The 47,155-nt window shown below is 64.9% G+C and carries 43 protein-coding genes (1 of these 43 only partly in view); 20 read left to right on the top strand and 23 right to left on the bottom strand.

The window, feature by feature from the left end; genetic code table 11:
- Positions 1-98: 98 nt before the first annotated feature.
- Complete coding sequence (locus QJT82_RS12315) at positions 99-518, bottom strand: hypothetical protein (RefSeq protein WP_028339404.1); 420 nt, start codon at positions 516-518, stop codon at positions 99-101.
- 153 nt (positions 519-671) lie between these two features.
- Between QJT82_RS12315 and QJT82_RS12310 the strand changes: the two genes are divergently transcribed.
- Positions 672-1,907 (top strand): amidohydrolase family protein, encoded by a 1,236-nt coding sequence (locus QJT82_RS12310; protein ID WP_028339405.1) that lies wholly within the window; start codon positions 672-674, stop codon positions 1,905-1,907.
- Positions 1,908-2,190: 283 nt separating this feature from the next.
- The gene (locus QJT82_RS12305; protein WP_028339406.1) at positions 2,191-3,405 is read left to right on the top strand and encodes a mandelate racemase/muconate lactonizing enzyme family protein; all 1,215 of its coding nucleotides are present in this window, start codon (positions 2,191-2,193) and stop codon (positions 3,403-3,405) included.
- Positions 3,406-3,561: 156 nt separating this feature from the next.
- Here the strand turns inward: QJT82_RS12305 and QJT82_RS12300 are convergent, their stop codons facing one another.
- From QJT82_RS12300 to QJT82_RS12290, 3 genes are all read right to left on the bottom strand, one after another.
- A complete protein-coding gene (locus QJT82_RS12300) occupies positions 3,562-4,800 on the bottom strand; it encodes an ABC transporter substrate-binding protein (RefSeq protein ID WP_196238134.1) in 1,239 nt (412 codons plus the stop codon).
- A 101-nt stretch (positions 4,801-4,901) separates the two neighbouring features.
- A complete protein-coding gene (locus tag QJT82_RS12295; protein WP_028339408.1) occupies positions 4,902-6,941 on the bottom strand; it encodes a hydantoinase/oxoprolinase family protein in 2,040 nt (679 codons plus the stop codon).
- Between the two features lie 6 nt (positions 6,942-6,947).
- A complete protein-coding gene (locus QJT82_RS12290) occupies positions 6,948-8,600 on the bottom strand; it encodes a hydantoinase B/oxoprolinase family protein (protein WP_028339409.1) in 1,653 nt (550 codons plus the stop codon).
- Positions 8,601-8,867: 267 nt separating this feature from the next.
- On the opposite strand from QJT82_RS12290, the gene QJT82_RS12285 reads away from it, so the two are divergent.
- The 4 genes from QJT82_RS12285 to QJT82_RS12270 are packed head-to-tail and all read left to right on the top strand — an operon-like array spanning position 8,868 to position 12,111.
- On the top strand, positions 8,868-9,353 hold the full coding sequence (locus QJT82_RS12285) for a DUF305 domain-containing protein (protein ID WP_028339410.1): 486 nt from the start codon (positions 8,868-8,870) through the stop codon (positions 9,351-9,353).
- Positions 9,354-9,365: 12 nt separating this feature from the next.
- Entirely contained in the window at positions 9,366-10,823 is a 1,458-nt protein-coding gene (locus QJT82_RS12280) for a YncE family protein (RefSeq protein WP_028339411.1), read from the top strand.
- Positions 10,820-11,350 (top strand): RNA polymerase sigma factor, encoded by a 531-nt coding sequence (locus tag QJT82_RS12275; RefSeq protein WP_028339412.1) that lies wholly within the window; start codon positions 10,820-10,822, stop codon positions 11,348-11,350. The genes QJT82_RS12280 and QJT82_RS12275 overlap by 4 nt, the downstream gene beginning before the upstream one ends.
- A complete protein-coding gene (locus tag QJT82_RS12270) occupies positions 11,347-12,111 on the top strand; it encodes an anti-sigma factor (RefSeq protein WP_028339413.1) in 765 nt (254 codons plus the stop codon). The genes QJT82_RS12275 and QJT82_RS12270 overlap by 4 nt, the downstream gene beginning before the upstream one ends.
- Before the next feature lie 13 nt (positions 12,112-12,124).
- Here the strand turns inward: QJT82_RS12270 and QJT82_RS12265 are convergent, their stop codons facing one another.
- From QJT82_RS12265 to QJT82_RS12230, 8 genes are all read right to left on the bottom strand, one after another.
- On the bottom strand, positions 12,125-13,360 hold the full coding sequence (locus QJT82_RS12265; protein ID WP_028339414.1) for an MFS transporter: 1,236 nt from the start codon (positions 13,358-13,360) through the stop codon (positions 12,125-12,127).
- A 216-nt stretch (positions 13,361-13,576) separates the two neighbouring features.
- The gene (locus QJT82_RS12260; RefSeq protein ID WP_028339415.1) at positions 13,577-14,422 is read right to left on the bottom strand and encodes a CmcJ/NvfI family oxidoreductase; all 846 of its coding nucleotides are present in this window, start codon (positions 14,420-14,422) and stop codon (positions 13,577-13,579) included.
- A gap of 525 nt (positions 14,423-14,947) precedes the next feature.
- A complete protein-coding gene (locus QJT82_RS12255; RefSeq protein ID WP_028339416.1) occupies positions 14,948-15,889 on the bottom strand; it encodes an ABC transporter substrate-binding protein in 942 nt (313 codons plus the stop codon).
- A complete protein-coding gene (locus tag QJT82_RS12250) occupies positions 15,886-16,980 on the bottom strand; it encodes an LLM class flavin-dependent oxidoreductase (protein WP_028339417.1) in 1,095 nt (364 codons plus the stop codon). Before QJT82_RS12250 ends, QJT82_RS12255 begins: the two co-directional genes overlap by 4 nt.
- A gap of 135 nt (positions 16,981-17,115) precedes the next feature.
- Positions 17,116-18,288 (bottom strand): acyl-CoA dehydrogenase family protein, encoded by a 1,173-nt coding sequence (locus QJT82_RS12245; protein ID WP_028339418.1) that lies wholly within the window; start codon positions 18,286-18,288, stop codon positions 17,116-17,118.
- Positions 18,282-19,079, bottom strand: coding sequence for an ABC transporter ATP-binding protein (locus QJT82_RS12240; protein ID WP_028339419.1), 798 nt, complete (start codon positions 19,077-19,079; stop codon positions 18,282-18,284). The genes QJT82_RS12245 and QJT82_RS12240 overlap by 7 nt, the downstream gene beginning before the upstream one ends.
- Positions 19,073-20,089 carry an ABC transporter permease subunit gene (locus tag QJT82_RS12235; protein ID WP_028339420.1) on the bottom strand — a complete coding sequence of 339 codons (1,017 nt, stop codon included), beginning with the start codon at positions 20,087-20,089 and terminating at the stop codon, positions 19,073-19,075. The genes QJT82_RS12240 and QJT82_RS12235 overlap by 7 nt, the downstream gene beginning before the upstream one ends.
- The gene (locus QJT82_RS12230) at positions 20,067-21,161 is read right to left on the bottom strand and encodes an ABC transporter substrate-binding protein (protein ID WP_028339421.1); all 1,095 of its coding nucleotides are present in this window, start codon (positions 21,159-21,161) and stop codon (positions 20,067-20,069) included. Before QJT82_RS12230 ends, QJT82_RS12235 begins: the two co-directional genes overlap by 23 nt.
- 129 nt (positions 21,162-21,290) lie before the next feature.
- Between QJT82_RS12230 and QJT82_RS12225 the strand changes: the two genes are divergently transcribed.
- The 3 genes from QJT82_RS12225 to QJT82_RS12215 all read left to right on the top strand — a co-directional run bounded on the left by QJT82_RS12225 (position 21,291) and on the right by QJT82_RS12215 (position 23,368).
- On the top strand, positions 21,291-21,614 hold the full coding sequence (locus QJT82_RS12225; protein WP_028339422.1) for a hypothetical protein: 324 nt from the start codon (positions 21,291-21,293) through the stop codon (positions 21,612-21,614).
- An 18-nt stretch (positions 21,615-21,632) separates the two neighbouring features.
- A complete protein-coding gene (locus QJT82_RS12220) occupies positions 21,633-22,619 on the top strand; it encodes an ABC transporter substrate-binding protein (RefSeq protein ID WP_155258376.1) in 987 nt (328 codons plus the stop codon).
- 479 nt (positions 22,620-23,098) lie between these two features.
- Positions 23,099-23,368 carry a hypothetical protein gene (locus QJT82_RS12215; RefSeq protein ID WP_028339424.1) on the top strand — a complete coding sequence of 90 codons (270 nt, stop codon included), beginning with the start codon at positions 23,099-23,101 and terminating at the stop codon, positions 23,366-23,368.
- Between the two features lie 55 nt (positions 23,369-23,423).
- Here QJT82_RS12215 and QJT82_RS12210 read toward each other — a convergent pair whose 3' ends face one another.
- Complete coding sequence (locus tag QJT82_RS12210; RefSeq protein ID WP_035631109.1) at positions 23,424-24,377, bottom strand: sulfonate ABC transporter substrate-binding protein; 954 nt, start codon at positions 24,375-24,377, stop codon at positions 23,424-23,426.
- Between the two features lie 165 nt (positions 24,378-24,542).
- Here QJT82_RS12210 and QJT82_RS12205 point away from each other — a divergent pair, with 165 nt between their 5' ends.
- Positions 24,543-25,322: an SDR family oxidoreductase gene (locus QJT82_RS12205; RefSeq protein WP_028339426.1), complete on the top strand. Its 780-nt coding sequence runs from the start codon at positions 24,543-24,545 to the stop codon at positions 25,320-25,322.
- Between the two features lie 164 nt (positions 25,323-25,486).
- On the opposite strand, the gene QJT82_RS12200 is transcribed toward QJT82_RS12205, so the two are convergent.
- The gene (locus tag QJT82_RS12200; RefSeq protein ID WP_016843119.1) at positions 25,487-25,786 is read right to left on the bottom strand and encodes an HU family DNA-binding protein; all 300 of its coding nucleotides are present in this window, start codon (positions 25,784-25,786) and stop codon (positions 25,487-25,489) included.
- Positions 25,787-26,220: 434 nt separating this feature from the next.
- Here QJT82_RS12200 and QJT82_RS12195 point away from each other — a divergent pair, with 434 nt between their 5' ends.
- The 4 genes from QJT82_RS12195 (at position 26,221) to QJT82_RS12180 (ending at position 31,485) form a co-directional block, all read left to right on the top strand.
- On the top strand, positions 26,221-27,834 hold the full coding sequence (locus tag QJT82_RS12195) for an ABC transporter substrate-binding protein (protein ID WP_028339427.1): 1,614 nt from the start codon (positions 26,221-26,223) through the stop codon (positions 27,832-27,834).
- A 218-nt stretch (positions 27,835-28,052) separates the two neighbouring features.
- Entirely contained in the window at positions 28,053-29,030 is a 978-nt protein-coding gene (locus QJT82_RS12190; RefSeq protein WP_028339428.1) for an ABC transporter permease, read from the top strand.
- A gap of 2 nt (positions 29,031-29,032) precedes the next feature.
- Positions 29,033-29,863 carry an ABC transporter permease gene (locus QJT82_RS12185; protein ID WP_016843116.1) on the top strand — a complete coding sequence of 277 codons (831 nt, stop codon included), beginning with the start codon at positions 29,033-29,035 and terminating at the stop codon, positions 29,861-29,863.
- Entirely contained in the window at positions 29,860-31,485 is a 1,626-nt protein-coding gene (locus tag QJT82_RS12180; RefSeq protein WP_028339429.1) for an ABC transporter ATP-binding protein, read from the top strand. Before QJT82_RS12185 ends, QJT82_RS12180 begins: the two co-directional genes overlap by 4 nt.
- Before the next feature lie 16 nt (positions 31,486-31,501).
- Here QJT82_RS12180 and QJT82_RS12175 read toward each other — a convergent pair whose 3' ends face one another.
- The 3 genes from QJT82_RS12175 to QJT82_RS12165 all read right to left on the bottom strand — a co-directional run bounded on the left by QJT82_RS12175 (position 31,502) and on the right by QJT82_RS12165 (position 35,648).
- Positions 31,502-32,647, bottom strand: a complete 1,146-nt coding sequence (locus QJT82_RS12175; RefSeq protein ID WP_028339430.1) for a fructose 1,6-bisphosphatase — start codon at positions 32,645-32,647, stop codon at positions 31,502-31,504.
- Between the two features lie 215 nt (positions 32,648-32,862).
- A complete protein-coding gene (locus QJT82_RS12170; RefSeq protein ID WP_028339431.1) occupies positions 32,863-34,050 on the bottom strand; it encodes a 6-phosphofructokinase in 1,188 nt (395 codons plus the stop codon).
- 230 nt (positions 34,051-34,280) lie between these two features.
- Positions 34,281-35,648 (bottom strand): FAD-binding oxidoreductase, encoded by a 1,368-nt coding sequence (locus QJT82_RS12165; RefSeq protein WP_028339432.1) that lies wholly within the window; start codon positions 35,646-35,648, stop codon positions 34,281-34,283.
- A 77-nt stretch (positions 35,649-35,725) separates the two neighbouring features.
- Between QJT82_RS12165 and QJT82_RS12160 the strand changes: the two genes are divergently transcribed.
- The 4 genes from QJT82_RS12160 to QJT82_RS12145 all read left to right on the top strand — a co-directional run bounded on the left by QJT82_RS12160 (position 35,726) and on the right by QJT82_RS12145 (position 39,792).
- Entirely contained in the window at positions 35,726-36,580 is an 855-nt protein-coding gene (locus QJT82_RS12160; RefSeq protein ID WP_028339433.1) for a VOC family protein, read from the top strand.
- Positions 36,581-36,695: 115 nt separating this feature from the next.
- Positions 36,696-38,018, top strand: coding sequence for a sugar ABC transporter substrate-binding protein (locus QJT82_RS12155; RefSeq protein WP_028339434.1), 1,323 nt, complete (start codon positions 36,696-36,698; stop codon positions 38,016-38,018).
- Positions 38,015-38,956, top strand: coding sequence for a sugar ABC transporter permease (locus QJT82_RS12150; RefSeq protein ID WP_028339435.1), 942 nt, complete (start codon positions 38,015-38,017; stop codon positions 38,954-38,956). Before QJT82_RS12155 ends, QJT82_RS12150 begins: the two co-directional genes overlap by 4 nt.
- Before the next feature lie 11 nt (positions 38,957-38,967).
- Positions 38,968-39,792 (top strand): carbohydrate ABC transporter permease, encoded by an 825-nt coding sequence (locus tag QJT82_RS12145; RefSeq protein WP_028339436.1) that lies wholly within the window; start codon positions 38,968-38,970, stop codon positions 39,790-39,792.
- Between the two features lie 144 nt (positions 39,793-39,936).
- Here QJT82_RS12145 and QJT82_RS12140 read toward each other — a convergent pair whose 3' ends face one another.
- Both QJT82_RS12140 and QJT82_RS12135 read right to left on the bottom strand, forming a co-directional pair.
- Positions 39,937-40,548 carry a TIGR00730 family Rossman fold protein gene (locus tag QJT82_RS12140; protein ID WP_028339437.1) on the bottom strand — a complete coding sequence of 204 codons (612 nt, stop codon included), beginning with the start codon at positions 40,546-40,548 and terminating at the stop codon, positions 39,937-39,939.
- A gap of 105 nt (positions 40,549-40,653) precedes the next feature.
- Positions 40,654-41,331 carry an isochorismatase family cysteine hydrolase gene (locus QJT82_RS12135; RefSeq protein ID WP_028339438.1) on the bottom strand — a complete coding sequence of 226 codons (678 nt, stop codon included), beginning with the start codon at positions 41,329-41,331 and terminating at the stop codon, positions 40,654-40,656.
- A 226-nt stretch (positions 41,332-41,557) separates the two neighbouring features.
- Between QJT82_RS12135 and QJT82_RS12130 the strand changes: the two genes are divergently transcribed.
- Entirely contained in the window at positions 41,558-42,571 is a 1,014-nt protein-coding gene (locus QJT82_RS12130; RefSeq protein ID WP_028339439.1) for a formamidase, read from the top strand.
- Positions 42,572-42,634: 63 nt separating this feature from the next.
- Here QJT82_RS12130 and QJT82_RS12125 read toward each other — a convergent pair whose 3' ends face one another.
- Positions 42,635-43,705 carry a putative sulfate exporter family transporter gene (locus tag QJT82_RS12125; RefSeq protein WP_028339440.1) on the bottom strand — a complete coding sequence of 357 codons (1,071 nt, stop codon included), beginning with the start codon at positions 43,703-43,705 and terminating at the stop codon, positions 42,635-42,637.
- Between the two features lie 86 nt (positions 43,706-43,791).
- Here QJT82_RS12125 and QJT82_RS12120 point away from each other — a divergent pair, with 86 nt between their 5' ends.
- A complete protein-coding gene (locus QJT82_RS12120) occupies positions 43,792-44,763 on the top strand; it encodes a LysR family transcriptional regulator (protein ID WP_028339441.1) in 972 nt (323 codons plus the stop codon).
- Here QJT82_RS12120 and QJT82_RS12115 read toward each other — a convergent pair.
- From QJT82_RS12115 to QJT82_RS12105, 3 genes are all read right to left on the bottom strand, one after another.
- Complete coding sequence (locus QJT82_RS12115; protein WP_038377517.1) at positions 44,711-44,932, bottom strand: hypothetical protein; 222 nt, start codon at positions 44,930-44,932, stop codon at positions 44,711-44,713. The two genes, QJT82_RS12120 and QJT82_RS12115, sit on opposite strands and share 53 nt — an antisense overlap.
- Before the next feature lie 149 nt (positions 44,933-45,081).
- Entirely contained in the window at positions 45,082-46,320 is a 1,239-nt protein-coding gene (locus QJT82_RS12110) for an ATP-binding protein (protein WP_028339442.1), read from the bottom strand.
- Between the two features lie 390 nt (positions 46,321-46,710).
- Positions 46,711-47,155 carry the 3' end of an allantoate amidohydrolase gene (locus QJT82_RS12105; protein WP_028339443.1) on the bottom strand. 827 nt of this gene lie beyond the right edge of the window, so 445 of the gene's 1,272 nt are visible here — the last part of the coding sequence; the start codon falls outside the window, past its right edge; its stop codon occupies positions 46,711-46,713.

Below are 47,155 nucleotides of genomic sequence, written 5' to 3'. Positions count from 1 at the left end.
AGAGAATCATTCGACTCACCGTTCCGCAAACGGAAACGCCTCAAATCACATAGATTCACAGCCTCTCAGGATGACGGACTAACACGGTGAAGCGGTTGCTACTCCTCGATCCCCCGCTGCGCCAAAATCCGCTCGGCGCTGTCGTTCCAGACGTCCATCTTGACGATCTGCCCGCCCCGCACCACGAAGCGGTCGACATAACGGTTGCCTTCGAACGGCGTGCCGTCGCTCCATTCGCCGTAGAGCGTGCCGACGCTGTAGACGACGGTCTCGTCCGTGCCAGGGCAGACATCGAAGCGGTCCATCCTCTTCTTCACCCAGCGGTAGCGCTTCGCGTTGAAGGCGGTCGGCCCGCGCGGATGGTCGAATTCGCGCCCGTCGGTGAAGGTGATCACCGTGCCCGGCTTCATATAGGCCGCGGCCGCATCCGGATCGGGGATCATCGACGCCGTCAGATAGGCCTCGACGATCTCGGCATCGGACATCGGGCGGGCATCGGCTTTGGCGGGTGCGGACATGGGGGCCTCCGGGGATAATCAGGACTCTACAATCTGGCGACAAAAGTGTATGCACATTTTTTGGACAATATGGCTAGCAAATTGCACACAATCTGATGCTGCTGGTTCCCTGCCCTTCCGCTAGGCTCAGACCATCCTGATGTCTTCTTCCCGATGATCGCGAAACCTGCCTTCGACCTGGTCTTCCGCAATGCCGTGACGCGCAGCTCTGCCGCCACGGTCGATATCGGCATTGCCGGCGGCCGGATCGCCGCGATCGCGCCGCGCCTCGTGTGCGAGGCGGTTGAAGTCGACCTCAGCGGCCGGCTGGCGTTGCCCGGCTTCGTCGACACCCATATCCATCTCGACAAGGCCTGCCTGCTCGGCCGCTGCGGCCACGATCACGCCAGCCTCGGCGAGGCGATCCGCGCGGTGTCGGCGATGAAGCGCGATTTCACGGTCGAGGATGTCTATGCGCGCGGCTCAAAAGTGATCGAGCGCGCGATCACGGCGGGCACCACGCGGATGCGGACACATGTCGAGATCGATCCGCGGATCGCCCTGCGCGGCTTCGAGGCGCTCAAGGCCTTGAAACGCGACTATGCCTGGGCGCTCGACCTCTCGCTTTGTGTCTTTCCGCAGGAGGGCTTGACCAACGACCCCGGCGCCGACGAGCTCTTGGTCGCGGCGCTGCACGACGGTGCCGAGGCGGTCGGCGGCTGCCCCTATGTCGACAGCGATCCGAGCGCGCATATCGCGCGCATCTTCGACCTCGCGCAGGAGTTCGACGTCGATGTCGACCTCCATCTCGATTTCGACCTCGATCCCTCCTGGTGGCACATGGAGGAGGTCTGCCGGCAGACCGAACGGCGCAACTATCACGGGCGCGTCGCGATCGGGCACGCGACCAAACTCTCCGCGCTGCCGCCTGATCGGTTAAAGAAAGCCGGCGCTCGGCTCGCCGAGGCCGGTGTCGCGGTCACCGTGCTGCCCGCGACCGACCTCTATCTGATGGGCCGCGATGCCACCCACAACGCGCCGCGCGGGCTCACGGCCGCGCATCGGCTCGTCGCGGACGGGGTGCTGTGCTCGGTCGCGACCAACAATGTGCAAAATCCCTTCACGCCGTTCGGTGATGCATCGCTGCTGCGGATGGCCAATCTCTACGCCAATGCGGCGCATGCCGGGATCGGCGAATTCGACGCCTGCCTCGATCTCGTCACCGACCTGCCGGCGCGGCTGATGAACCTCGGCGACTACGGCATCGCGGTCGGCAATCCCGCCGACATCGTCGTGCTCGACACCGACAGCGGAACCAACGCGATCGCCGAGCTGCCCGACGTGCTGACGGGCTTCAAGCGTGGCCGCAAGACCTTCGAGCGGCAAAGGCCGACGCTGTTCCGGCCATAGATCCGAACACTCCCTCCCCGTCATCCTGAGGTGCGAGCTCTTGCGAGCCTCGAAGGATGCACGGCCCCATGAGATCCACGCGGAAGGAGCCGGGCCGTCGCCCTTCGAGGCTCGCTCCGCTCGCACCTCAGGGTGACGGTTCGGTAGCATTGAGCCGCCACCAACGACTGCGTGCCGCAGCACCAACCTGCGCGCATTGTCGCCTTGCCCTGGCGCGAATTGACGCGTCCGCCGATCCGTTGTTGAACGTCCCCAACACCAACAAACAGCCGGGCAGGAAACCATGAGCAAATCCACCACAATCAAAAGCGTCGAGACGCTCGCCTGCGATGCCGGCTGGCGGAATTATCACTTCGTCAAGGTGACGACCACGGACGGGCTGGTCGGCTGGAGCGAATATGACGAGGGTTTTGGCGCGCCCGGCGTGACCGCGGCGATCGAGCGGCTGTCGGCGCGGGTGGTCGGCAAGAATGCGTTCGAGCACGAGCGGATCTATGTCGAGCTGTTCGCCGCGACGCGCCCTGCCGCCGGCGGCGTGGTGGCGCTGGCGCTCGGGGCGATCGAGAACGCGCTGCTCGACGTCAAGGCCAAGGCGCTCGGCGTGCCCTGCTACGACCTGCTCGGCGGCAAGATCCGCGACCGCGTGCGGGTCTACTGGTCGCATTGCGCGACCTGGCGCATCAATCATCCCGACTGGTACAAGCCGGCGATCACCGATCTCGACGGCGTCAAGGCGATCGGGGCCGAGGTGCGCGAGAAGAAATTCACGGCGATGAAGACCAACATCTTCGTCTACACCGACGGCAAGCCGCAAGGATGGCGCCCGGGCTTCGGCTCGCCGTTCCAGCCCGAGATCAATATCGACCGCACTGTGCTGCGCAATCTCTGCATGCACCTGGAGGCGATCCGCGACGGCGCGGGGCCGGATGTCGATCTCCTGCTCGACCTCAACTTCAACGCCAAGACCGAGGGCTATCTGAAAATCCTGCGCGCCATCGAGAAGATGGACATGTTCTGGGTCGAGATCGACACCTTCAATCCGCAGGCGCTCGGCTATATCCGCCGCCAGAGCCCGCACCCGATCTCGTCCTGCGAGACGCTGCTCGGCCTGCGCGAATTCCTGCCCTATTTCACCGAGCAGGCGATGGATGTCGCGATCATCGACACGCCGTGGAACGGGGTCTGGCAGTCGATGAAGATCGCCGCCACCGCCGAGCATTTCGAGGTCAACGTCGCGCCGCATAATTTCTACGGCCACCTCTGCACCATGATGAACGCGCATTTCTGCGCCGCGGTGCCGAACCTGCGGATCATGGAGACCGACATCGATCGGCTGGCCTGGGACCACGAGCTGTTCACCCATGTGCCCGAGTTCGTCGACGGTCATCTCGTGATCCCGGATCGTCCGGGCTGGGGCACCGAGCCGAACGAGGAAGGCCTGCGCGCGCATCCGCCGAAGAACAAGGGCGGGTTGTTGAATTACGGGTTGAAGAAGTAGGCGGTTGTTGCGCCGGCCCCTCACCCCATCGTCGTCCCGGCGAAGGCCGGGACCCATAACCACCGCTGGGTGGTGTGTAAGGGATTATCGCCCCAGCAGAGCAAAACAATGCGCAGTTGGGGTAATGGGTCCCGGCCTTCGCCGGGACGACAAAGACTAATTATCCTCGCGCACTGCCGTGAACGCGCTGTCGATCACGTCGCCGATCGGCTGCCAGGCATTGCCGTCGAACTGCACCAGCCGCATCTGCTTGATCGGGCGGAAGTCCTTCGGTCCGGTGTTGATCACGATCCCGGGCAGCGCGATCGGGCTCTGATAGTCCTTCAGCGACGCGGCCTGCCGCATGATGTTCTCGCGCGACAGATCGTCGCCGCACTGGCGCAGCACCTGCATCAGCGTATCGGCTGCGGCGTAGCCGAACACGGCGTAGATGTCGTCCTTGTCGCCATCAGGATAATATTTGTCCATGAAGGCGAGCCACGCCTTGATCTGCGGATCGTCCTTCCAGGAGGCATCGCCGGCATCCTTGAGGAACGAGGTCGAGATCACGCCGAGCGAATTCTGCAGGCCTGCCGGCCGCAGCGCGCTGGCGATCGAGGCCGACGCATTGTCGAGGATGAACACCGGATGCCAGTCGAGGTCGGCGGCGACGCGGATCGCGCGCGCCGCGATTGCCGGCGCGCCGTCGAACACAAGGATATCGGCGCCGGAGTTCTTCAAAATTCCGATCTGGTTCTGGATCGCGGTCTCCGACGCGTCGAAGGCGAGATCGGCGACGATCATGCCGGCGGTGTCGCCGAGCCCTTCCTGCAATCCCTTGAACAGGTCGCGGCCGAACTGATCGTTCTGCCAAAGTACCGCGATCTTGCGGGAGGGATAGGCTGCCTGGATATAGTTGGCATAAATCCGCCCCTCGGCGCGGAAGGTCGGCTGCCAGCCCATGGTCCAGGGAAAGGTCACGGGATGCGCCCACGCCTCGTCGCCGGAAGCAACGAACAGCTGCGGCACCTTGTTCTCGTTGAGGTACTTCCGGACCGCGAGATTGCTCGGCGTGCCGAACGAGCCGAACATCAACAGCACGTCCTGCTTCTCGACGAGATCGCGGGTCTGCTCCATCGCAATCTTCGGATTGGAGCTGTCATCGACCGAGACGAACCTGACCTTGCGGCCGTTGATGCCGCCATGCTCGTTGACCATGTCGAAATAGGCCGCCTCCGCCCGCCCGATGGTCGCGAACGCCGCGAGCGGCCCGGTGTAGGGCATGACGTTGCCGATGCGGATCTCGTTGCCGGCCGCCGTCTGCGCCTGCTGCGCACGCAACGGCGCCACCGCGAGGACAGCTGCGAGGACGAGGGATATCGAAAGCGCCGTTTGTCTTTTTGCTTGCATCAACATCGCCACAAACGCCGGCGGCTGGCCGGCGCTCCTCCCGAGCGAGCGGAGTTTATCGCCCAAGCCAATGCCGGAAAAATGAAATGTTGATGGCGGAGGCGGGCTCAGCGCAATGTTATATCGAGCCAGCCGAGCGGGTTGACCGCGACGCGGTCACCGCTGTCGACCAGGACGGTTGTGGTTTCGGCCTCAATGATCGCGGGACCGGCCAGCGCTTGGCCCGGCCTGAGATCGTCGAGCGCGTAGACCGGCACCTCGCGCCAGGCACCGAACCAGGCCTGCCGCTTGCCGCGCGGCGCGCAGGGCGCCGCCGAGCTGGCCTTTCCGGCATCACTGCTGCCGCGCGCCACCTTGCCGACCGCGGCGACGCGGGCGTTGACGAACACCACCTCCTGCCCGCGCGAGGCATAGGTGTAGAGCTCCTCGTGGCGGCGATGGAAGCGTTCCTCGATCTGCGCCACCAGGTCGGCGGCGCCGAGATCGAGCTCGCCGAGCGGCACGTCGATCTCGAACACCTGCTCGCCGTAGCGCATCTCGGCCGAGCGCTCGATGGCGATATCGCCCTTGAACCAATCGCGCAGCCGCCCCGCCGCCTGCTCTTCCAGCCCGGCGAACAAGGCGCGAACCTCGTCGGCGGAAATCCGGCCCGTGCCGTAATGGGTGCGGCTGACCTCGTAACGCAGATCGCTGGTCAGCATGCCCCACGCCGAAAGGACCGAAGCGACCGTCGGCACGATGATGCGCTTGATCTCGAGCTCGCGCGCGACCTCGGCGGCGTGCATGCCGGCGGCGCCGCCGAAGCTGAGCAGCGCGAATTTGCGCGGATCGACGCCGCGGCGCAGCGTCATCAGGCGGATGCCGTCGGCCATCTTCAGATTGATCATCTTGTAGATGCCGGCGGCGGCCTCGATCCGCGACAGCTCGAGCGCTGCGGCGATCCGGTCCACCGCCGCTTCCGATGCTGCACGATCGAGCGGCCGCGCGCCGCCCATGAAGGCCGCGGCATCGAGATAGCCGAGCACGACATTGGCATCGGTGACGGTGGCGGCCGTGCCGCCATTGCCGTAGCAGGCCGGGCCCGGCACCGAGCCCGCGCTCTCCGGCCCGACCCGCAACGTGCGGCCGCCGTCGACGCTCGCAATCGAGCCGCCGCCGGCGGCGATGCTGGCGATATCGAGGCTGCGCAGCGCAATGCGCTGGCCGGCGAGCATGCCATCGGCCGACAGCGAGGCCTGGCCGTCCGCGATCAGCGAGATGTCGGTCGAGGTGCCGCCCATGTCGAACGGCACGAGATCGGGAATTCCGAGAAGATCCGCGCAGCGGCGGCTGCCGGAAATGCCGCCGGCCGGCCCCGACAGCACCGTGCCCGCGGCGAGCCGCGAGGCTTCCTCGACCGGCGCCATGCCGCCATGCGACAGCACGACGAACAGCGAGCCCGCAAAGCCGGCTTCCGCGAGGCTGCGCTCCAGATTGGTGAGATAGCGCCGCACCGTCGGCGCGACATAGGCGTTCACGATCGTGGTCGAGACGCGCTCATATTCCTTGATCTGCGGCAGCACGTCGCTCGAGCGCGACACGCTGACGTCGGGCAGCTCCTTCGCCAGTTGCTCGACGGCGGTGAGCTCATGCGCCGGGTTGAGATAAGCGTGCAGAAAGCAGACCGCGACCGAATTCGCACCGGAACGTTTCATCTCGGCGATGACATCGCCGAGCGCGGCGGCGTCGAGCGCAACCGCGGCGCTGCCGTCGGCCTTCAGCCGCTCGCGCACGCCAAAGCGGCGCTCGCGCGGCACCAGCGGCTCCGGCGGCGGCGTGCGCAGATCGTAGCGGTCCGGCTTCAGCCCTTCGCGCATCTCGACGACATCGCGGTGTCCCTCGGTGGTCAGGAGCGCAACTCTCGCACCCTTGCGCTCGAGCAGCGCATTGGTCGCAACTGTCGTGCCGTGCACCAGGCGATCGGTCGCGGCGAGCATCGCCGCGCGTGTCACGCCGAGGCGGCGCGCCAGCTCTTCCAGTCCCGCCATGACGCCGATCGACTGATCGGCCGGCGTGGAGGGCGATTTTGCAAAAACCGTGCGCCCGGTTTTGTCAGTTGCAACCAGGTCGGTGTAAGTGCCGCCGACGTCGACCCCAATCGTGTACATCGCTGCCTACACCGCTTTCGAAACCAAACCTTGCGCAAGATCGCGCGCCCGCGCTTCCGCCGAGCGCTTCTCCGGCGGCCCCCAGCCGCCGCCGCCAGAGGACCGGATCTCGAGGCAGTCGCCGGGGCGCAGCTCGATGCCGACCTCCTTGGTCTTCAGCACGCGCGGCTCGCGTCCTTCCGAGAGCAGCCGGTAGTGATGCGGCTCGCCGTCCTTGCCGCCGAGCATGCCGCAGGGACCATGGCGCGCGCCGTCGCCGGCGGTGTTGCCCTTGGCCGGCTTTTGCGTCTCCAGCACCATGTCGAGCGCGACGCCAAGCCCGCCGCGATGCTGGCCGTCGCCGCCGGAGTCCGGCCGGAATTCGTGCTGGCGGAAATGCAGGGGAAAGCGCACCTCTGCCACCTCGATGCTGCCGAATTTGAGTCCGCCGACCGAGTGCCATTCGCCGATCGACGAATAACCGTCGCCGCCGGGCGAGGCGCCGCCGCCGGGCCGGGCCTGGAACATGTGCCAGATGAAATTGCGTCCGTTGCGCGGATCCTCGCCCTGGATCGCGATGCGGAAGCGGCGTCCCCACCCGCCCATCACGCGATCCGGACAGGACGCCGACATCGCCTTGATGATGGCTTCGACGATCTCATTGGATGGATGGCTGGTGCACAAGGTGACGGGACGGCCGGGATCGGCCCAGACAATCGTGCCCTGCTTCGCCACCACCTTCAGCGGCCGTAGCGCGCCGGTGTTCTTGGGAATGTCGGCGTCGATCAGATAGGCAAAGGCCATCGCGACCGCCGCCTGCATGTTGGCGTGCGACGAATTGACGAAGCTGGTCGACTGCGGATCGGAGCCGGCGAGATCGACCTCGATGTCGCTGCCCTTCTTCGTCACCTTGGCGGCGATCTTGATGTCGGTGCGGCCGTGGCCGTCATCGTCGAGCAGGGCCTCGCCGTAGAACACGCCGTCCTTCCAGGTCGACACCACGGCGCGGGTCTGCTGCTCGGTCGCGTCGAGAATAGCCTCGATCGCGGCTTCGACGGTCTCGGCACCGAACTCGCTGAACAGCTTTGCGACGCGCCGCTCGCCGAGATGCGCGGCACCCAGCATCGCCGCGAGGTCGCCGCGGAATTCGCGGGGGTTGCGGATGTTCAAAGCCAGCAGATCGAGCAGATCCTCGCGCGGCTTGCCGGCCTCGTAGAGCTTGATCGGCGGAATGCGAATGCCTTCCTGATAGATCTCGGTGGCGGCTGGATTGTAGGCGCCGTGGGTGGCGCCGCCGATGTCGCTCTGATGCGCGCGCACGATGGTCCAGAGCAGTCTTTTTCCCCCATCGAATACCGGTACGAATGCGGTCAGGTCAGGCAGATGGCTGCCGCCCTGATAAGGATCGTTGAGCAGGATGACGTCGCCGGGCGCGACATCCTTGAAGCGCTCCTCCACCGCCAGCGTCGCCCAGGGCAAGGCGCCGACATGAACCGGAATGTGGTCGGCCTGCGCGATCAGCCGGCCGTTGGTGTCGCAGATCGCCAGCGAGAAATCGCGGCTGGAATTGAGGATCTGCGAATAGGAGGTGCGAAGCATGGCTTCGCCCATCTCCTTCACGATCGACGACAGGCGGTGCTGGACGACGGAGCGGGTGATCGGATCGATCTTGGCGGACATCTTGGCCTTCTTGGCGCGAGCGACTTGCGCAGGGAGGATCGAGGAACCGGTCGATCGGAACCGGAATTCCCTCTTATAGCCAGTGGCTTGCCGATCGCAAACCGGCTGGCTCGGCCGAAACGGATCATTCCGTCGATCAGCAAGTCGTGATCGAGAAGAACCTGCCCCGCGACGGAATAGAACTCACGCTGCTGCGTCCCACCCATGCAAGCCGGCCCAAGCCCGTAACCGCTCGGGCCTTCCCGACAACTCCCAGGGTGAACGCAAATGCTTCCTCGATTCCTTAAGTCCGGCCTCGCGCCGCTCGTCGCGGCCGCCCTGCTCGCTTTTGCAGCTGCGGCGGCTGCTTTCGCGCATGACGACCATCATCCGGTCCAGACCGGGCAGACGGCCGAAGAGAGCGCCTTCCTTGCTGAAAACGATACCGCGATGACCAAGATGATGAACGACATGGCCGCCAAGCCGAGCGGCGATATCGATCGCGACTTCGTCGCGATGATGGCGCCGCATCACCAGGGCGCGATCGACATGGCCGTGATCGAACTCCGCTACGGCAAGAACGAGCAGCTGCGCCGGATCGCGCAGGAAATCATCATCGAGCAGCGGCAGGAGATCGACGCCATGAAGCTCGCGATCGGCGAGCCGGTGACGGCATCCGCGCCGGCCCCGACGCAGCCGGGCCCGGCGCCCGCCGCAGCCCACGATCACGCGGCTCACGATCACATGAACATGTCCCACGAAATGAAGAACTAGGAGCCTCAAACGATGAACCGCAAGATCCTGAAGTGCCTGCTGGCCACGACCGTGCTGGCGATGTCGAGCTCCGCCTTCGCCGGCCAGGCGCCGGGCGCTGCGTCCTCGCCCGACATTCCGGTCAGCCATCACGATCGCGTCTACGCCGCCGAGCAATTCTCCAACACGGTGTCGGTCACCGACCCGGCCGACAACAAGCTGCTCGGCGTGATCCGGCTCGGCGATCCGCAGCCGGGCAATTTCAGCCCACTCTACAAGGGGCAGGTGCTGGTGCACGGCATGGGTTATTCGCCCGACCACCAGACCCTCGCGGTGGTCTCGATCGGGTCGAACTCGGTGACCTTCATCGACACGGCGACGAACTCGGTCAAGCACGTCACCTATGTCGGACGCTCGCCGCACGAGGCCTTCTTCACGCCCGACGGCAAAGAAATCTGGGTCACCGTGCGCGGCGAGAATTACATCTCGGTCATCGACGCGCAGAGCTTCAAGGAAACGATGCGCATCGAGGTGCCCGCGGGACCGGGCATGCAGATCTTCTCGCCCGACGGCAAGTACGGCTACATCTGTTCGTCGTTCAATCCGGAGACCGATGTGGTCTCGGTCGCAGACCATCAGATCGTCGCGAAGGTGAAGCAGGAAAGCCCGTTCTGCCCGAACATCGCGGCCTCGCCCGATGCCGACCAGGTATGGTTCACGCTGAAGGATGTCGGCAGGACGCAGGTGTTCAACGCGAAGCCGCCGTTCAACCTGATCAAGACCATCGACACCGGCCCGATCACCAACCACGTCAATTTCGCCAGGACCTCAAAGGGGACCTTCGCCTATGTGACCATCGGCGGCGCCAACGAGGTCAAGGTGTTTCGAACCGATGATTTCTCGCAAGTCGCGACCATCCCCGTCGGCAATCTGCCGCACGGCGTCTGGCCGTCCGGCGACGGCACGCGGGTCTATGTCGGTCTCGAAAATGCCGACGCGCTGGCCGCGATCGACACCGCGACCAACAAGGTGGTCGCCAACATCCCGATCGGCCAGGCGCCGCAGGCCATAGCTTACGTACCGAACGCCGCGCCGAATCCGGATGACCGCCAGAACCTGCAAGCCCTCGGCGTTGCCGGCCAGGCCGCTCACCTTGCGCTCGCGCCGAAGAAGCAGGCCAAGGGCGAGAAGCCGCCGACCAGCGTCTCGCTGTTCGATCAGGGGCTGATCCAGGTGCTGCAGGCGTCGGTCACCGGACTCGAACCCAAGCAGCACTACGTGCTAGGGTTGGCCGAACGTGCCGATGGCACGGGATCGGTGGAGCCTCTGGCAGCCTTCATGACCAATCCCGCCGGCTCCGCCATTGTCAACGTCACCGGACCGATCCGCCAGATCGTGCAGAGCGCAGCCAGGACGGAGCGGCGTTACCTCGTCATCGCATCCGGCGAACCGGCGAAGCTCGGAGCGGTCGTGCAGGTGCAAGCGCCATGAGCGACATGCTGCACCAGATCGAGCCGGTCATCCCGGCGCTGCGCCGCTACGCGCGTGCGCTGGTCCGCAACCACGCGGCCGCCGACGATCTGGTGCAGGACTGCCTGGAGCGCGCCGTTAGTCACTGGCACCAGCGGCGCGACACCGGCAGTCCACGGTCATGGCTGTTCGCCATCCTGCACAACCTCGCCATCAACCAGTTTCGCCGCGCATCCGTTCGCGCCCGGCACGTCGCCATCGACGAGGCGGGTGAGCACGAGCTCGGACAGGATGCGGTGCAGGAGCAGAAACTGATGTATCAGGACGTGCTCGGAAAGCTCGGGAAGCTTCCCGACGAGCAGCGCGCCGTGCTGCTGCTGATCGCCGTCGAAGACCTGACCTACGCGGAGGCCGCCACGGTGCTCAACATTCCCGTCGGCACCGTGATGTCGCGCCTCTCGCGGGCACGCGAGAAGCTGCAGCAGGAGCTGGAAGGGCCCGCGGATAACCAGCACAGGAACGTCGTACAGTTGCGGAGCATCCCATGAGCAATCGTCCCATCTCGGAAGACGATCTGCACGCCTATGTCGATCACGCGCTCGAGCCCGAGCGCCAGGCCGAAGTCGCCGCCTATCTGGAGAGCCATCCGGATGTGGCAAAGCGCGTCGCTTCCTTTTCCGATCAGCGCTGCTGGTTGCGCTCGGCCCTCGCACCGATTGCAGAGGAGCCGCTGCCGCCACAACTCAATTTATCAAGGATCATCGAGAGCAAGCGCCGCCGCCCCGCCCCGTTTCGCTGGGCGATCGCGGCGATGCTGATGCTTGCAATCGGCGGCGTCGGCGGATGGGCGCTCCGTGGCGCGACCGAAGGGCCCGCCGTCGGCCTTGCCGCGCTCGCCCAGGAAGCGAGCGATTCCTACAAGGTGTACGCCTCCGATCGCACCCGGCCGGTCGAGCTGCGCGACAGCACCGAGCTTGTGCAGTGGGTCTCCAACAGGCTGCGTCAACCGGTCAAGCTGCCGGATCTGACGAGGTCGGGATATCGCTTGATGGGCGGACGGGTGGTGCCGACCGCACACGGTCCGGCGGCCATGTTCATGTATGACGACGATCGCGGCGAGCGGCTCGTGGTTCTCACCCGTCCGATGACGTCGGACCAGAACGCGCCGATGGCCGCGCATTCGGGTGGCGACGTCGCGGGCTTCTCGTGGGCCGACGGCGGTACGGGCTACTCCCTGGTGGGGCCGCGCGGGGGCGATTCCCTGCGGCCGCTTGCCAACGAGATTCGCAAGCAGGCGCAGACGATCTGATCGGAACGGAGCGCTAGGGCCTGGTGTAGATCAGGAACAGCACGATCCCGATCACCAGCGCGCCGGCGATGAACAGCAGCACCGCGGGCAGCCCGAACAGCGCCGCGACGCCCGCGGTGCTGGATTGCAGCAGCGCTGCGCCGAGGAAGAACGCGAGATTGACCGAGGACAGCGCCTTGCCGGTGTTCTGGGCGGCGACAAGCTGGCGCGTCATGCCGTAGATGAGCGGCTGCGCCGACGTCGCGAGCCCGATCAGGATCAACAGCACCAGGTCATATTGCGTCGGCATCACGGCAACGCCGAACAGGTTCGAGACCGGGAAATGCGGCGCACCGGCCGCCATCAAGACGAGCAGCAGCGCGGCGATGGCGTGCGTCGCCGCCACCATGGCGCGGCGGTGCCCGAACTTGCGGTCGAAGGCACCGATGCAGGCCGGGCCGACGATCATCGCCAGCGTGAACAGGCCGAGCACATTGCCAGCCTCGATCCGGCTGAGCCCTTTCTCGTCCATCAGCCACGGCCCACCCCACAAGCCGCGCAACGTCAGCGACGCGCCGAGCGACACCAGCGACAGCGCGATCAGCCCGCGCAGGCCGCGCGACATGCCGAGCCGCAGCACCTCGGCCATCTGGTGCAGCGGCGAGGAATCATCCGCATGCGCCGCCGGCTGCCGCGGCACCAGCGCGAACACCGCGATCAGCACCACAATGCCGAAGCCGGCCGAAACCCAGAAACCGGCGCGCCAGCCGAACTGATCGACCACGAAGGCCAACGGGCTTGCCGACAGCAGCATCCCGATATTGCCGATCGAGAGGATCAGACCGGACCACAGGCCGAACTTCGCCGCCGACATCTGCTTGGCCGCGAGCGTCATCGGGCACATCAGCATGCCCGAAGTGGCGACGCCGAGCATGAGCTGGCCAAGCACGAAGCTCGCCGGCCCCGTCGCCAGTGCCGAGACCAGCGTTCCGACCACGGTACCGGCGAGCAGACTCAGCGACACCGGCCGCACGCCGAAACGATCCATCGCGGCGCCGACCGGGATTTGCGAGGCGGCAAAGGAGAAATGATAGATCGAGGTGAGGCTCGCCAGCGCCTGCGGCGAGGTGCCGAAATCCGACGCCATCAGATCGAGGCTGATCGCCGGAATGGTCCGCAGCAGCGTCGACAGCATGTGGCCGGAGGCCAATGCCAGAAGTGCAAGCACCAGGGCGCGGAACCCGATCCCCGCCTCTTCCTTCGTCACCACGCCGTCCACGAATCGCCTCTTTCCCGAGCGGTTTGGCGACGGGCGTAACATTATTGGGACGGGGGTGCCAAGTTTGAGGGCAGAGTGACCTTCTGCGCTCCACGCACCGTCATGCCCGGGCTTGTCCCGGCCATCCACGTCTTTCTTCGCGCGGAGCCCAAGACGTGGATGCCCGGGACAAGCCCGGGCATGACGAATTTATGGGAAGCGCGTCCCTTACTGCTTATGGAACACCAGCGTGCGCAGCTCGATGCTCTCGCGCGGCGCGGCGTCCGCGGGCGTGGTGGGATCGACAAACGCCGTATGCGGCCCGAACCGCGTGCGGCCGTCGGTCGCCGAGTCGTAGCATTTCAGCAGGATCGCCTCGTCCGGCGTCATCTCGGGAATGTAGAACCAGCGGTGGTTCGGGTTGTACTTCACCGAATAGGTCTCGCCGCTGCGGTTCGGATAGATCAGGTCGGAGGCGATCAGATCCTCCGGCGCCACTGTCGTACCGTCGGCCATCGCAAGCGGTGAATCGCGCAAGGGCCCGCGGATCGGGCGCCACAGATTGATCACCTGGACGCGGCCCTTGACCAGTTGCTCGGCCTCGTCGGGCAGGTGCTCGAACACCCGGTTGTGGCCGGAGACGGCGGTCTGGTCGACATGGACGCGGGTCGCCGGCTGGCGCGGTCCGCCGCCGCGAATATCAGCTGCACCCTCGACGCGCTTGCGCACGGTGTGATCGAAGATGAAGACACGATCCGCCTTCAGCGTCGCCTTCAGGAAGGCTTCGACGGCAGGATAGTAGACGTTGCGGACTTCGTTGTCGTCGTAATAGTCCTTCACGCTGGTCGGATGCTTGACCAGCGCAAAGCCCTGGCGATCGAGCGAGAAGCCGTCGGCGATCAAGCGTCCGTCAAAGATCGGAACGTTGTGGGCTTCGGGCAGCGCGGTGGATTTGGGTTCGCCGGGCGGCGGATCGAAGGCGTAGGTCCGGGGCTTGCCCGGCGTCGGCGCGAGATAATTCAGTTCAGCGGTCACAAACGGCAGCGACTCGATGCGAGTTTGTTGAAGGCCCATGGTGATCTCCCGGACTCGATTGTTCGTCCGTTTGATCTTGGCAGCGCCGGAGGAAGCGGCAAGGTCGTGGCGAAAATAGCAACGTTGCGGTTTTGGAATGTGCCAAACGGGGAAAATCCTTGCCGCGCGGCAGCCCGCGGACGAATGGATGTTTTGAATCACGGGTTCGTTAGCGGTGCAATAGTGCGGCGTTGAATCGCTTCCGCGCAGACGGTCCACATCTCCCGCTTGCAGGGCCGCCGCAGCTGCGCTGGCAAAATATCGAAAACAACCCCATGCAAAGGAGCTCGCGGCTGGCGGCTGCCGGCCTTCGACGGGGCAGCTTGACACGTCGGGCAAATCAGGAATACATTTCCAATATTCCGAAATCATGCAAGTGCCCGTCGTCCTGGCGAAAGCCAGGACCCATTACCACCGAATTTGATAGTGAGCGGGATCGCGGCCCCAGCGTCGTACAACAACTGCCATCCGGGGTAATGGGTCCTGGCTTTCGCCAGGACGACGCTGGTGTCGCTTGCAAGTTGCCTACAATCCGGCGCCCTTCTCTACGGCTCCAGCGAACGACCGATCGACGATGTCCGCGGCGTTGATCTTCTGCCTGATCAGGCCCCAGCGGTCGTAGAGGTCGATGGTCTTCTGCTCGTCGGCCACCACGCCGTCGTCGATCGGCGCGATGCGGATCTTGGCGCGCGTCAGCCAGTTCACGGCCACCGCGGGCGGGATGTTCATCAGCCTGCCCCAGGTCGCAGCGTAGCCCTCGACATTGTTCTGCGACCATGCGCGCGCCGCGGCGAGGCGACGCACGAAATCCTCCAACTGGGCGCGCTTGTCCTTGATCGCATCGGGCGTTGCGACCTGGAAGCCGAGGCCGGGCGTGATGCCGTCGGCCGTGATGACGCGGCGCGACTTGAACAGCACCTCTTCCTGGCTGACATAGGGCTCCCAGGTCGACCAGGCGTCGACCGCGCCCTGCGTGTAAGCGACCTTCGCATCCGACGGCGCGAGGAACACGATCTGCACGTCGCTCGCCTGCCAGCCCCTGGATTCCAGCGCGGCCAGGATCAGCTGATGGCCGATCGAACCGCGGCCGGTCGCGATCTTCTTGCCTCGCAGATCGTCGAAGCTCTTGATCGCGGAGCTTTCCGGCACCAGGACCGCGAGCCCGTCGCGCGACTGCCGCACCGCCGCGATCGCCTTGACCGGAATTTTGGCGGCGGCCGCGAAGGTGAACGGCGCGTCGCCGACCAGCCCGGTATCGATCGCGCCGGCCCCAAGCGCCTCCAGCAGCGGCGCGGCAGCTGCGAATTCCTTCCACTCGATCTTGTACGGGACGTCCTTGAGCACACCGGCCGCTTCCATCACGGCCTGCGAATTGCCCTTCTGGTCGCCGACGCGCAGCGTGGTCTGCGCGGCGGCGCCATCGATGGCGGCGAGCGCAAGCGCTGCCGCAACAATGAGACGGATCATTCGGCGGCGATCCCCCGCTGCTGGTCGCGCGCTTCGATCAGCTTGCGGGTCAGCGGGATCAGCGCGCGGCCATAATCGATCGCATCGACCAGCGGATCGAAGCCGCGGATCAGGAAGTGACTGACGCCGAGATCGTAATAGTCGCCGAACACCTCGGCGACCTGCTCGGGCGTGCCGACCAGCGCAGTGGTGTTGCTGTTGGCGCCCGTCAGTTTGGCGATCTCGGTCCACAGCCGCTTGTCGATGCGCGTGCCCTGATCGGCGAGCGCCAGCAGCCGCTTGGCGCCGTCGGTCGCGTGGTTGGGACGGCGATAACCGGTCTGGTCCTGCAGCGCGGTGGCACGTTCGAGGATATGTTCCGCCTTCTTCCACGCCTTCTCCTCGGTGTCGGCGAGGATCGGCCGCACCGACAGGCTGAAGCGCGGCGTCGGCCGGCCGTGCCTGGCAGCGGCCGCGCGCACCCGCGCGGTGACGTCGCGTACCTGCGCATAGGATTCGCCCCACAGCGCGAAGGTGTCGGCGTGCTTGCCCGCGACCTCGACCGCGGCGTCCGAGCCGCCGCCGACGAAGGTGTAGATGCCGCCCTTCTGCAACGGCTTCACCTGCGAGAAGCCGTTCTCGACGTTGTAATACTTGCCGCTATAGTTGAACGGCTTCTCGCTGGTCCATTCCAGCCGCACCACGTCGAGGAATTCGCTGGTGCGGGCGTAGCGTTCGTCCTTGTCGTCGAGCGTGTTGCCGTCCTGGCGCAGCTCGATGGCGTTGCCGCCGGTGATGACATGCAGCGAGATGCGGCCGCCATAGAATTGATCCAACGTTGCGAGCTGGCGCGCCAGCAGCGTCGGCGCGGTGAAGCCCGGGCGCTGCGCGATCATCACCTTGAGCTGCTTGGTGATCGTGAGGACATGCTGCGCGACCTGCAACGCATCCGGCGTGGTGGAGTGGAACGCCAGCAGCGCGCGATCGAAACCGGCGAGCTCATGCGCCTTGGCCACCGTCTCGATGTAGGGCGGATCGAGCACCGGCCCGGCGCGGACGATGGTCTCGGAGGCATTGTTGTTGGTGATGAAGCCGATGAACTCGACCGGCATGACGGGAACTCCGTTGTTGTTGGCTAGAGCCATTTCCGTTCCGATAGAATCGGAACGGAGCTCTAGATTCTTGCTTTGACGCGTTTTCTTCACGCGAACCGGTATCCACTTCGCTTGAAAACGCTCTATTGTTTTTCAGACGCCCAGCGCGGAGCGTCCGGCGGAGACACGGGTGGCATCGTCTTGCGGGGTATGGACGCGGCCGCACAGCACGTCACGGTAATGCCGCTCCAGCGGATTGGTTCGCGACAGGCCGTGATTGCTGGTCAGCGACAAGGCATCCTCCACCACTGCCGCGGCGTTGTTGGTCACCGTCAGCTTGATGATGTTAGACTCGATCGCGGACAGCGGGAAGCCGTTATCGAAATCGGCGGCGAAGCTGTCGATCAGGCGGGCATTGACCGCGAGCCGCGCCTCGATCGCGCCGACGACCTCCTGCATCCGCGGCAAGGTCGCGAGCGGCGCGCCGAGATTGGCGGGCACCCGCTCCTTCAGGAATTTGACCAGCCAGTCGCGGGCAGCGCGGGCGATGCCGTCATAGATCGCGGCGACGAAGATCGCGTGCACGGTCGCCTGGGTGACGTCAGGAACCTTCCAGTCGTCGGGCCTGCGGACGTCGATCTCGTAATCCAGCGGAAACACCACGTCGTCGAAGATCACGGTGTGGCTGCCGCTGGCGCGCAGGCCGAGATGATCCCAGGTCTCCTCGATCCGCGTTCCCGGCAGACCGGCGGGAACCAGAAACAAGCCGACACGGGTCTCCGGCTCATCGGTCTTTGCCCAGACCGAATACCATTTCAGGATCGGCGCGCCGGTCGAATAGATCTTCCTGCCGGTCAGCCGCCAGCCAGTTTCGGTGCGACGCGCTGTGGTCGCCGGCAGGCCGCCACGCGCGGGCGACCCGAGCTCGGGCTCGACGCGCAGCGCGTTGATCAGCGCCACGCCTTCGACCGTTTCCTTGGCGAGCTTGCGCGACAGCCGGCCCGGCCAACGCGTGCTGCGCGCCATCACCAGATGCTGGATGTAATGCATCGACAGCACCAGCGCGGTCGACGGATCAGCCTTGCCGATGATGCCAAGCACGCGCGTGGCGTCGCGGGCGCCCGCTCCGCCGCCGCCGAGCGCGGCCGGCACGGTCAGCGCCAGCAGACCTTCGCGCGACAGATCGGCGAAATTCTCGAACGGAAAGCTGGCGTCGCGGTCGTGCGCCGGCGCACGCGCGGCAAACACCTCGGCGAGCCGCAACGCGCGCGCGATGTGCTCCGACTCGTTCGCCGGCGGCAGCTCCCTCGCCGCTGATGTCACCATGTCGCCTCCAGCCCGAGCAGGCCGAGAATCTGCTTGCGCAGCTCAGCCAGATAAGGATCGCCGCGATGCCGCGGGTACGGCCGGGCGACAGCGATGTCCGCCTCGATCCGCGCCGGCCGATCGGAGAGCACGATGACGCGGTTGGCGAGCACCAGCGCCTCTTCGACGTCATGGGTGACCAATAGCGTGGTAAAGCCCTTGCGCTGCCACAGCGCCACGAGTTCGGACTGCATCGCGATCCGCGTCAGCGAATCGAGCTTGCCGAGCGGCTCGTCGAGCACCAGGATTTTCGGATCGTTGACGAGCGCCCGCGCCAGCGCCACGCGCTGCGCCATGCCGCCGGACAGCTGGTGCGGATAGGCGTTGCGGAACGAGGACAGGCCGACCAACTCGATGACATCATCGACCCGGTGGCGCTGCGCCTTCAGGATGCCCTGCGCTTCGAGGCCAAGCGCGACATTGTCCCACACCGTACGCCACGGAAACAGCGTTGGATCCTGGAACACGACAACCCGCGACGGATGCGGGCCGGCGATGCGGACTTCATCCTCGCGCAGCGAGCCGGACCGGGGCTTTTCCAGCCCCGCGACCAGCCGCAGCAAGGTCGACTTGCCGCAGCCGGACGGGCCGAGCAGCGCCACGAACTCGCCCGGCGCGATCGAGAGATTGACATTGTCGAGCACCGGCAGCGTGGCGCCATCGATATCGAAGGCGTGGCTGACGCCTTCGATATCGAGTTCGGCGCCGACCGCAGGATAGGTGATTGCTTCGGCGGCGGACTGCACTACCATTTGACGACGCCCTTCTGCCAGACCAGCAGGCGGTCGCGGGTGCGGAACAAGAGCGTGATCGCGCCGGAGCAGAGCAGCGACATCACGATCAGCGCCGCGTACATGTTGGCATAGGCCGCCCAGCCCTGCGCCCATTGCAGGTACCAGCCGAGCCCGGCCTTGACGCCGATCATCTCGGCGACGACGAGCACCGCAAAGGACGAGCCGAGCCCCATGAACAGGCCGACGAACACATGCGGCAGCGCGGCGGGGATCGCGACCTTCAGCACCAGGAACGATGGCTTCGCGCCGAGCGTGCGCGCGACGTCGTAATAGGCGCTGCTGACGCTCGCCACGCCCGACCAGGTCAGCACCGTCACCGGGAAGCCGGTGGCGAGCGCGATCAGGAAGGTCGAGGCGCTCCAGCTCGACGGAAAGGTGAAGAAGGCGATCGGCAGCCAGGCGGTGGCCGGCAGCGGGCCGATGAAACGCAGCACCGGATGCACCCAATAACCGATCTTCTGCGACCAGCCGATCGAGACACCGGTGATAAAGCCGACGGTTGCGCCGATGATGTAGCCGCCGAGCTGCAGCTTGATCGAGGCGAACACGCTGTCGAGCAGTTTTGGCAGATCGTCGGTGTAGACTTCGAGGATCGACTGCGGCGGCGGGAAGAACGGCAGCGGCAGCCAGGCGAACTTTGCGGTGGCGACCTCCCACAGCGTCACGAAGGCGCCGAACGCCACCAGCCACGGCGCGCGTTTGCGCAGCGCCGGCCCGGCGCCGCCGAGATAATCCGCGCTGACCGTGCCGAACAGGATGAAGGCGGCGATGACGATCGCACCGATGCCGAGCGATCCGGTCCGCGACCAGTCGCCGACATCGGGCCAATAAAGGCATGAGAGGCCGAAGGCGAGCCAGACGAGGCTCGCCGCAAGGCCGACACCGTAACTGCCGGAGAGGTTCGAGAACGTGACCGCCGCGCGCGGCGCGGGCGCGGCCGTCGTGTCAGACACTGAATACGTCGACATAGATCCGCTCCGCGAATTTTGCCGTGTCGGTGCTCTGCTTGAACACCTGCACCGTCTTGAGGTCGTCGGCGTAGCCCTTCAGCTCGCGCTTGAGCACCTCGCCGGTCGGATGATGGTGATGGGTGTGGTAGCGTGCCATTGCCTCGAGATCGGCGAGGCTCGCCGCCTTCGGCGCATAGGGCTGGAACGACTTCGCCGCCTTGTCCGGGTTCTGCGAGGTGAACATCGCCGCATCGAGCAGCGCCTGGGTGATGGCGCGCGCGACTTGAGGCTCCTCGCGCACCAGGCTGCCGCGCAGGCCGACGATGCAGCAGCTCTTGTCGCGATATTCGCCGTCGAGGTTGGAGGCGACCTCCTTGTATTGCGCATCCTTCAGCCAGAGATAGGCCAGCGGGTCCGACGACAGGAAGGCCTGCACCTCGCCCTTCTCGACCGCGACGTTGAGCAGATTGCCGGGATAGGCGCGCCAGTCGACGTCCTTGATCGGGTCGATGCCGAGCTTGGCGAGCTGGATCGAGAAGAAGTTCTTGTCGGGACCGGCGAGATCGCCGACCGCGACGATCTTGCCCTTGAGATCGGCGAGCTTGCCTATGCCGGAATTGGTGCGGGTCAGGACGCGCATGCAGCCGCCATGGGTGCCGGCGGCGATCTTGACGTCAAAGCCCTGCTCCAGCGGCTTCAGCCAGCGCAGCGCCATGCCGAGACCGGCGTCGCTCTTGCCGGTGGCGATCGCTTCCAGCAGCTGGTCGGTCGAGCCCGAATAGTTGACCAGCTCGACGTCGAGATTCTGCTTCTGGAAGAAGCCGTGGTCGATCGCGACCGGCAGCGGCGCAAGGCAGACCGCGCCGGCGTTCCAGGACAGCTTCAGCTTGCGCGGCGCGCCGGTCAAAGCCGGTGCATCGGACGCGGTCTTGCAGATTGGGAATTCGGAGAAATCGATCGCCGGCGTGATCGCCCGTGGCGCGAAGGCCTGCGCACTATACGCCCCGATCGGCGCGGCAAAGGCCGCGGCGGCGCCGGCACGCAGCAATGTGCGGCGATCCATCACCGTCTTCTTGTTATCTCTCGACATCATCACTCCTGCATTTCGGCAAGGCTCCGCCCCGCGCGCAAAGCGTGTCTGCGCGCCCCGTCGTTCGAAGCTCATGGTTTTAGTAAAAGCGGATTTCTCCGGCGCGATTGCACTCAAAGCAACGTGCAAATGATGCGGCGCGACAAGTTCATCGTCAATGAAATGGAATTTCGAATGTTGTCGACGCCACAGCCGAACTCTCCACGATCGCATCGCGCGGCGATGAAAGGATTTTCACGATCGTCCCACACGGAGATGCGGCGCGATCACCGCGACTGCATCAAATTTGAGCGTTTTGCGGTCGCATGCGCGATGTCTTCTACGCACCGCATGCCTGACGAGATCATCCTTGCCGCGCAGCCGGCGAATTCAGATTTCCGTTTCGTTGACGGCGAACGGCTTGCTCATAGACTTGATCGAACGCTGCCGCGCGTTCCGCCGCGCAGCGAATGAATCAGAAAGAAACTTCAAATGCACAAACTGACCCGTTCGGGTTCTCCCTATACTTTCACCCGCCGCACGGCGGCCGCGCTGATCACAGCCGTGATCACGCTGTCGACGTCGGCCGCGGCACTCGCGGCTGACGCGATCGTGCTGCGCGTCGGCGACCAGAAGGGCGGCAACCGCTCGCTGCTGGAAATTTCCGGCCTCGCCAAGGACCTGCCCTACAAGATCGAGTGGTCGGAATTCCCGGCCGCAGCGCCGATCCTGGAGGCGATAAACGCCGGCGCGCTCGACGTGGGCTACACCGGCGATCTGTCCTTCCTCACCGTCTATGCGTCGGGCGCGCCGATCAAGGCGATCGGCGGCACGCGCTCCGATGCGCGGACGCAGGCGATCCTGGTGCGCGGGGATTCGCCGATCAAGACGGCGGCCGATTTGAAGGGCAAACGCCTTGCCGGCACGCGGGGCGGCTGGGGGCAGTTCCTGATCAACGCGACGCTGGAGAAGGCCGGCAGCAGGATCGAGGACGCGACCTTGGCCCCGCTCGGCCCGGTCGACGCCAAGATCGCGCTGCTCGCCGGCTCGATCGACGCCTGGGCGGTGTGGGAGCCTTACATTTCCTACGCCACGCTGAAGGACAAGGCGCGCGTCGTCGCCGACGGCGAAGGGCTGACGCCGACCATCACCTTCATCGTCGCCTCCGACAACGCCATCGCAACCAAGCGCGCGGCGGTGCAGGACCTGTTGCAGCGGCTCAACAAGGCGCGGCTGTGGTCGCTCGACCATCTCGCCGAGTATGCCAGGAACACAGCCGAGCTGACCAAGCTGCCGGAAGACGTGCTGCTCGCCGCCTACACCGCCCAGAAGACGAGCCCGATCGCGATCGACGAGGCCGTGGTGAAGGAGGTGCAGGCCGCCTCCGATCGCGCCACGCGCTATGGCATCCTCGGCAAGACGCTCGACGTCGGCAAGGCCGTCGACCGCAGCTTTACGGCAAGCGCGAGCTTGAACTAGCGGCGGTCCTTCACCTCCCCTTGAAAAGGGGAGGTCGGTTTGCGCAGCAAACCGGGTGGGGATCCTGCCTCCGCGAACGCCAGCGTCCGGGGAGGGCAACCCCCACCCCGCCCTCCCCCTTTCAGGGGGAGGGAGACAGACGGCGGTGCCCACCTAACGAGCATCAAGCCGCGCACCACCATGGAGACCTCCGATGTCCGGTCCGCTCCATCTCGCGTTGATCGTCGCAGCGCATCTTGCCTGCATGACGCTGCTGGTGATGCTTTCGCTCTAGTGTGCTGAATGCGAAGTTCGTGCGATTTCGCGGCAACCACCTTCACGAACTTCGCATTCATAAAGCACACTAGAATCATAAGTTTGCTAGTGTCCTTATCGAATCCGAAGTTCGTCCCGAAGGTGCGGCGAATGATGCGAACTTCGGATTCGGGACACTAGAGCTCCCGATACGCACAATGGCAATCAGGCAACGAACGGTTTTTGTGATCGAGACCCGCCAGCATGCGGCGTTCGCGTTTGAGGCTGCGAGCCTTGCGCAGGCCCGGCAATTGCTGCGGACGCCATGGCTCGCCGCGGCCTTCGAGGCGTTTCATCGTCGACACCGCGAGCCATCGCAGGCAGGGGAGCCCGCGCGCATCCGTGCGGCCACCCCCGAAGAAGCCATGCTGTATCGCGACGTCGCCGATGAATTTGCCGACGGCTCTGATCGCTTCCTGGTCGCCGAGTTGCCCGATGAGACCGGCGCTTCCTAACAAACGCCATTGCTGGGGAGCGCGCTGGGAGCCCTGCTCAAGGAGTGCCGCCTGCTTACTCCGTCTTCCATTCGGCATCGAATACGTTGATCGCCTTCGGGATCAGCTTGAGGCGGGTGAAGACATCGGCAATCTTCTGCTGCTCCGCAAGCACCGAAGCGTCCACGCGCCGGGCGCCGAGCTCGGCGCGATTGACCGAGCGCTCGATGATGTCGGCGGGCAGACCGATCTTCGGACTGAGTTCGGCCGCGTATTGCTTGCGGTTGTCCCTGATCCATAGATCGATCTCGTCGATCGCCGTCAGCACGGTCGTCAGCACCTTCGGATTCTCTTCGGCGATCGGCCGCGATGCGATGTAGAAGGAAACATTGGCTGCCAGGCCGCTCGCATCCGCAATGCTGCGCGCGCCGAGGCCGATTTCCGCTGCGGCATAATATGGATCCCAGATCACCCAGGCGTCCACCGCGCCGCGTTCGAACGCCGCGCGCGCATCCGCCGGGGCAAGGTAGACCGGCTCGATATCCTGATAGGTCAAACCGTTGGCTTCCAGCGCGCGCACCAGGAAGTAATTGACGTTCGATCCCTTGTTCAACGCGACGCGCTTCTTTCGCAGATCGGGAATCGTCTTGATCGGGCTGTCCTTCGGCACGATGATCGCCTCGTTTCGCGGCGACGCGGGCTCGTAGCCGGCATAGACGATGTTGGCGCCGGCGGCCTGCGCGAAGATCGGCGGCGCCTCGCCCACCGGACCGAAATCGGCCGCGCCGATATTCAGGGATTCGAGCAGCTGCGGGCCGGCCTGAAATTCGTTCCAGCTCACCGTCCAGCCCAGCGGCGCCAGTTTCTGCTCAAGGATACCGCGCTCCTTGAGGAAGATCAGATTGCCGCCGCCCTTCTGAAACGCAACGCGAAAGACCTTGTCTCTCGCCTGCGCTGACGGAAGCGCGCTCCAGCCCAGAAGCAAGCCGGCCATCGCCAGCGCAAGACTTCGACCCAGCCAGTTTCGCATGCTCGCTTTCCCCCTCGAAAGACAGTATTGGAGAGGGCAAGCGTGTTTGATTTTGCGGATCGCAGCAATTTCAAAGATGGGCGATTTCCGGTTCAAGCCTTTCACGCAGCATCGGTGCGGCAGAATTTCTTTGACGCCGTCCGCAACGACAACAGGGAGAGCAGCATGCAACTATCGATGAAGGACCGCGTCGCGGTGGTCACCGGCGGCAGCAAGGGCATCGGGATCGCGGTGGCACGGCGGTTTGCGGAGTCCGGCGCCAAGGTCGCGATCCTCGCCCGCGGCGCCGCCGACCTCGCGGCGGCGCGCGAAGCGCTCGCCAGGGACGGCCTCGTGGTGCGCGATTACGTCTGCGACGTCGCGAAGGCCGCCGACATCACCAAAGCCCACGCCCAGATCGTTGCCGATCTCGGCAAGATAGACGTTCTCGTCAACAACGCCGGCACGGCGCGCACGCTGGCGTTCGAGAGCATCAGCGACGAGGCCTGGCAGGAAGACCTCGACCTGAAACTGTTTGCCGCGATCCGCTTCAGCCGGCTGGTATGGCCGGGCATGAAGCAGCGCAGATGGGGCCGCATCATCAACGTGCTCAACACCTTTGCGAAGGCGCCGGCCGGCAATTCCGCGCCGACCTCGGTGTCGCGCGCGGCCGGCATGGCGCTGACCAAGGTCATGGCCAATGAAGGCGGCGAGCACAACATCCTGGTGAATGCGCTCTTGGTCGGCCTGATCATGAGCGATCAGTGGGTCAAGCGGCATGCTGCCCAGGCGCCGAGCACGGATTTCGGGGAATTCGCCAAGGGCCTTGCCAAGGGCACGCCGCTCGGCCGCATCGGCACGGCCGAGGAGTTCGCCAACCTCGCCTGCTTCCTGGCCTCGGAGCAAGGCTCCTACATCACCGGTACCGCGATCAATGTCGATGGTGGCCGGTCGCCGGTAGTCTAGAGCCCCGGTCCTGGTTCAACCAGAACCAGAGCTCCAGATTCTGCTTTGGCGCGTTTTCTTCACGCGAACCGGTGTCCACTCGCTGGAAAACGCGGGCTGGCAACCAACGGCAGGAAGCGACGGCTCAAAAGCAAAAGGCCTCCGTCACCGGAGGCCTTCTCGTCTTAAACCGCGTCCTTGGCGGCCTTGACCGGCCGTGCGCGGACGATCTTCCGGGCCGGCTTGGCCTTGAACATCATCTCTTCGCCGGTGAAGGGGTTGGTGCCCTTGCGCGCCTTGGTCGCAGGCTTCTTGACCACAACGAACTTCGCGAAGCCGGGGACAAGGAACACCCCGTTCTTCTTCAGCTCCTTGTGGCCGACATCGACGAGCGAGTCCAAAACGTTCTTGACGTCGCGCTTGGAGAGTTCGGTGGTGGTCGCGATCTTCTCGATCACTTGCGACTTCGACAGTTGGGTAGCCATGGTTGCTCCATTGATTCTGGAGTGGGCACGATATGGCGGAAAACGCCGAGAAAAACAGTGTTTTCTGCACTCCCCACCACAATATCGCTGTGGACAGCCCCTGAATCAGGGATTTTTCCAGTGTTTTTTCCAGTCAAGGCGCTTCCGACCCCTAAATTTACAGGGTTTGCGCGGCTTCGGTGCTCCCGAAAACGCCCCCTCGAGAGAATCACCAAGCGCATCCCGCGCGGCCCGAGTGCGACAATGCTGCGCGCAGTCCGGGTTGCGAAGCGCTGCGGCAGGCCACTTCAGGTTTTGGAAACGATCCTCCAAAAGGCCGAGGCATTAGAAAATGACTCGGGTTCCCAATCCAAGGTAACATCCGCGAAGCGTGGCCACGACCGATCGGCTGGCCGCCGGATGCAAGCCTTTATGTATGAGCTGGAGACCCGCGTATGGATTTGAGCCGCCTCGAGATCAACCGCCGCACGGCCCTTCTGACCTCGGCCGCGATTGCGGCCAATGTCATCAATCCGATGCGGGCCTTCGCGCAGGAAACCCCGCGCAAGGGCGGCGTGTTCAACGTCCATTACGGCGCCGAGCAGCGCCAGCTCAATCCCAGCATCCAGGCCTCGACCGGCGTCTACATCATCGGCGGCAAGATTCAGGAGAACCTGGTCGACCTCGACGCCAACGGCCAGCCGGTCGGGGTGCTCGCCGAGAGCTGGGAGGCGACGCCGGACGGCAAGACCGTCACCTTCAAGCTGCGCAAGGGCATCACCTGGCACGACGGCAAGCCGTTCACCTCGGAGGACGTCGCCTTCACCGCGATGAACATGTGGAAGAAGATCCTCAACTACGGATCGACGCTGCAGCTGTTCCTCACATCGGTCGATACGCCCGATCCGCAGACCGCGATCTTCCGCTACGAGCGGCCGATGCCGCTGAACCTGCTGCTTCGCGCCCTGCCCGACCTCGGCTATGTCTCCGCCAAGCATCTCTATGAGAGCGGCGACATCAGGCAGAACCCGACCAATCTGGCGCCGGTCGGCACCGGCCCGTTCAAATTCGTCAAATACGAGCGCGGTCAATACATCATCGCCGACCGCAACCCGGACTATTGGCGGCCGAACGCGCCCTATCTCGACCGCATCGTCTGGAAGGTGATCACCGACCGCGCCGCCGCGGCCGCCCAGATGGAGGCCGGCGAGCTGCACTACAGCCCGTTCTCGGGCCTGACCATTTCGGACATGGCGCGGCTCGGCAAGGACAAGCGCTTCATCGTCTCGACCAAGGGCAATGAGGGCAACGCCCGCACCAACACCATCGAGTTCAACTTCCGCCGCAAGGAGCTGTCCGACATCCGGGTCCGCCGCGCCATCGCGCACGCGATCAACGTGCCGTTCTTCATCGAGAATTTCCTGGGCGATTTCGCCAAGCTCGGCACCGGCCCGATCCCGTCGACCTCGACCGACTTCTATCCGGGGCCGAACACGCCGCAATATCCCTATGACAAGGCCAAGGCGATCGCGCTGCTCGACGAGGCCGGTTTCAAGGCCTCCGGCGGCAACCGCTTCTCGCTGAGGCTCCTGCCGGCGCCGTGGGGCGAGGACATCTCGCTGTGGTCGACCTTCATCCAGCAGTCGCTGGGAGAAATCGGCATCCAGGTCGACATCGTGCGCAACGACGGCGGCGGCTTCCTCAAGCAGGTCTATGACGAGCACGCCTTCGATCTCGCGACCGGCTGGCACCAGTATCGCAACGACCCCGCGGTCTCGACCACGGTGTGGTACCGCTCCGGCCAGCCCAAGGGCGCGCCGTGGACCAACCAGTGGGGCTGGGAGGACAAGACCGTCGACAAGACCATCGACGATGCCGCCACCGAAGTCGATCCGGCCAAGCGCAAGGCGCTCTATGCCGATTTCGTCAAGGAGGTGAACACCGAGCTGCCGGTCTGGATGCCGATCGAGCAGATCTTCGTCACCGTGATCACGGCCAAGGCGCGCAACCACTCCAACACGCCGCGCTGGGGCTCGACGAGCTGGCACGATCTTTGGCTGAGTGCGTGAGGCGTGGCTCACCCCTCATGGTGAGGAGCGCGAAGCGCGTCTCGAACCATGAGGCCCCGGTGGTGGCCTCATCCTTCGAGACGCTTGCTCCGCAAGCTCCTCAGGATGAGGAATTGGCCGGCGCGGACTGGCCCGTTGAAATCAGTGTCTTGACGAACAGATCGAAATGGCGCGACGAAAGTCGTCGCGCTCCAACTCCTTATCGGCCACAATAAGGCATGCGTATCCTGAGCCTTGCGGGGCGGCGGCTCGCCGCCTCGATCCCGACCCTGTTCCTGATCCTGATCGGCGTGTTCCTGCTGTTGCAGCTCGCGCCGGGCGACACCGTCGATGCGCTGATGGCGCAGATGGGCGGCGGCGACGCCGCAACCGCCGAGGCGCTGCGCAAATTCTACGGGCTGAACCTCTCGGTTCCGGCGCAGCTCGGCAACTATCTGTGGCACCTGGTCCGGCTCGACCTCGGCTTCTCCTCGATCTACGGCAAGCCGGTGGCGACCGTGATCCTGGAACGGCTGCCGCCGACCATCCTGCTGATGACGGCGTCGCTGTCATTCGCGTTCTTCTTTGGCCTGGTGTTCGGCGTGATCGCCGCGCGTGGCGTCAACCGCTGGCCGGACACGATGATCTCCACCCTCGGCCTGATCTTCTACGCCACGCCCTCGTTCTGGTTCGGGCTGATGGCGATCGTGCTGTTCTCGGTCTATCTGCAGTGGCTGCCGCCGGGCGGCTTCGAGGATATCGGCAACGTGCAGACCGGAATCTGGCGCGTGCTCGATATCGCGGCCCATCTGGTGCTGCCGACGCTGACGCTCGGGCTGATCTTCCTCGCGATCTATTTGCGCATCATGCGCGCCTCGATGCTGGAGGTCTTGAACCTCGATTTCGTCCGCACCGCCCGCGCCAAGGGGCTGGACGAGACCCATGTCGTCACCCGCCATGTGCTGCGCAACGCGCTGCTGCCGATGGTGACGCTGATCGGATTGCAGGCCGGCACCATGCTCGGCGGCTCGGTCGTGGTGGAGAGCGTGTTCTCCCTGCCCGGCCTCGGTCGCCTCGCCTATGAATCCGTGGTGCAGCGCGACCTCAACACCCTGCTCGGCATCGTCTTCGTGTCCGCACTGCTGGTCATATCAGTGAATTTCGTCGTCGACCTGCTCTACGCGCGGCTCGATCCGCGCATCGCGGCGGAGGGCTGACGATGGATGCCGTGAAACGCTACTTCCGCAGCCCGGCCGCGGTGATCGGCCTAATCCTGTTGCTGCTTGTCATCGCGATGGCAATCAGCGCGGGTCTCCTCTATCCGCGCGATCCGCTCGCTTTGGCGGGCCGGCCGCTGATCTGGCCGTTCTCCAACCCGCGCTTCCTGCTCGGCACCGACAATTCCGGCCGTGACATCGCCGCCCAGATCTTCTACGGCGCGCGCATCTCGCTGTTGATCGGCGGCGTCGCCACCGTGATCGCGATCCTGATCGGCATCCTGGTCGGCGCCTTCGCCGGCTATTACGGCGGCTGGGTCGACAATGTCCTGATGCGGATCACGGAAGCGTTCCAGACGCTGCCGAACTTCGTGCTGCTGCTGGTGCTGGTCGCGGTGTTCGGCTCGACCCTGACCACGGTGACGATCGCGGTCGGCGTGGTGTCATGGCCGGCGCCGGCGCGGCTGACCCGCGCCGAGTTCCTGTCGCTGCGCAACCGCGAATTCGTGCAGGCCGGCAAGACGCTCGGCATGAAGGACGTCCAGCTCATCCTCGGCGAAATCCTGCCCAACGCGCTGCCGCCTGTGATCGTCTACGCCAGCGTGGTGATGGCGGTCGCGATCCTGCTGGAAAGCGCGCTCGCCTTCCTGAGGCTGTCCGATCCCAACGTCGCCTCCTGGGGCAATCTGATCGGGCTCGGCCGCGACGTGCTCCGGGTGCAGTGGTACGTCTCGGCGATCCCCGGCATTGCGATCCTCGTCACCGTGCTCGCGGTGTCGCTGGTCGGCCAGGGCCTCAACGACGCGCTCAATCCGAGGCTGAAGAGCCGATGAGCGAGAGCGTCCTTTCCCTCGACGCCCTGACGGTGCGCCTGCCCAAGGGCGCCGACCGCCCCCATGCGCTGTCCGACATCTCGCTGTCGGTCGCCTCCAACGAGATCCTCTGCGTGGTCGGCGAGTCCGGCTCCGGCAAGTCGATGATGGCGAACGCCATCATGCGGCTGCTGCCGAACGAGGTGACGATCGAACGGGGCCGGATGATGTTCGACGGCCGCGACCTCTGCGCTGCCGACAGCGCCGAAATGCGCGACGTGCGCGGCGCCGGGATTGCGATGATCTTCCAGGAGCCGATGACCGCGCTCAATCCGCTGCGCACCATCGGCGACCAGATCGGCGAGATGTTTGCGATCCACACCGGCCTGTCGAAGTCCGAGATCAATTCGCGGGTGCTGGCGCTGCTCGACGACGTCCGCATCCCCGACCCCAAGGCTGCCGCGAAGGCCTACCCGCACGAGCTCTCCGGCGGCCAGCGCCAGCGCGCCATGATCGCGATGGCGCTGGCGCTCGACCCGAAGCTCCTGATCGCGGACGAGCCGACCACCGCGCTCGACGTCACGACGCAGGCACAGATCCTGAAGCTGATCCGCGATTTGCAGCAGCGCAAGAAGACCGCGGTGCTGTTCATCACGCATGATTTCGGCGTGGTCGCCGAGATCGCCGACCGCGTCGTGGTGATGCAGCACGGCGCGATCGTCGAGCAAGGCGCGGCCGACAAGGTGCTGAACGATCCGCAGCATGCCTACACGAAACAACTGATTGCGGCCGTTCCGCCGCTGACGGCGCCACCGCCGCGCATTCTCTCCGGCAAGGACATCCTGACCATCGACGGTGTCTCGAAAACCTACCGCACCGGCGGCTTCCTCGGCCGCGGGGCGCGGATCACGGAAGCCGTCAAGAATGTCTCGCTGCACCTGCCGCGCGGCGCGACGCTCGGCATCGTCGGCGAATCCGGTTCGGGCAAATCGACGCTTGCGCGCTGCATCGTGCGGCTGATCGATCCCGACACCGGGTCGATCGTGCTCGACGGCAAGGACTGGGCAAAGCTCGGCCGCGACGATATCAGGCGCGAGACCCGCCACATCCAGATGGTGTTCCAGGATCCGTTCGCCTCGCTCAATCCGCGCCGCAAGGCGGCCGAGCTGGTGGCGCAGGGACCGATCGTGCACGGCACCGACCGCGCCACCGCGATTGCGGAAGCGCGAAAGCTGTTCGAGCTGGTCGGCCTCGATCCGTCCGCCGGCGATCGCTACCCGCACGAATTCTCCGGCGGCCAGCGGCAACGCATCGGGCTCGCCCGGGCACTGGCGTTGAAGCCGGACGTGCTGGTGGCCGACGAGCCGGTCTCGGCGCTCGACGTCTCGGTGCAGGCGCAGGTCTTGAAGCTGCTCGCCGGGCTGCGCCAGCAGCTCGGCCTCTCCATCATCTTCATCACGCATGATCTGCGGGTCGCTGCACAGATCTGCGATCTCGTCGCCGTGATGAAGGATGGCGCCGTGGTCGAGCAAGGGCTGACCGCCGAGGTGTTCGGCAAGCCGCAGCACCCCTATACGCAGGCGCTGCTGTCGGCGATCCCCGGCGGCGCGTTCGCGCGCGAGCACGGCACCGCAACCGTATAACCGGGCACGCGCGGCCCTACTCCGCCGCTTGCGGCTTGGGCTCCTCGCGCAGCCGGAAGCGCTTCAGCAATCCGGATACCGTGTCGCGGAAGCCGCCATATTCCAGCTCTGAATAGGGCAGCATCGCAGCGCCGGACCAGCCCTGGCTGCGCATCTCGATCGCCTTGCGCTGCGCGCGCCGGCGGACCTCGTCCCACGCAAGGTTGTCAAAGAAATCGGTATAGGACTCCGAGAACTTCCCGTCCCGGTCGATCGAGAAGCCGACGCAGGACACGATCGGCAGGCAGTACATCCCCGTCACCGGGGTGTTGAGCGGCACCGGCATGAGCGGCATCACATGCGAGCCGCGCGCATCGCCGCCCACGAAGTGCGCCTTGGCGAAGGGCGAGATGATTTCTTCGGGCGCCGCGAAAATGCCCTGGTTCCTGACGACCGCGACCGGATCATCCTTGCCGGTGTACTTGCCTGCGATGGAGTGAAGGCGCTGCGCCGAAACGGCGACGGCGACCTCGCCATAGGTTTTCGAGACGATGCGATCAATGCCGAAGCGCTCGTTGTCGCGAAGCAGCGCCGCAATGTGGTAGCCGTCCGCGGGCGCATCGAGTTCGATCACGCTGTCGCCGGCCGTGTTGTCCATATCGATGATATGGAAACGGAAGCCCTTGATCATCGGGGGCAGCATCAGCCCGGCGCAATACATGGGATCGGCAAAAGCCAGATAGAGCGGCAGGTTGTAGGCGCCGGGGCCGCATTTGTCCGCGGCGAACACCATGAAGGACTCCGCGGGTCTCGCGCCCGAGAGGCTGTGGTCGAAGCTGAGTTCGGCGACGGCCGGGCCCGCGCCGCGAACGTTTCCGGAAGGGGCGTCGACGAGAAGATCCTGGCCGGCGCCGTAGAGCCCGGAGGTCTTCGCAACCGCAGTGGCCGCGAGAAACGTCTTCCAGGCGAATTGGTGGACTTCGGAGCTCCCTTCGCCCCGCGTGTGCGTCATGATGATCGCAATATCGTCGCCGGTATGGCGCACGAAACCGTCGATCAGGAGACCGTTGTCGATCGCTTTCGCGACCTCCCCTTCGACAGCCGCCATCATGCGCGCAGATGGTTTCGTGTGGCCCCCAACGGAGCCAATGTCAGCCTTGATGACCGAAATGGTGAGTTTCATGAGCATCCCTCCGACCGCAGCGCAGCGCCTTCGCCTCGGCGCTCGCTGCGCCGGGGGCGACGGCGCGCTCATTTGCGAAAAAGAACGTCGTGTGGTGCGACAGGTTCCCTGCGCAAATTGCTTGCGGAACTATGGCCCCTCCGTCACCGCGTGTCGATACGGGCTATCGACGCATCTGGAATAGCTCGTCATGCTCGATGGGGTTACCACCCGCCCTATGAAGCGCGGTTGAGAAAGATCGGCAGGCCCCGCTTGTTGGAATAGAGAGGACGGTAGCGCTCGGTGTTGTAGGCGCTTGCGACGTCCAATTTGCGTGGCCCGAGCTTGGCGTCGGGGATCGGCACGAGGTCGTAGCGGCCCTCGACCAGCGCCGACATGAGGCCGGTTTTGCCTTCCAGGATCGCATCGTAAGCCATGTTGCCGAACGTCAGCGCCACAAGCTTGTCGATGAAGTCCGGATCGCCTGACCGCAGGTCGTAGGTGAGGTCAGAAACGATGGTCTCCTCGCCGGTGCGCCGCTTGATCTCGTCCGCGAACGCTTCGGCCACGCTCGCCTTCCTGCGGTGACCGTAGGCGTCAGGCTCGCCGAATTCCTGCACCCTGTAGCCTTCCCACTCGGCGCCCTCGCTGAGCACGATCAGCGCGTAGTTGCTTGGGTTGCCGTGCTTGTCATCGAGGAGAAGCTGGATCAGCTTGTCGAGATTGACCTTGTACTCCGGTATGGCGCATCGGATCGAGGTTGCGTATGCGGTATAGAGTGCCGTAAAGCCGGCATCGCGACCAAAGACGCGGAAAATGCCGATTCGCTCGTGCGAGCCGACGGTGGTGCGCTGGCGCTGGATGGCATCGCTGGCACGGGTGATCGCGGTCGAGAAGCCGATGCAGTATTCGGTGTTGCGAACGTCGTTGTCCATCGTCTTCGGAATGGCAATGATCTTGACGCCTCGCCTGTTGAGCTTGTCCGCGTAGCTGAGAGTATCGTCGCCGCCGATGGCGATCAGATGTTCGATACCGAGCCCCGCGAGATTCGCGAGCACCTCGTTGGTGAGGTCCCACGTCGCGGTTGCGATGCCACCCTTGGTGCTCCGGGAAACCGGAAAGTCGCGGCCCGCGAGATGATCGGGCAACTTCTTCATTTTGGAGGGATTGGTGCGGCTCGAGTGCAGCACGGTGCCGCCGCGCCGGTCGATGACGCGCGTGTTTTCGCGGTTCAGCGGGATGATGTAATGGGACTTGCTCGACGGGTCGTCGAGGTTGAGGTGCGTGAGGGCCTCCCAGCCGCGGCGGAGACCGACAACCTCGATGTCGTCCTCGCTGCCGCGATAAGTCACGCTCTTGATCACCGCGTTAAGGCCAGGGACGTCGCCGCCTCCCGTAAGAATACCAATGCGCTTCCTCGCCATGCCCACCTCCCAGGGTTGCTATCTGGCAATAACGCCTGCGTCGCGTCGGGGTTTCCACAACGCTCTCCGTCAACGGCGGAATCCTCGTGATCGCGGCAGCCGGCCGAACCTGCTTGGGCCCCCCCTTGGGCCCTCACTCTTCCAGCGACGTTCTCCGACCAGTCCCCACCTCGGGCGGCTTGCCCTCCATGCCCTTTATCTCGCGTGCGTGGCGCGACGTTGCTCCGCGCTTACCGTGAACGGCGCGAGGCGAGGAAATACTCCGCCCATCGCAGCAACTCGAAACGATCGCCCTTGACCAGCTCCTGCGCGTCGCGGCGCCGGTAGAGCAACAGCATCCAGGGCGCGAGCTTGCGCAACAAGCCATGCGCCATGTACTGCACCGGCTCGGAGAACGGCAGCGCCAGCTCGCTTTCCGGGACGCCCTGGACCGCGCGTGCCAATTCGCGGCCGAGCGGGATCGTCAATGCGACCGCGCGGCCGTTGCAGCCGGTCCAGCCATAAGCGTTCGGACCCAGCCGGTGCATGCGCGGCAGGAAATCCGCGGTCATCCCGACATAGCCGTTCCAGACATAGTCGAAGGAGACGTCGCCGATCTGCGGCCACAGGCGCTGCAACCGCTCGGTCACCCGCGCCTTCAGCCGCCCGGTCTTGTCGCCGGGGCCGAGCACGGCACCGCCGGTGACGAGGCGGTTGCGGGCGTCGTAGCGCGCGAAATACAGTTCGCCATGGGTGTCCGACATCGCCTGCCGGGCGGGGATGATGGTCTTGCGGACATTGTCCGACAGCGGCTGCGTCGCCATCTGCCACGACAGCACCGGCATCACCTCGGTCGCGATCTTCGGCACCAGCGATTTCGCGAACTCGCCGCTATAGGCATTGGTCGCGACCACCAGCGCGCGGCCGGAAATTTCACCCTTTTCCGTCTTCACCACCCAGCGATCGCCGCGGCGCTCGAAACTGAGTGCCGGCGAGCGGGCATAGATCCGCGCACCGAGGCCGAGCACGGTGCGCGCAAGGCCCCGCGCCAGCGCCAGCGGATTGACGTGGCCGCCGGTCCTGTTCCAGAAGCCGCCGTACCAGGCATCCGAGCCGAGCATGTCGCTGGTCTGATCGCGCGACAGCAGCTCAACAGGCGCGCCGAATTTCGACCATTGCTGCACCCGCCGCTCCGCGATCCTGATGCGGCCCGGCGAGTGCACCGGCTGCACCCAGCCGGCCTGCTCCTGCTCGGCCTCGATGTTGTAGCGCCTGACGACGTCGAACAGATCAGCGGCGCTGTCGCGCAGCACCGCGACGAAGCGCTCGCCGGCCGCGCCGTGCCTCGCGATGATGTCATCGGGATCGGGACGCGACAGCGTCGGGATCACCTGGCCGTTGTTGCGCCCCGAGGCGCCCCAGCCCGGTTCGGCGGCCTCGACGATCGCGACGTCGACATTGGCCTCGCGCAGATGCAGTGCGGTCGATAGACCCGTGAAGCCGCCGCCGATGATCACGACATCGGCCTGCTGCGCGCCGGTCAGCTCGGGACAATCAGGGCCGGAGGGCGTCACTGCTGCCCAGAGCGAATTGGGCCAGCGCACGGCATTGCTGTTCATCATGATCCTTCCTTGCGGGCGCCCGGTCATTCTGGTTAGCTAATTCTACTCTCCTATTCCAGCCGGGAAGACAACAAGTGGCACTCAAGAACGTCATCGGAATCGATCACGCCGTGGTCATGGTGAAGGACCTCGACAAGGCCGCCGAGAACTACAAGCGGCTCGGCTTCACCGTGTCGCCGCGCGGCACCCATAGCGCGCATATGGGATCGGGCAATTACACCATCATGTTCGACCCCGATTACATGGAATTGCTCGGCGTGCTGACGCCGACCGAACACAACGCTCCGGCGCGCGCCTTCCTCGAAAAGCGCGGCGAAGGCATCGAACGCATTGCGTTCACCGCGGTGGATTCCGCTGCCGGCGCCGAGGAGATTCGCGCGCGCGGCTATGCGCCCATCGGGCCGACCGATTTCGAACGCCCGGTGACCCTGCCTGATGGCACGGTCTCCGCAGCGAAATTCCGTACCTTCCAATGGCCGACCGCGGAGGCGCCCGGCGGCGTCCGCATCTTCGCCTGCCAGCACAAGACCCGCGAGACGGTGTGGATTCCCGAATTGATGACGCACGCCAATGGGGCAAAACGCCTCAAGCAGGTGCTGATCGTCTCGCCCGATCCCGCAGCCGATGCCGCGCATCTCTCCAAGATGATCGACGTCGCCGCCAGGAATGACGCCGACGGTGCCGTTGCGGTGCCGTCCGGCGGCGACCGCGCCGACTTCGTGTTCCTGACCAGGGATCAGCTCGGCAAACGTTATCCCGGCGTATCGCTGGATGGCCTGTCCGACCGCGGCGGCGCCGGCCTCGTGATCGCGGCCGATCTTGCCGCGACCGAGAAGGCGCTGGGCTCAGCCGGCGTGAAGAGCGGCAACAGCATCACCGTGCCGCCGGCCTCCGGCAACGGCACCCTGCTCGCTTTCGTCAAGGCATAGCTGCCATACCATGCGCGGCGCAGCGTTATGCAACGGCGCCGCGCATGTGGGACTAGGCACAGAAAGTTGAGGCGCTAGTATCTCTCCCAAACAAGAACCGTCCAGGGAGAGAAACATGTCGCATCACCTGATCTCGCGCCGGCAGATGCTGGCCGGCACCGCTGCCGCCGGCGCGGTTGGATTGACCGGATTTCCGGCCCGCGCCGACATCAACTGGAAGAAATATTCCGGCACCACGCTCGAGGTGATCCTCGCCAAGGGGCCGCGCGGCGACAATCTGCAAAAATACATCAAGGAATTTACCGAGCTCACCGGCATCAAGGTCGAGTCGGAGCAGATTCCCGAGCAGCAGCAGCGCCAGAAATGCGTGATCGAGCTGTCCTCGGGCAAGCCGAGCTTCGACGTCGTGCACCTGAGCTATCACGTGCAGAAGCGGCAGTTCGAGAAGGCCGGCTGGCTCGCCGACATGTCGGGCTACCTGAAGGATCCGAGCATGACGCCGCCGGACCTCGTCGAGAGCGATTTCTCGGCGGCCGGCCTGCAATATGCGCGCAACGACAAGGGCCAGATGCTGTCGCTGCCATGGTCGGTCGACTATTTCATCCTCTACTACAACAAGGAGCTGTTCCAGAAGAAGGGCGTCGAGGTCCCGAAGACGCTCGAGGAGATGGCAATCGCGGCCGAGAAGCTGACCGATCCGAAGGAAGGCATCTACGGCTTCGTCGGCCGCGGCCTGCGCAACGCCAACATGGCGATGTGGACCAACTTCTATCTGAACTATGGCGGCGAATTCCTCGATGCCAAGGGCAACATCCTGACCGACGGCCCCGAGGCGATCGAAGCCACCAAGCTCTATCAGCGGCTGCTGACGAAATGCGCGCCTCCCGGCGTCGCCGGCTTCAACTGGATGGAGTCGATGGCGTCCTTCACGCAAGGCCGGTCGGCGATGTGGATCGACGCCGACGGCTGGGCGCCGCCGCTGGAAGATCCCGCCGCCTCGCGCGTCGTCGGCAAGGTCGGCTACACGCTGGTGCCCGCCGGTCCCAAGGGCAAGTTCTCCTCGACCTATGGCGACGGCGTCGGCATCGCCGCGGCGAGCAAGAACAAGGAAGCCGCCTATTTGCTCTGCCAATGGGTGGTCTCGCGCGGCCAGGGCGCGCGCCTGCTGCAGGCCGGCGGCGGCGTGCCGTTCCGCAACTCCATCGTCGACGATGCCGAAGTCGCCAAGGGGGTGAAGACCAAGGAATGGCTGCAGTCGGTGGTTGATTCCGCCAAGATCTCGAAGCTCGGCCTGCCCGTCATCATCCCGGTCGCCGAATTCCGCGACATCGTCGGCGCGGCGCTGACCGCGACGCTGTCGGGCGCCGATCCCGCCACCGAGCTGAAGAAGGCGCACGAGCAATTCCGCCCCATCCTGGAGCGTAGCGAAAAAGCGTGAGCGTCGTAACACAGACTGAGCCGGCGGCAACGACCGAGAGCGTTGCGCCGGCGCGTGAATGGCGTCCGCCGTCCTATTGGCCGTTCGTGATCCCGGCGCTGGTCGTGGTGCTGGCGGTGATCATCTTTCCGTGGGTGTTCACGATCTGGATGAGCCTGCAGGAATGGAAGGTCGGCTCGCCGACCGTCTTCGTCGGGCTCGCCAACTATCTGCGGCTGCCGACCGATCCGCGCTTCGTCGAGGCGGTCGGGCACACGCTGTCCTACACGGCGCTGTCGGTCGTACTGCCGCTGGTGTTCGGCACGCTGGCGGCGGTGGTATTCCATCAGAAGTTCGCCGCGCGCGGTTTCCTGCGCGGCATCTTCATCATGCCGATGATGGCGACCCCGGTGGCGATCGCGCTGGTGTGGACCATGATGTTCCACCCGCAGCTTGGCGTGCTCAACTATCTGCTGTCGCTGGTCGGCCTGCCGCCGCAGCTCTGGGTGTTCAACCCCGCGACGGTGATCCCCTCGCTGGTGCTGGTCGAGACCTGGCAATGGACGCCGCTGGTGATGCTGATCGTGCTCGGCGGCCTCGCTGCGATCCCGACCGAACCCTATGAAAGCGCGCAGATCGACGGCGCCAATTTCTGGCAGGTGTTCCGCTTCATCACGTTGCCCTTGATCATGCCGTTTCTGTTCATCGCCGGCATGATCCGCATGATCGACGCGGTGAAGAGCTTCGACATCATCTTCGCGATCACGCAAGGAGGACCGGGTTCGGCGTCGGAGACCATCAACGTCTATCTCTACAGCGTCGCCTTCGTCTATTACGACCTCGGCTACGGATCGGCGATTGCGGTGGTGTTCTTCCTCCTGATCGTGGCGCTGGCGGCACTGCTGCTTTACTTGCGCAAGCGCCTGCTGTGGACATCTGAACTCGGGGGCGAGGCATGAACCCGCGTCAGATAGCTTTGCGTCAGATTCTCGGGCGGATCGGGCTTTGGCTGTCGGTGTTCGTCATCGTCTCGCCGGCGATCCTGTTCTTCCTCTGGATGGCCTCGCTGTCGCTCAAATTCGAGATCGACAACGCTTCCTATCCACCGGTGTTCTTTCCAGAGCATATCGCCTGGAAGAACTATGCCGACGTGTTCGCCTCCAACCGCTTCCTGACCTATTTCAGCAACAGCCTTGTGGTCACCGGCTGCGCCACGGGACTTGCGATGCTGGTCGGCGTGCCCGCGGGCTACGGCATCGCGCGGATGGCCGCGCATAAGTCGGCGATCGTGATCCTGATCGCGCGCATCACGCCCGGCCTGTCGTATCTGATCCCGCTGTTCCTGCTGTTCCAGTGGCTCGGCCTGCTCGGCACGCTGGTGCCACAGATCATCATCCACCTCGTCGTCACGGTGCCGATCGTGATCTGGATCATGATCGGCTATTTCGAGACCACGCCGCTGGAACTGGAGGAAGCCGCGCTGATCGACGGCGCGACGCGCTGGCAGGTGTTCCGCCATGTCGCGCTGCCGATCGCCAAGCCGGGGCTCGCGGTCGCCTTCATCCTCGCGGTGATCTTCTCCTGGAACAACTTCGTGTTCGGCATCGTGCTGGCCGGGCGCGAAACCCGCACGCTGCCGGTCGCGGTCTACAACATGATCTCGTTCGATCAGCTGAGCTGGGGCCCGCTCGCCGCCGCCGCATTGATCGTGACGGCGCCGGTGCTGCTGCTCACCGTGATGGCGCAGCGGCAGATCGTGGCGGGGCTCACCGCGGGCGCGGTGAAGGGCGGCTAGAGCGCGTACTCGTAAATCCGCCCGCCGAATGACGCCTGCATTACCGTCAGAAGCGGACAAACGACGCGCGCTCGGTCATGTCGGCTGAGGCCAATAGCAGAAGCCGACGGCACCCGGCCCCATTACGTCTGAGGACACCGAAATCTACATCTTGTCGATGATCGACGAACCACCGACTTCGGACGCGCTCTCTTTAGCAGCGGCCGCGACAATCGCGGGGATTACGTCCTCGGCACGATCAACGACAATGGGTTGAAGCAGGTGGTCTCTATGAAGGAAACCTGCGCTGCGTATGTGGTCCAGCATTGCCATCATCGGCGCCCAAAAATCTTTGATGTTCACCAGGACCATCGGCTTACGGTGCTGCCCAAGCTGGGCCCAAGTCATGATTTCCACGATTTCCTCGACGGTGCCGATGCCACCCGGAAGTGCCACGAAGGCATCAGAACGCTCGAACATTCTGTGTTTGCGTTCGTGCATGGTGTCTGTGATCGTCAAGTCTTCGAACATCTTGAGCGCATCAGTCGTCGTTTCCCAGTTTGTGAGAAATCTCGGAATGATCGCGCCGACCTTGCCGCCGTTGTTCAGTGTGCCGCGAGCGACCGCGCCCATCACACCATGGGTTCCGCCGCCGTAGATCAGCGTCAATCCCGATGCTGCAAGAGCGTGTCCCAATCGTTCGCCTGCCTCGACGTAGGCAACGTCGCGACCGGGCGAGGAGCCGCAATAGACGCAGACTGCTTTGATCGTGCTCATGTGGAGGATAAACGCGATGCACGGCCATAGCGTCAAGCTTGTTGTGCTCGCCAGAGTCCGCTTAGGGTCACAAAGGCGATATCCCTGACGCGTCCCCTCGCCCCTCTAGCCAGCGAGCGCCTCCAGCACCGCGGCTGAATCGGTGACCCAGCCGAAGATGCCGCCCTGGGCCTTGATCATCTTCAGGCCCATCTCGTGGAATTCCGGGAAGTACGACGCGCAGCCGTCTGATATCACGACGCAGCGGTAGCCGCGGTCGTTGGCCTCGCGCACCGTGGTGTTGACGCAGACCTCGGTGGTGACGCCGCAGACCAGGAGATTCTCGATGCCGTATTTCTGCAGAATGTCGCCGAATTCGGTGGCGTAGAACGCGCCCTTGCCGGGCTTGTCGATCACGATCTCGCTGCCCTGCGGATAGAGCTCGGGAATGATGTCGTGCCCCGCCTCGCCGCGGATCAGGATCCGCCCCATCGGTCCGGGATCGCCGATCCGAAGCGACGGCGCGCCGCGCTCGACCTTCGCAGGCGGCGCGTCGGAGAGATCGGGCAGATGGCCCTCCCGGGTATGGACCACGAGCAGCCCGGCGTCGCGCACGGCCGCGAGCACTGCGGCAATCGGCTTCACCGCGCGGGCAAGCTGGCTGACGTCATTGCCGAGCGTCTCGCCGAAGCCCCCTCGCTCCATGAAATCGCGCTGCATGTCGATGATGACGAGCGCGGTCCTGCTCCAGTCGAGCGTGATCGGCGCCGGCTCCGCCGCGATCGTCCCGCTTGAATTCGCCATGACGCACGCCCCGAATGCGAGGAAACCAGCATTTGATTAAGCAAACCGCGTGCCATTGCGCAATGATGCGGCGCATCGCGGCGATCCCGATCAGCATGTGACCGTACGCCTGCATTTGCGCATTCTGCGATCTTGCTGGCATGATCGTTGCTAGCTGGGAGCCCGACCGAACGAAGATCATCGTTCGCGAAATGACAGCCCATTTCAAACAGGCGGGAGGACAGGCATGAATGGACTTGGCGGTCTCAACAAGTCACCCAACGGCGTGGTGATCGGACTGGTGCAGCTGCAGTTGCCTGTGGTTGCGACAAGGTCCGACCTGGCACGGCAGACGGAGCGCATCGTCTGGATGGTCGGCAAGGCGCGGCGCAACCTCGGAACCATGGACCTCGTCGTGTTCCCCGAATACTCGCTGCACGGCCTCTCGATGGATACCAATCCGGAGATCATGTGCCGGCTCGACGGGCCTGAAGTCGCGGCTTTCAAGCGGGCCTGCATCGAGAACAAGATCTGGGGCTGCTTCTCCATCATGGAGTTCAACCCGCACGGCAACCCCTATAATTCAGGGCTGATCATCGACGATCACGGCGATATCAAGCTCTACTACCGCAAATTCCATCCCTGGATTCCGGTCGAGCCGTGGGAGCCGGGCAATATCGGCATTCCCGTGATCGACGGACCGAAGGGCGCCAAGATTGCGCTGATCATCTGCCATGACGGCATGTTCCCGGAGATGGCGCGGGAATGCGCCTACAAGGGCGCGGAGATCATGATCCGCACCGCAGGCTACACCGCGCCGATCCGCGACAGCTGGCGCTTCACCAACCAGGCCAACGCGTTCCAGAACCTGATGGTCACGGCCAATGTCTGCATGTGCGGCTCGGACGGGTCGTTCGACTCGATGGGCGAAGGCATGATCGTCAATTTCGACGGCAGCATCATCGCGCACGGCACCACGGGGCGGGCCGACGAGATCATCACCGCCGAGGTGCGGCCCGACCTCGTGCGCGAGGCGCGGATCAACTGGGGCGTCGAGAACAACATCTATCAGCTCTGGCACCGCGGCTATGTCGCGGTGAAGGGCGGCGCGATGGATTGCCCCTACACGTTCATGCAGGACATGGTGTCCGGCCGCTTCCGCCTGCCCTGGGAAGATCAGGTCAAGATTACCGACGGCACGTCCTGCGGCTTTCCCGCACCGACACGGATGTTCGGCAAGACCGCGAAGGCCGCCGAGTAGCCGGCCCTTTGATGTGAGCATGATCTCTCCGGAAAACCGCTCCACACTTTTCCGGATCATGCTCTACCTGAAGAAGTGCACGAGGCCGATGCTCAAGCCCAGGAGCAGCATCAGCGACAGCGTGACGGCGGCCGTCACCCGGCCGCCGACGGTCGAGAGCACCCGCACATCGACCCCGAGCCCAAGCGCTGCCATCGAGACGACGGTGAGGATCGCCGCCGTCTTGGTCACCGGCGCGATCGCGATGTCAGGCACGAGCTGGAACGAGCGCATCGCGGCCAGCACCAGGAAGCCGATGATGAACCAGGGCACCAGCTTGAACGGGCTGATCGAGGCGGTCTTTGAAGTGCCCTCCCTGGCGGCGCCGGCCTTGCGCCGCCGCGCCACCAGCAGCGAGAGGCCGATCACGATCGGGCCCAGCATCAACACCCGCACCAGCTTGACCAGCGTGCCGATCTGGGTCGAGACGATGCCGGCCGGCACGGTCGCTGCCAGCACCTGCGGCACGGCATAGACCGTGAGGCCGGCGAGGATGCCGTATTGCGTCGCCGTCAGCTTGAGCAGCGGAATCAGGAGCGGCAGGCCGAGCACCATCAGCACACCGAGAATGGCGGTGAACGAGATCGACGAGGCGATGTCGTCGCCATCGGCCTCGATTACCGGCGCCACCGCCGCGATCGCCGAGTTGCCGCAGATCGAGTTGCCGCAGGCGATCAGGATCGCGAGCTTGGTCTTGAGGCCGAGCATCCGGCTGAGGCCATAGCTCACCGCCAGCATGATCACGACGGTCACGGCGATGGCGCCGATCAGCAGCCCGCCCGATGCCACGATCGCGGCAAAGCTGATGGAGGCGCCGAGCAGCATCACCGCGACCTCGAGCAGCTGCTTGGCGCTGAAGGCAATGCCCGAGCGCCAGCGCGCCGACGGCTCCCAGGCGGTGCGCACCGCCATGCCGAGCAGGATCGCGACGACGAGCGCCTCGATATAGGGATGGTCGAAAACGCGCTCCTCGGCGGCCTGGATGCCGAGCGAGATGACCGTGACGACCCCGCAGAGCAGAATCCCCGGAATGAGCTGGAATATGCGCCTCAGCGCCCCCTGCTTCTGCCCCTGGTCTTGTTCTTGTTCCGGCACAAAATCCTCTTTTCGGAGAAGATTTTATGCGCCATGGCACACCTCTTGGCTAATATATTTTCGGACTGCCCCGATAGAGAGAAGTTATGTCCCTCAACCTGCATCTGCTCCGCCTGTTCGCGGCCGTGGCGAGAACCGGAAGTTTCTCCCGCGCCGCCGACCTCCTGCACATCAGCCAGCCGGCGATCTCGAAGGGCGTGCGGGATTTCGAGCTGCAGGTCGGCTGCCGGCTGCTCGACCGCACGCCGAAGGGGGTGCGGCCGACCCGGGAGGGTGCGGCGCTGGCGCGGCATGCCGAGACGCTGTTTGCGGCCGAACGCGCCGCCGAGGACGAATTGCAGGCGCTGCGCAACCTCGACAGCGGCTCGCTGCGGATCGGCGCCAGCACCACGATCGCGACCTACATGATCCCGGAATATCTCGGCGTGTTCCACCGCGCCTTTCCCGGCATCGATCTGCACGTCGTGAGCGCCAACACCAGCGATATCGCCGCGCTGATGCTGGGACACGAGATCGAGATCGCGCTGGTCGAGGGGCCGGTCGAGGACGAGAATTTGGTCAGCGAAGCCTGGCGTACCGACGTGATGGCGCTGATTGCGGGTCCGGATCATCGCTTCGCAGCGGTCCAGGGGCCGATCGACATCCGGTCGCTGAATGACGAAATCCTGATCGTGCGGGAACCCGGCTCAGGCACGCGCGAGGTGGTCGCGCAGGCGCTGGCCGCCCACCACGTCGAGCCGCAGCGGACGCTCGAGATCGGCAGCACCGAGGCGATCAAGCAGGCGGTGGCATCAGGCGTCGGCGTCGCCATCGTGTCGATCGCGACGATCGACGATCAGGTGAAGCTCGGAAAGCTGAAGGTGATCCCGATCAAGGGCGTCCACATCGAGCGCACGCTCTGGCAACTGAAATCGCCCGGCCGGCTGGACGTGCCGGCGGCGGTGGCGTTCGAGGGGATCATTCGGGAAGCGCAAACGGCGAAGAGGGCGTCGCGCGGGCCTGCGGCTAGAGCGCGGCGAACAGACCCTGCGCCCAGGCAACGGCATGCTCGAAGCTGAACACACCGGGCTCGAAATAGACGGCCCGTGCCAGCACGATGCCGACCACCAGCACCCAGAACACGCTGGTGCCCGCAGTCTTCAGCCATTTCGACACGCCCTCGCTAGCGATCGAAGGATCGACCGCGGGGACCGGCTCGCCGAAGGGATCGAATGCGGATTGGCTCATCGTCGTGACCATCAGGAATGTCAGGAGAATGTCGCGACGACGGGGGCGGAAGCAAGGGTAGTGGAATGCCTTTTGCGGCGGTTACTTGGAAGGACTTTTTCCAGTCTGAAAGCCGGGGAGCATTTCCTTCTCGGCGTCCCCTTCAGCCATCAACCATCGGTCACGCGCTGGGGCGCCACGCGTGGCAGGGTGATCCGCATGCGTGTCCCCATGCCCGGGGCACTGTCGAGATGGAGCTCTCCGCCCAGCCGGTTCGTGACGATGTTATGAACGATGTGGAGACCGAGCCCGATGCGGCCGATGTCGCGGCGCGTGGTGAAGAAGGGATCGAAGGCCTGCCGCAGCACGTCGTCGTCCATCCCGCAACCGTTGTCGGCGAACAGGATCTCGACCTGGTCCGCGCCTGACGCGCCCAGCCGGATCGTGATCACGCCGCCCTTGCCATCCGGAAACGCGTGCGCCACCGAATTGACGAACAGGTTGGTCAACACCTGGCCGTAGGGGCCGGGATAGCTGTTCATGGCAAGACCGGGCGGGCAATCGACCTCGAGCGCGAGGTTGTTCTTCGGCAAGGCCGGACGGAGGTTCGAGAGAACCTGCTCGGTCACCGCGGCGAGATCGAACTGGCTGCGGTCGAAATAGCTGCGATCGACGGCCACCTGCTTGAACGATTGCACCAGATCCGCCGCGCGCTTGAGGTTGCCGACAAGCAGCGACGAGGCGCTTTCGACGACCTCGATGAAATCGCTCAGGCTGGACCGCTTCAGCTTGCCGCGCGCAGCCTCGGCAGCGAAGTCGGCGCATTTCTGCTCCAGCACTGACGCGACGGTGAGACTGGTGCCGACCGGACTGTTGATCTCGTGCGCGACGCCGGCCACCAGCCGGCCCAGCGCCGCGAGCTTTTCCGCCTCGATCAGCGACGCCTGGGTCTCCTGCAGATGGTGCAAGGCCTTCTCGGCTGCGTCACGGGCGGCGCGGATCTCGCGTTCGCTCCGCTTGCGATCGGTGATCTCTTCGGCCGCAACGTTGACGCCGACGATGCTCCCGTTCGGTTCGCGCTGCGGATGCCAATGCGTGATCCAGCATCGCTCGTCATTGTGGCCGGGGCGCTGGCCGTAAACCTCCACGTCGGTGACGGGCTCTCCGGTCTCCATGATCGACCGGACGATACCTTCGACCGCCGAAGCCAGCGCGGGCACGCAATCGTGCACCGTACGCCCGAGGTGGCCTTCGACCGAAATGCCGCAGATCTCGGTGAGACGCTGGTTGATCTGAAGGTAACGGCAATCGGGAGAGAGGTAGGCGAGACCGATCGGCGCAGTGTCGTAGATCAGCTGCAGCGCCGGTTGCTTTGGGAACTGAACGTCCTGGACGACGGACGACCTCATGTCCACTACCCCCCGTTGTACCAAGTCTAGCGCTTCGCGCCCGGCCCGCAAATAGCCCAGCTGAGCCGGAAACGGTGGTCTGATCTGTGCGGATTCGGCACGGGGCGGGGCCGGCAGCGGCCCCCGGACCGGTGCCTGCGGCGTGCTGACGCAACGTGGACAGCAAGAGGTCCTCGATATTTCGAGCCCATTTCCGCCAAGAGACTCTCGCCCCTGCGAACGCCATTTGGACCGTCGTCCTGAGGTGCGAGCGGAGCGAGCCTCGAAGGACGCACGGCCACAGTTGGGCCGTCGCCCTTCGAGACGCCGCTTCGCGGCTCCTCAGGGTGACGGTGTTGGAGTTGCGAAGGACTCTCGATCTACTCGCTGCGCAACGCGGGCGCGGCAGCTTCAGCTATTCACGACACCGTGCGGACGAAAATTCTCGACGAAGCGCAGCAGCACCCGCGCGCCGGTGTCGGCATCGGCGAGCTCGACATGCTCGGCCGGATTGTGGCTGATCCCGCCGCGGCAGCGCACGAAGATCATGCCGATATCGGCGACATCGACCATCGCCATGCCGTCATGCCCCGCCCCGCTCGGCAGCTCGAACGCGGCATGGCCCTCGGCCGCAACGGCCTCGGCGATCTGCGTCTTGAGCCACGGCGCGCAGGGCACGCTGCGGTTCTCGTGGGTGACGTCGATCTGCAAGGCGAGCTCGCGGCGTTTTGCGATCGCCTCGATCTGCCGCACGATGTCGGCGACGGCGCGCTTGCGATGCATGTCGTTCTGCGAGCGGATGTCCATGGTGAAGGACACCTTGCCCGGGATCACATTGGTGGCGCCGGGCATCGCG

It is taken from the genome of Bradyrhizobium sp. Mp19, assembly GCF_029952935.1.
GTDB classification, from domain to species: domain Bacteria; phylum Pseudomonadota; class Alphaproteobacteria; order Rhizobiales; family Xanthobacteraceae; genus Bradyrhizobium; species Bradyrhizobium elkanii.
This window is presented reverse-complemented; position numbering and strand designations above follow the sequence as displayed.

Coding starts and splice junctions, on each gene's coding strand:
- QJT82_RS12290 (WP_028339409.1), bottom strand. CDS start 8,600: ATGTCCGCCAAGATCGATCCGATCACCCGCTCCGTCGTCCAGCACCGC.
- QJT82_RS12175 (WP_028339430.1), bottom strand. CDS start 32,647: ATGAAACTCACCATTTCGGTCATCAAGGCTGACATTGGCTCCGTTGGG.
- QJT82_RS12230 (WP_028339421.1), bottom strand. CDS start 21,161: ATGTCGAGAGATAACAAGAAGACGGTGATGGATCGCCGCACATTGCTG.
- QJT82_RS12185 (WP_016843116.1), top strand. CDS start 29,033: ATGGATGCCGTGAAACGCTACTTCCGCAGCCCGGCCGCGGTGATCGGC.
- QJT82_RS12240 (WP_028339419.1), bottom strand. CDS start 19,079: ATGGTAGTGCAGTCCGCCGCCGAAGCAATCACCTATCCTGCGGTCGGC.
- QJT82_RS12275 (WP_028339412.1), top strand. CDS start 10,820: ATGAGCGACATGCTGCACCAGATCGAGCCGGTCATCCCGGCGCTGCGC.
- QJT82_RS12250 (WP_028339417.1), bottom strand. CDS start 16,980: ATGCCGGTCGAGTTCATCGGCTTCATCACCAACAACAATGCCTCCGAG.
- QJT82_RS12255 (WP_028339416.1), bottom strand. CDS start 15,889: ATGATCCGTCTCATTGTTGCGGCAGCGCTTGCGCTCGCCGCCATCGAT.
- QJT82_RS12235 (WP_028339420.1), bottom strand. CDS start 20,089: ATGTCGACGTATTCAGTGTCTGACACGACGGCCGCGCCCGCGCCGCGC.
- QJT82_RS12135 (WP_028339438.1), bottom strand. CDS start 41,331: ATGGCGAATTCAAGCGGGACGATCGCGGCGGAGCCGGCGCCGATCACG.
- QJT82_RS12200 (WP_016843119.1), bottom strand. CDS start 25,786: ATGGCTACCCAACTGTCGAAGTCGCAAGTGATCGAGAAGATCGCGACC.
- QJT82_RS12280 (WP_028339411.1), top strand. CDS start 9,366: ATGAACCGCAAGATCCTGAAGTGCCTGCTGGCCACGACCGTGCTGGCG.
- QJT82_RS12225 (WP_028339422.1), top strand. CDS start 21,291: ATGATGCGGCGCGACAAGTTCATCGTCAATGAAATGGAATTTCGAATG.
- QJT82_RS12115 (WP_038377517.1), bottom strand. CDS start 44,932: ATGAGCCAATCCGCATTCGATCCCTTCGGCGAGCCGGTCCCCGCGGTC.
- QJT82_RS12130 (WP_028339439.1), top strand. CDS start 41,558: ATGAATGGACTTGGCGGTCTCAACAAGTCACCCAACGGCGTGGTGATC.
- QJT82_RS12140 (WP_028339437.1), bottom strand. CDS start 40,548: ATGAGCACGATCAAAGCAGTCTGCGTCTATTGCGGCTCCTCGCCCGGT.
- QJT82_RS12245 (WP_028339418.1), bottom strand. CDS start 18,288: ATGGTGACATCAGCGGCGAGGGAGCTGCCGCCGGCGAACGAGTCGGAG.
- QJT82_RS12315 (WP_028339404.1), bottom strand. CDS start 518: ATGTCCGCACCCGCCAAAGCCGATGCCCGCCCGATGTCCGATGCCGAG.
- QJT82_RS12210 (WP_035631109.1), bottom strand. CDS start 24,377: ATGCGAAACTGGCTGGGTCGAAGTCTTGCGCTGGCGATGGCCGGCTTG.
- QJT82_RS12310 (WP_028339405.1), top strand. CDS start 672: ATGATCGCGAAACCTGCCTTCGACCTGGTCTTCCGCAATGCCGTGACG.
- QJT82_RS12180 (WP_028339429.1), top strand. CDS start 29,860: ATGAGCGAGAGCGTCCTTTCCCTCGACGCCCTGACGGTGCGCCTGCCC.
- QJT82_RS12205 (WP_028339426.1), top strand. CDS start 24,543: ATGCAACTATCGATGAAGGACCGCGTCGCGGTGGTCACCGGCGGCAGC.
- QJT82_RS12260 (WP_028339415.1), bottom strand. CDS start 14,422: ATGGGCCTTCAACAAACTCGCATCGAGTCGCTGCCGTTTGTGACCGCT.
- QJT82_RS12195 (WP_028339427.1), top strand. CDS start 26,221: ATGGATTTGAGCCGCCTCGAGATCAACCGCCGCACGGCCCTTCTGACC.
- QJT82_RS12285 (WP_028339410.1), top strand. CDS start 8,868: ATGCTTCCTCGATTCCTTAAGTCCGGCCTCGCGCCGCTCGTCGCGGCC.
- QJT82_RS12110 (WP_028339442.1), bottom strand. CDS start 46,320: ATGAGGTCGTCCGTCGTCCAGGACGTTCAGTTCCCAAAGCAACCGGCG.
- QJT82_RS12295 (WP_028339408.1), bottom strand. CDS start 6,941: ATGTACACGATTGGGGTCGACGTCGGCGGCACTTACACCGACCTGGTT.
- QJT82_RS12170 (WP_028339431.1), bottom strand. CDS start 34,050: ATGGCGAGGAAGCGCATTGGTATTCTTACGGGAGGCGGCGACGTCCCT.
- QJT82_RS12220 (WP_155258376.1), top strand. CDS start 21,633: ATGCACAAACTGACCCGTTCGGGTTCTCCCTATACTTTCACCCGCCGC.
- QJT82_RS12305 (WP_028339406.1), top strand. CDS start 2,191: ATGAGCAAATCCACCACAATCAAAAGCGTCGAGACGCTCGCCTGCGAT.
- QJT82_RS12270 (WP_028339413.1), top strand. CDS start 11,347: ATGAGCAATCGTCCCATCTCGGAAGACGATCTGCACGCCTATGTCGAT.
- QJT82_RS12190 (WP_028339428.1), top strand. CDS start 28,053: ATGCGTATCCTGAGCCTTGCGGGGCGGCGGCTCGCCGCCTCGATCCCG.
- QJT82_RS12120 (WP_028339441.1), top strand. CDS start 43,792: ATGTCCCTCAACCTGCATCTGCTCCGCCTGTTCGCGGCCGTGGCGAGA.
- QJT82_RS12165 (WP_028339432.1), bottom strand. CDS start 35,648: ATGAACAGCAATGCCGTGCGCTGGCCCAATTCGCTCTGGGCAGCAGTG.
- QJT82_RS12300 (WP_196238134.1), bottom strand. CDS start 4,800: ATGTTGATGCAAGCAAAAAGACAAACGGCGCTTTCGATATCCCTCGTC.
- QJT82_RS12155 (WP_028339434.1), top strand. CDS start 36,696: ATGTCGCATCACCTGATCTCGCGCCGGCAGATGCTGGCCGGCACCGCT.